The sequence below is a fragment of the Marinicella sediminis genome, from assembly GCF_002000055.1.
Taxonomy (GTDB): Bacteria; Pseudomonadota; Gammaproteobacteria; order Xanthomonadales; family Marinicellaceae; genus Marinicella; species Marinicella sediminis.
Genome location: NZ_MVBD01000007.1, coordinates 173,014 through 230,684, shown reverse-complemented (window position 1 = coordinate 230,684; position 57,671 = coordinate 173,014). Strand labels below are relative to the sequence as shown.

At 48.8% G+C, this 57,671-nt stretch carries 43 protein-coding genes (2 of these 43 only partly in view); 17 read left to right on the top strand and 26 right to left on the bottom strand.

Features of this window, described 5'->3' with window-relative positions:
* Window positions 1-3,937, bottom strand: the 5' portion of a protein-coding gene (locus tag B0475_RS11540; RefSeq protein WP_077412009.1) for a glycosyltransferase. It extends 446 nt beyond the left edge of the window; 3,937 of the gene's 4,383 nt are visible here — the first part of the coding sequence; its start codon is at window positions 3,935-3,937; its stop codon lies beyond the left edge, outside the window.
* Between the two features lie 233 nt (window positions 3,938-4,170).
* Window positions 4,171-4,923: a hypothetical protein gene (locus B0475_RS11535; protein ID WP_077412008.1), complete on the bottom strand. Its 753-nt coding sequence runs from the start codon at window positions 4,921-4,923 to the stop codon at window positions 4,171-4,173.
* A gap of 106 nt (window positions 4,924-5,029) precedes the next feature.
* Here B0475_RS11535 and B0475_RS11530 point away from each other — a divergent pair, with 106 nt between their 5' ends.
* From B0475_RS11530 to B0475_RS11460, 15 genes are all read left to right on the top strand, one after another.
* Entirely contained in the window at window positions 5,030-7,084 is a 2,055-nt protein-coding gene (locus tag B0475_RS11530; RefSeq protein WP_077412007.1) for a transglycosylase domain-containing protein, read from the top strand.
* A 45-nt stretch (window positions 7,085-7,129) separates the two neighbouring features.
* The gene (locus tag B0475_RS11525; protein WP_077412006.1) at window positions 7,130-7,618 is read left to right on the top strand and encodes a tetratricopeptide repeat protein; all 489 of its coding nucleotides are present in this window, start codon (window positions 7,130-7,132) and stop codon (window positions 7,616-7,618) included.
* Window positions 7,619-7,621: 3 nt separating this feature from the next.
* Window positions 7,622-9,547: an ATP-dependent DNA helicase gene (locus B0475_RS11520; protein ID WP_077412005.1), complete on the top strand. Its 1,926-nt coding sequence runs from the start codon at window positions 7,622-7,624 to the stop codon at window positions 9,545-9,547.
* 116 nt (window positions 9,548-9,663) lie between these two features.
* On the top strand, window positions 9,664-11,784 hold the full coding sequence (locus B0475_RS11515) for an FG-GAP repeat domain-containing protein (RefSeq protein ID WP_077412004.1): 2,121 nt from the start codon (window positions 9,664-9,666) through the stop codon (window positions 11,782-11,784).
* A gap of 70 nt (window positions 11,785-11,854) precedes the next feature.
* A complete protein-coding gene (locus tag B0475_RS11510) occupies window positions 11,855-12,658 on the top strand; it encodes a hypothetical protein (RefSeq protein ID WP_077412003.1) in 804 nt (267 codons plus the stop codon).
* Between the two features lie 57 nt (window positions 12,659-12,715).
* Window positions 12,716-14,176 (top strand): MBOAT family O-acyltransferase, encoded by a 1,461-nt coding sequence (locus tag B0475_RS11505; RefSeq protein WP_077412002.1) that lies wholly within the window; start codon window positions 12,716-12,718, stop codon window positions 14,174-14,176.
* Window positions 14,142-15,083 carry a hypothetical protein gene (locus tag B0475_RS11500; RefSeq protein ID WP_077412001.1) on the top strand — a complete coding sequence of 314 codons (942 nt, stop codon included), beginning with the start codon at window positions 14,142-14,144 and terminating at the stop codon, window positions 15,081-15,083. The genes B0475_RS11505 and B0475_RS11500 overlap by 35 nt, the downstream gene beginning before the upstream one ends.
* A gap of 22 nt (window positions 15,084-15,105) precedes the next feature.
* Window positions 15,106-16,581, top strand: a complete 1,476-nt coding sequence (locus B0475_RS11495) for an MBOAT family O-acyltransferase (protein ID WP_077412000.1) — start codon at window positions 15,106-15,108, stop codon at window positions 16,579-16,581.
* Window positions 16,547-17,467: a hypothetical protein gene (locus B0475_RS11490; protein WP_157892886.1), complete on the top strand. Its 921-nt coding sequence runs from the start codon at window positions 16,547-16,549 to the stop codon at window positions 17,465-17,467. The genes B0475_RS11495 and B0475_RS11490 overlap by 35 nt, the downstream gene beginning before the upstream one ends.
* Window positions 17,464-19,326: an acyltransferase family protein gene (locus tag B0475_RS11485; protein WP_077411998.1), complete on the top strand. Its 1,863-nt coding sequence runs from the start codon at window positions 17,464-17,466 to the stop codon at window positions 19,324-19,326. The genes B0475_RS11490 and B0475_RS11485 overlap by 4 nt, the downstream gene beginning before the upstream one ends.
* Entirely contained in the window at window positions 19,323-20,411 is a 1,089-nt protein-coding gene (locus tag B0475_RS11480) for a class I SAM-dependent methyltransferase (RefSeq protein ID WP_077411997.1), read from the top strand. The genes B0475_RS11485 and B0475_RS11480 overlap by 4 nt, the downstream gene beginning before the upstream one ends.
* The gene (locus tag B0475_RS11475; protein ID WP_077411996.1) at window positions 20,404-21,225 is read left to right on the top strand and encodes a sulfotransferase; all 822 of its coding nucleotides are present in this window, start codon (window positions 20,404-20,406) and stop codon (window positions 21,223-21,225) included. Before B0475_RS11480 ends, B0475_RS11475 begins: the two co-directional genes overlap by 8 nt.
* A 33-nt stretch (window positions 21,226-21,258) precedes the next feature.
* On the top strand, window positions 21,259-21,672 hold the full coding sequence (locus tag B0475_RS11470) for a sugar 3,4-ketoisomerase (RefSeq protein WP_077411995.1): 414 nt from the start codon (window positions 21,259-21,261) through the stop codon (window positions 21,670-21,672).
* On the top strand, window positions 21,669-22,766 hold the full coding sequence (locus B0475_RS11465) for a DegT/DnrJ/EryC1/StrS family aminotransferase (RefSeq protein WP_077411994.1): 1,098 nt from the start codon (window positions 21,669-21,671) through the stop codon (window positions 22,764-22,766). The genes B0475_RS11470 and B0475_RS11465 overlap by 4 nt, the downstream gene beginning before the upstream one ends.
* A complete protein-coding gene (locus B0475_RS11460) occupies window positions 22,763-23,686 on the top strand; it encodes a hypothetical protein (RefSeq protein WP_077411993.1) in 924 nt (307 codons plus the stop codon). The genes B0475_RS11465 and B0475_RS11460 overlap by 4 nt, the downstream gene beginning before the upstream one ends.
* A gap of 57 nt (window positions 23,687-23,743) precedes the next feature.
* Here B0475_RS11460 and B0475_RS11455 read toward each other — a convergent pair whose 3' ends face one another.
* Window positions 23,744-25,279, bottom strand: coding sequence for a tail fiber domain-containing protein (locus B0475_RS11455; protein WP_077411992.1), 1,536 nt, complete (start codon window positions 25,277-25,279; stop codon window positions 23,744-23,746).
* 299 nt (window positions 25,280-25,578) lie between these two features.
* Between B0475_RS11455 and polA the strand changes: the two genes are divergently transcribed.
* Entirely contained in the window at window positions 25,579-28,248 is a 2,670-nt protein-coding gene (polA, locus tag B0475_RS11450) for a DNA polymerase I (protein ID WP_077411991.1), read from the top strand.
* Window positions 28,249-28,723: 475 nt separating this feature from the next.
* Here the strand turns inward: polA and B0475_RS11445 are convergent, their stop codons facing one another.
* From B0475_RS11445 to B0475_RS11395, 11 genes are all read right to left on the bottom strand, one after another.
* The gene (locus tag B0475_RS11445; protein ID WP_077411990.1) at window positions 28,724-29,536 is read right to left on the bottom strand and encodes a sulfite exporter TauE/SafE family protein; all 813 of its coding nucleotides are present in this window, start codon (window positions 29,534-29,536) and stop codon (window positions 28,724-28,726) included.
* Window positions 29,537-29,542: 6 nt separating this feature from the next.
* On the bottom strand, window positions 29,543-31,018 hold the full coding sequence (locus B0475_RS11440) for a helicase HerA-like domain-containing protein (protein ID WP_077411989.1): 1,476 nt from the start codon (window positions 31,016-31,018) through the stop codon (window positions 29,543-29,545).
* On the bottom strand, window positions 31,015-32,388 hold the full coding sequence (locus B0475_RS11435; RefSeq protein ID WP_077411988.1) for a leucyl aminopeptidase family protein: 1,374 nt from the start codon (window positions 32,386-32,388) through the stop codon (window positions 31,015-31,017). The genes B0475_RS11440 and B0475_RS11435 overlap by 4 nt, the downstream gene beginning before the upstream one ends.
* An 80-nt stretch (window positions 32,389-32,468) precedes the next feature.
* Complete coding sequence (locus B0475_RS11430) at window positions 32,469-32,936, bottom strand: GNAT family N-acetyltransferase (RefSeq protein ID WP_077411987.1); 468 nt, start codon at window positions 32,934-32,936, stop codon at window positions 32,469-32,471.
* Window positions 32,933-35,515 (bottom strand): beta propeller repeat protein, encoded by a 2,583-nt coding sequence (locus B0475_RS11425; protein ID WP_077411986.1) that lies wholly within the window; start codon window positions 35,513-35,515, stop codon window positions 32,933-32,935. Before B0475_RS11425 ends, B0475_RS11430 begins: the two co-directional genes overlap by 4 nt.
* The gene (waaA, locus tag B0475_RS11420) at window positions 35,512-36,846 is read right to left on the bottom strand and encodes a lipid IV(A) 3-deoxy-D-manno-octulosonic acid transferase (protein WP_077411985.1); all 1,335 of its coding nucleotides are present in this window, start codon (window positions 36,844-36,846) and stop codon (window positions 35,512-35,514) included. Before waaA ends, B0475_RS11425 begins: the two co-directional genes overlap by 4 nt.
* The gene (locus B0475_RS11415) at window positions 36,843-37,400 is read right to left on the bottom strand and encodes an L-threonylcarbamoyladenylate synthase (protein WP_077411984.1); all 558 of its coding nucleotides are present in this window, start codon (window positions 37,398-37,400) and stop codon (window positions 36,843-36,845) included. Before B0475_RS11415 ends, waaA begins: the two co-directional genes overlap by 4 nt.
* 3 nt (window positions 37,401-37,403) lie before the next feature.
* Entirely contained in the window at window positions 37,404-39,851 is a 2,448-nt protein-coding gene (locus B0475_RS11410) for a DNA topoisomerase I (RefSeq protein WP_077411983.1), read from the bottom strand.
* A 3-nt stretch (window positions 39,852-39,854) separates the two neighbouring features.
* On the bottom strand, window positions 39,855-40,331 hold the full coding sequence (locus tag B0475_RS11405; RefSeq protein WP_077411982.1) for a DUF494 domain-containing protein: 477 nt from the start codon (window positions 40,329-40,331) through the stop codon (window positions 39,855-39,857).
* Window positions 40,328-41,458: a DNA-processing protein DprA gene (gene dprA, locus B0475_RS11400; protein WP_077411981.1), complete on the bottom strand. Its 1,131-nt coding sequence runs from the start codon at window positions 41,456-41,458 to the stop codon at window positions 40,328-40,330. Before dprA ends, B0475_RS11405 begins: the two co-directional genes overlap by 4 nt.
* A gap of 19 nt (window positions 41,459-41,477) precedes the next feature.
* Window positions 41,478-42,689, bottom strand: coding sequence for a LysM peptidoglycan-binding domain-containing protein (locus B0475_RS11395; RefSeq protein WP_077411980.1), 1,212 nt, complete (start codon window positions 42,687-42,689; stop codon window positions 41,478-41,480).
* Between the two features lie 268 nt (window positions 42,690-42,957).
* Between B0475_RS11395 and def the strand changes: the two genes are divergently transcribed.
* On the top strand, window positions 42,958-43,452 hold the full coding sequence (gene def, locus B0475_RS11390) for a peptide deformylase (RefSeq protein ID WP_077412037.1): 495 nt from the start codon (window positions 42,958-42,960) through the stop codon (window positions 43,450-43,452).
* Between the two features lie 73 nt (window positions 43,453-43,525).
* On the opposite strand, the gene B0475_RS11385 is transcribed toward def, so the two are convergent.
* The 12 genes from B0475_RS11385 to B0475_RS11325 form a co-directional block, all read right to left on the bottom strand.
* Complete coding sequence (locus B0475_RS11385; protein ID WP_077412036.1) at window positions 43,526-44,803, bottom strand: adenylosuccinate synthase; 1,278 nt, start codon at window positions 44,801-44,803, stop codon at window positions 43,526-43,528.
* A 149-nt stretch (window positions 44,804-44,952) separates the two neighbouring features.
* A complete protein-coding gene (gene hflC / locus B0475_RS11380) occupies window positions 44,953-45,822 on the bottom strand; it encodes a protease modulator HflC (RefSeq protein WP_077411979.1) in 870 nt (289 codons plus the stop codon).
* 2 nt (window positions 45,823-45,824) lie between these two features.
* Window positions 45,825-46,985 (bottom strand): FtsH protease activity modulator HflK, encoded by a 1,161-nt coding sequence (gene hflK, locus B0475_RS11375; protein ID WP_077411978.1) that lies wholly within the window; start codon window positions 46,983-46,985, stop codon window positions 45,825-45,827.
* Window positions 46,986-47,002: 17 nt separating this feature from the next.
* Window positions 47,003-48,343, bottom strand: a complete 1,341-nt coding sequence (gene hflX, locus B0475_RS11370; RefSeq protein ID WP_077411977.1) for a ribosome rescue GTPase HflX — start codon at window positions 48,341-48,343, stop codon at window positions 47,003-47,005.
* Window positions 48,344-48,601: 258 nt separating this feature from the next.
* On the bottom strand, window positions 48,602-48,841 hold the full coding sequence (gene hfq / locus B0475_RS11360) for an RNA chaperone Hfq (protein ID WP_077411975.1): 240 nt from the start codon (window positions 48,839-48,841) through the stop codon (window positions 48,602-48,604).
* A 90-nt stretch (window positions 48,842-48,931) separates the two neighbouring features.
* Complete coding sequence (locus tag B0475_RS11355; RefSeq protein ID WP_077411974.1) at window positions 48,932-49,729, bottom strand: glycerophosphodiester phosphodiesterase family protein; 798 nt, start codon at window positions 49,727-49,729, stop codon at window positions 48,932-48,934.
* A gap of 26 nt (window positions 49,730-49,755) precedes the next feature.
* The gene (locus tag B0475_RS11350) at window positions 49,756-50,442 is read right to left on the bottom strand and encodes a DUF4956 domain-containing protein (RefSeq protein ID WP_077411973.1); all 687 of its coding nucleotides are present in this window, start codon (window positions 50,440-50,442) and stop codon (window positions 49,756-49,758) included.
* Between the two features lie 11 nt (window positions 50,443-50,453).
* Complete coding sequence (locus B0475_RS11345; RefSeq protein ID WP_077411972.1) at window positions 50,454-51,194, bottom strand: polyphosphate polymerase domain-containing protein; 741 nt, start codon at window positions 51,192-51,194, stop codon at window positions 50,454-50,456.
* Entirely contained in the window at window positions 51,181-53,898 is a 2,718-nt protein-coding gene (locus B0475_RS11340; RefSeq protein ID WP_077411971.1) for a CotH kinase family protein, read from the bottom strand. Before B0475_RS11340 ends, B0475_RS11345 begins: the two co-directional genes overlap by 14 nt.
* Window positions 53,888-55,210 carry a hypothetical protein gene (locus tag B0475_RS11335; RefSeq protein ID WP_077411970.1) on the bottom strand — a complete coding sequence of 441 codons (1,323 nt, stop codon included), beginning with the start codon at window positions 55,208-55,210 and terminating at the stop codon, window positions 53,888-53,890. The genes B0475_RS11340 and B0475_RS11335 overlap by 11 nt, the downstream gene beginning before the upstream one ends.
* An 84-nt stretch (window positions 55,211-55,294) precedes the next feature.
* Window positions 55,295-56,926 (bottom strand): hypothetical protein, encoded by a 1,632-nt coding sequence (locus tag B0475_RS11330; RefSeq protein WP_077411969.1) that lies wholly within the window; start codon window positions 56,924-56,926, stop codon window positions 55,295-55,297.
* Between the two features lie 2 nt (window positions 56,927-56,928).
* Window positions 56,929-57,671, bottom strand: partial view of a glycosyltransferase family 2 protein gene (locus B0475_RS11325; protein ID WP_077411968.1) — the 3' portion only. 187 nt of this gene lie beyond the right edge of the window; only the last 743 of its 930 coding nucleotides appear in the window; the start codon falls outside the window, past its right edge — the gene reads right to left on this strand; its stop codon occupies window positions 56,929-56,931.

Genomic DNA, 57,671 nt, shown 5'->3' with positions numbered 1-57,671 from the left:
GCAGTATGTCATCAGCAAACCATAAAATGCCGTCGACATTGGGGGTGTGTTGATAGCCTCCGATGAAGAGGATGTCGCGCCGTTCACTGAAGCCATAGCGAGAACCATATACCTCGTGAATGTTGGAAATCACCTCTACCTGTAATTCCGGCACTTCTTCAGCGAGTACCTGTTGCTCATAAGGGCTGACCACCAGGGTGGTGTCACAACCCCGGGCAACGCCCAATTCCTGCTGTTTGGTTTTTCTGGCAGCCTTAATCAGGCTTTCGTCTTCAGCCACTTCAGCCATGCGCAATTCCCTCAGGTAATGCAGATCAACGGTATCAAACCACAACCTGGCAGAGGGACAATAAGACCGGATCGAAGCCATCAAAGGGGCGGCTACATAGTATCGGCTGAGCACCACAACCTGAAAGTACTGGCCTTTGTCTTTCAGGTATTCCATCGGTGTGCTGTATTGAGGCGCGTAAATACACTCAACCCCCAGGGCCTGTAAATCACGGGTGTATTGAGCAAAGTGAGCCATGTTTTCCGGGATAAAGCTTACCTGGTAACCCAACTCTGTAAGGATTTGCATCAAGTTATACATCCGCAGTGAACCCGAGTCCTGATCCGGTGTTGGGGTGCAGGCATCAAAGATCAACACCCTGGGTGGCTGATTCTGAAACCGACAGATTTCAATGTCTGTACCGGGCTGAGGTTGTTGTTGCAGTTCTGCCTGCCATTTATCAAGGAATTTTTGTTGATTGATCACCTGGTATTTTTTGGTACCTGAAGTCAGGTCAGTACCGGAAGAAATACCTTCAAAATGGATCACCTGGCTCAATGGCTGGTAATACACTTTCAGACCGGCTTTCCTGACTGCAAAGGCCAGGTCGGTATCTTCATAGTAGGCTGGTTTGTAGCGTCGGTCAAACTGGCCAAGTTGATTGAAGAGTGCGCGTTTGATGAGGATGCTGGCACCGCTGCAATACGTCACTTCCCTGAGGTGTTGGTAGGCGGGCAGATCTGGTTTATCAAGCCGGCCATAGTTCCAGCCTGAGGCATCAGCAAATACGATGCCCCCGGCCTCCTGCAAACGACCATCAGGATAAATCAACTGGGAGCCGACCAGGCCCGCATCAGGAAACTGGCTGAACGTGTTTACCAGGGTATCCAGCCAGCCAGGGCGAACTTCCGTGTCGTTGTTCAAAAACAGCACATATTCACCTTTGGCCAGACTGGCCCCGGTGTTGCACGATTCAATGAAACCACCATTTTGAGCCTGGGTATGAGCGGTGATGCCGCTGATTTGCTGCAGATTGATCGCGGTGTCATCGGTCGAACAGTCGTCAATCACAATCACTTCAAAAGCTGTGCTGTCAGGCAGCACCGCTAAAGATTGAAGGCAATGATGGGTATGCTGATAATGGTTGTAGACCGGTATGATGACACTCACCAGCGGCGCATCCGAAGTGTTCAGTGACAGCGGGCCAAAGGTTTCGCTGATCGGCCCGGCCGGTTTGACAGAATCTGGTGGTGGTTGTTTTTTGAGCTTGTTGACGGCCAACTGAGTGGTTTGCTTCAGGCCCCTGGTTTTCAGGCTGTTGTTGACCCTTTTGGGCAGTCCGGTCAATTGTCTGAAGCGAAAAGCGAGGGCGTTTTTGCGGTGTCTTAAAAACCGCACAATCACCCGAATTGGCCTGGTGATGCGCCAGGATGAGCTTTGAACGATGGCATTGTACTGCTGATTCAGTTCGTCCAGCTTGCGGCTTAATTCATTGTGTTGCTGCTGTTGCTGTTGCAGCGATTCGTGCAGGTTTTCCAGTTGCTCCTGTAATTGCAGGTTGTTTGATTGCTGCGCTTCAAGTTGTAGTCTGGTTTGGTTCTGTTGTTCAATGCTGTCGTGCAATTGCTGTTCCTTTTGGCGGTAATCCTGTTGTTGTTTGACGATGGTTTGATGGAGCTTTTTCTGTTCTTTGCGCTCCAGCTCAATGTTCAGCTCCAGGTGTTCAACCTGTTCGCTTTGTTGTTGGGCCCAGGCAGTGCGGTCTTCCAGTTCAGATTGCAGTTCATCAATTCGGGCTTTCAGCCTGAGTCGATGAGACTGGTTCGCCATCACCTGATCGGCCAGCCGGTCATTGATCAACAAGCCACTGTTTGGAGTTGCTGAGGCAGTCAGTGACATTTCATCAAACAGTTTTTCATACGCTGCTGCCATGTCTGGCAATGAATGATGAACCGCTGATCTGGCACCACTGGCAAGTTGTTCAAGCCGGTTGTGATCTTTCCTGAGTTCTTCAATCTGCGACTTGATTACAGCCACCTGTGGCTTCACCAACAGGCCATTCTTTCCGGGTTCGATGCGGTTTTTCAAAGCGCCAACGGCAGTAGCCAGAATTGGCAAACCCAACATCAGCAATTCAGACAAGGTGTAGCTGAACGTTTCCGCAGTTTCAGCCGGGATCAGGGCCAGCTGAGGTGACAGCCCGGAGACTTGCTGGACCAGCTCATCGGTCTGGTAGTCCTTGATGACGTGAACTTGCTCATAACAATCAAAGGCAGCCCCTTCACGACCACTGCCCAACAGGATGAATTCAATATCGGTATCCGCATTCAACTGTTGGATCAGCGGGTGCAACAAGTCAGTGCCTTTGGAACGGCTCAGGCGACCCAGAACAAGGATTCTGAATGGTGTTGATTCAGCTTGGTAGTTGATCGGTTTTAACAAGTCTGCACCATGAGGAATGACTTGCGCGTGACGCATGCTGTTTGGATGGTTCAGCCGACTCGTGTGGTCAATCACCGAATGATCAGGAGCCACCACCTTTATGTTCGGTTGATCCAACAGCTGTTCATGTGCTGCCTGCCAATGTTGCCATTGTTCACGGCTGATGGATCCGAAAGGTTCATCTACCGTGTCTTGTAACGCCTGCTCAATGGCTGCCTCATCCAGTTCTCTATCCAGGCGGGCATTGAGGCTGGGCCACTGTGGAAAGTAATCATGCAGCACCCGCATGGTCGGCAATCCGGTGTTCAAACAGTCCATGGCATGCCCGATCATGGTTGATACCACCATTGCCTTGATGTCGTAATTGTGCTGGATGGTTTTTAGCATTTGTTGGTATTCAGGATGGTGAACACAGGTGGCATCGATGGGTTGGCTGAAATGAAATTCCTGGATCACGTCCTGAGTACCGGCCCAGCAAAGAGTGAACTTCTCGCCATGTTGCTGACGGTAAAATTCGCCATGACTGACCAATACATAATGATTGAGTTGGGGTAGTTGTCTGATGAAGCTTTTCAGCCAGTGATGCACTCCGCCACCCCAATCCATGACCACATGAAGCACACTGGGCTGCTTGTTCAGACCTGGATAACTCAGTGTTTGACCGGATGACTGTTGGCTTTGTAAATACCATTGCAGTGTAGCCAGAGGATGTGCGGGGAGTGGATTCTGGTCGCCTGTATCAGGAGCGGCAGCACCGCTGAGGGCTGACTCACCCATTGGCTCAATGAACAGGTTGCTGGCCACATACACCTGTTCAGGCGATTGCAAATGACTTTTATTTCTGACGGCAAAGGCATGAGGGTTGTAATGGTCGCTGAGGAAAGCGCCGCTTCCTTGTCTGAGAAAAACCACATGATCCAATTCAGTGGTGCTGCCCTGAAAAGAGGTGTCACAATTCAAAGGTGACAACTGGTATACCCCGGTTGTCAGGCAACTGGACCAACAGGCTTCAGGGTGATTATGCAGCGGTTGCAACAATCGTTGTAACCAGTAGGCAGGCAAATCAGCAGCGGCATTGATGACCACAATGATTGATTCACCACTGACGTGTTGTCGGATGAGATCAAACAACACGTCATCACAAACCGGGTGATCGGTGTGCCAGCAGTCTTTGGCAGACACCGATTCGGGACTGTTGTAGTAAACCAGATGAGCATTTTCAATCATCCGCGCATTCTACCAAAAGAAGCAAGGTCTGGGGACTTCAAAAGGAATGATCTTGGGGCTTTGCGGGAATTGTGCTGTGTGCCGGCCAGTATTTCCTTCATCCCTGTGGTTCTCAACCGGGTCATGATCTGACTGTGTTTTTGTTATTTCGTACCAGACCTGAGTAGCCAAAAAAACCTGAGTGCGCATGGTACGGTACGTGTCTGCACTCAGGTGATCAACTTGGTGAGGGGTCAGAACATCTGTTCAGGCAGGGATTCTTTCTTATAGCCTTCAGGTACCTTGAATGTACTGGCCGGCAGCTGTTCATTACTGACATCTGAGAGGTAGGCTTTCTCGCCATCCATTTCATAGAAAACCGGCACAACCTGGCCGATGGAATCAAAATTCATGCTTTGGTCCTGACCAAACTGAGCGGCCAGTTTTTCAGCCGTTTGCATGAATTGATTGATGGCCGCGTATTCACTGCTGCTGATTCCCAGCTCATCATAATCAATCACACAAAAAGCAGCATCTTTGGCGCCTTTGACTTGTTTGATCACCACATCGCAGTTGTATCCATTGTGGCTGTCTGTGGCTCCGCTTTTCACATACTCAGGTGCCGGTACTTGCTTGGGCATTTGTTTCTGGACCATTTGTTTCATCATGCCGCGCATTTGTTCCCGCTGAGAAGCTGGCAGCTGAGCCAATTGTTCTTCGAGCATTTTGTCGATCATTTTGGACACATCCCCAAGGGCTTCCAGTTCTTTCTTACCAAACACCATGTAGGATTGTTGGCCATGGTTAATGATGGTGAAGGAGGTGTTTCGGGCATCGAACAGAACAGCGGTATCTGTTTCTGACTGATGTGTCATTTTGACCAGTCCGTCGGTCAGAAACATTTGTGAATTGCCAGCGCCACTCTGGCTGTTGTAAGTCAGGGTGGTATCCGCTGTGGCCATTCCGGTACCCAGGCAGGCTGTGATCCAAAGGTATTTTATGTGCATGGTTGATCCTCTTCTCAATTGATTTCAAAGTGCTCATTGTACTCACTGATATTTAATCTCGTGTTAATATGAGCCCACTTTTTTTGTGAACTGTGTCGGTTTTTAATTGGCTAAAAAACGCCCTCAACCCAATCGCCTGAAACACTGGCTGCGCCGTCTGCTGTGGTTTATCCCCGGACTGTTGCTGGGTTTGTGTGTGCCCTGGTATCTGTACATTGATCATGTTACTGAATCCATGCTGGATGAACAATGGGACATTCCGTCGGTGATTTATGCCAGGCCTCTGGAGCTCTACCTGGAAAAAAGGCTCACCACCAGCGCCTTACAGTATGAGCTTGATCTGTTGGGTTACCAGGCGGTTTCCGGGACCCCCAAACCCGGGCAATATCAGCGATACAAGGATCAGTTTGATATTTACAGCAAAGGCTTTCAGTTTGCCGATGGTGCCACCCATTCCAGGCGTGTCAAAGTCACCATTGATCGGGGCCGCATCAGTTACCTTTCACCTGAGATTTACCGCCTTGAACCGAAGGTCATAGGTCAGTTTTTTTCCAGTGGACTGGAAAGCCGGCAGCCCGTTGCCATCACCAGCATACCGGATTCAATGGTTCAAGGACTACAGGCAGTTGAGGACCGTCAATTCAAACACCACCACGGGGTATCCTGGGTGGGTATTCTGCGGGCCGCCATTAAAAACCTGATGGCTGGCAGGGTGGTGCAGGGCGGCAGCACGTTGACCCAGCAACTGGTGAAAAACAAACTGGCGTACCATGACAACAACCTGTTCAGAAAACTGCATGAAGCGCTGGCCGCCACCCTGGTAGAGCACAAGTTAAGCAAACAAGACATATTACAGCTTTACTTCAACGAAATTTATTGGGGTCAGGACGGTCCTGTGGCCATTCATGGGGTGGTGGAAGCGGCGCAGTACTATTTCGCCAAACCGGTGGAACGTCTGTCAATCGCTGAACAGGCTTTGCTGGTGGGAATCATCAAGGGTCCATCCTGGTACAACCCATATAAGCAACCTCAGCGTGCCACAGAGCGCCGCAATCTGGTACTCAAAATCTGGTATGACACGGGCATCATTAGCCAGTCATTATGGCAATCAGCCAACAGGCAACCCCTTGGGGTTTCTCAACACCGGCGGCTGAAAACCGATTATGAGGACTACATAGATGTGGTCAAAAGGCAGCTTCGCAGCCAGTTCAGTCGTGCCGACCTCAGTCAGAAAGGCTTGAAAATATTTACTTTCCTGGACCCTTATGTGCAATTCAGAACCAACCAGACCGCCAGGCAAACCAGCCAGTGGTTGTCTGAAGACGTGGAAAGTGCCATCATTGTTTCAGGTGCGCAGAATGCTCAACTCATGGCAGTATCAGGTTCCAAAAACACCCGCTCTCATTATAACCGGGCCTTGTTGGCCAAGCGGCAGATTGGATCATTGATTAAACCACTGGTATACCTGGCAGCTCTGGAGCTGTTGCCGGACTTCGATCTGGAGGCGCCGTTGTCTGACACTCCGATCAGGATGACCACTGATGATGGCACGGTTTGGCAACCAAAAAACTGGGATCAGCAAAGCCTCGGTGAAATCAGTGCCAGACAGGCTCTGGTGCAATCCCGAAATCAGGCCACGGTTCACCTGGCTCAGCGCATCGGTCTGACCCCATTTATTCGCTTTCTTTCCAAATTGGGTTTAACCATCAAGCGCAGCAATCATTACTCCCTGTTCCTGGGTGCCACAGAACTGACTCCATTTGAAGTGCACCACCTGTTCGGTGTGTTCGCCTCGCGAGGTGTCAATGCCCAGGTATTGGCGGTTAATTATGTGACTGGCAGTGATGGACGGGTGCTCAGTGAAAGCCGCATCAAACAGAACGTCATTGCCGATCGGCAAAACATTGATGTCATCAATCAGGCCTTGCATGAAACCACCACCAGCGGTACGGCCAGAAAATTGACACAACAATTCCGCATTCCTGGTATTTTATTTGGTAAAACCGGAACCACCAATGCCGGCCGTGACAGCTGGTTTGCCGGGTTTGATCAGCACCTGCAGGCCACGGTTTGGGTGGGTCGGGATGACAATGGAGCCACCCGCTACACAGGCAGCAGCGGAGCACTGATTTTATGGGCTCATTTATTCCTTAATTTATGATCTGACCCTTGTGGGTACAGGTGAATACCGATATCATGAGCGGCTATGAAAACGACCCTCTTCAAAATACCTGTATTGATCCTGTTGGCCATGTCACTGACCCATTGTAGCTTGCGTCGGGTAGATGTTGATGATGAAGTCCGTCAACCAGCAGAACAGTCTGAGTCGGTGATACAAATTGCACCCATGGCACCAGAAGCGGTGCAGATTTTAGTCAGTCAGGCCGATGAGCACTTAAAGGAGGGGATGCATAACCAGGCCCTGATGACTTTGAAAAGGGCTTTGGACATCAGTCCACAATCAGCACTGGTGCAACAGCACATGGCAGAGGTTTATTTGTCCGATGGTCAGTATCAGTTGGCTTTTGACTGGTCATCGATGGTGGTGAATCAGGGGCCTGCTTTTGGTCCTTTGTGTGAACGTTCAAGACGCACCCTCGCATTGGCGGCTGAAATGCTGGCAGATGTAGAAACCCAGTCCCGTGCCCTGGAGTCCGTTGCAGGTTGCAGTCAAAAACAAGCACCCAGATTCTGAACCATGAATGTAATCGACGTTCTGGGAGACGATGGCCTGCTGGCACAAAACATCAGCGGCTTTGTACCTCGTGAGCAACAGATCATCATGGCAGAAAAAATTGTTGAGGTGATTGATCAGCAGGATGTGCTGATTGCTGAAGCTGGTACCGGAACCGGAAAAACCTTTGCCTACTTGGTGCCGGCCCTGATTTCCGGTAAAAAAGTGATTGTCTCTACAGGCACCAAAACCCTGCAGGATCAATTGTTTACCAAAGACATACCCCGGCTGTTGACAGCCATGTCGCTGAAGATCAAAGCCCGTTTACTGAAGGGCCGTAATAACTACCTGTGTCTGCACCGCTACCACAAGGCGGCGTTGATGCCGATCAGTCGGTTTCCGGAAAACAAAGCGTTGTTTAAGCACCTCCGGCAGTGGATTTATGACACCTCATTGGGTGAAGTGTCTGAGTTCGTAGATCAGGTTGAAAACCGCTTGTTGCTGGCCAACCTGACCTCAACCCCGGAAAACTGCCTGGGTTCAGAGTGTGATCACTATCAGGACTGTTTTGTTTACAAAGCGCGGCGCAAAGCGCTGGATGCTGATTTGCTGGTGATCAATCATCACCTGCTGTTTGCTGACATGGCCATCAAACAGGGTGGTTTTGGCGAATTGCTACCCAATGCGGACCTGATCGTGCTGGATGAGTCTCATCAGGTGCCGGAGATAGCCGGCCGTTTTTTCACCCATCTGTTCAGCTCCAGACAATGCAAAGAGCTGCTCAATGATTTGTTGACCGAAGCCGGTGAGGTGGATGCGGCATTTGCGGCCATCAGTGAACCACATGAGCATTTCAAACGCGCTTTGCGTGATGCCTTGCTGGTCATGAGTCAGATGCCTGAACGGGAGAGTACCCGGCGCTTGTTTCAAACCCCTGTCGTGATTGAGGCTTTCGATTTGTTGATGCACCAAGCCAACACTTTACTCAGTGCGCTTGAACCTCTGGTGGTGCAATCCACCGGGTTGCAAAATGGTTATGTCAGACTGGCTGCCATGATTGACTTGCTGGAGGACATGCGTCAACAGAGTGATCCTGCTTACGTCTATTGGTTTGAAGCCCGCGAAAAATACTTCGCTTTGCACAAATCACCACTGGATGTCGCTGATCCGCTGTCCGAATTCAGGGCCACCATGGATGCGGCCTGGGTGTTAACCTCAGCCACCCTGGCAGTGGATCAATCCTTTGCTCATTTTCAGTCCCAGACCGGGTTTGAGCCGGCTCAGACCCTGTTGCTGGACAGTCCTTTTGATTACCAGTCTCAGGCGCTGATGTTGTTGCCCAAAAACCTCCCTGAGCCCAATGATTTCCACTTCAATCAGCGCATGTTTGAATACCTGCAGCCTTTGATTGAGCAGGCCACCGGTGGGGTCTTTATGTTGTTCACTTCTCACCGCTCGCTCCAGATGGCTGCCAGTCATTTTCGTCAGGTCAGTGACAGGCCGTTATTTGTGCAGGGTCAGGCAGACCGCAATCAGATGCTGGAAGACTTCAGGGCCGCGGGTAATGGCTTGTTACTGGGGGCCGCCAGTTTCTGGGAAGGGGTTGATGTTTCTGGCACCAGCCTGAGCTGTGTGATCATTGATAAACTGCCTTTTGCCCATCCGGGAGAGCCGGTCCTGAAAGCCCGGATTGAACACATCAATAAGCATGGTGGTAAAGCATTCTATGATTTACAAATACCGAAAGCCATCATCAGCCTGAAGCAGGGGGCCGGCAGATTAATCCGCGGCGTTGATGACCGTGGGGTGTTGGTGATTTGTGATCGTCGCATCATCAGCAAGTCATACGGCAACCGTTTTTTAAATTCTTTACCGGATATGCCAGTGACCCATGAACTGGATTCAGCCATTCGTTTCATGACCCAGTCCACTGCCTCCAATGGTCATTGATGTTGGTATCAGCCAGTTTGCATTGACAGCTTGTGACCCATTTTCAAACACCACAAGACCATAACCCCAGACATCGTTTAACATCACCATGACATGTGCTGTGTCATAATGTGGCGATGAAAAAATTGCTTTATTGGGGTTGCATGTTGTTGTTTGCCGAGCCTGTACTGAGCATTCAGTATCAGCGTTCAGGCCATGATGTGCTGACTTATGTTCACGGCCCTTCACAACTTGGTATCGTCGATACCAGACCCATTGATATCGATCAGGATGGTGACATGGATCTGGTTTCCTTGTCATTTGAAGATGGCAGCCTGAGGGGCTATCTGAATGATGGACAGATGAATTTCAGCCAATTGATGATCAGTGAAGACACGCCGGGAGCACTGCGTTTTTCAGCATACCATGATCAAGGGTGGCACTTCATCATACCATCGGTCCAGACCGACCAGATTCACTTGATTGAACCGTTTGACGACGGCTACCGGAAAACCTTAGTTACTGACCAGGTGTTTTTGCCGATTGATGCTCAGGCTCATGATTTTGACGGTGATGGTGATTTTGAGGTAATGAGTTTGTCATTTCAAAATGACGCGGTTTATCTGAGCCAGAAAGACCAGGCCGGCAGCCAGTATCAGACCCGGCAAATTGTCAACAACATCAGTCAGCCGAGGATGCTGCTGGTTGCGGATTTTAATCAGGATGAGTTGCCGGATGTGCTGGTATCAGCTTCAGGTACCAATGACGTGTGGTTGCTGGAGAACCAGGGTGCATTGAACTTTCAAGCTGTCCCCATAGACCAACACTTCCCCGGTGCCAATGAACTGGCTTTGTGTGACATCAATCAGGATGAAAAACAAGATTTCGTGGTCTACACCTCGGCCAATGAACAGCTGCTGGGAATGGTCAACCTGGGAGGTGGCCAGTTTCAGAAGATTGAAATCGGATCATTAATTGCGGTCAATGGCATACACTGTGCCAATATCAATGATGATCCGGCTGAAGAAGTGCTGATCACTGTGGGTGGACTTGGTCAAGTGATTTCCTATGAGCCCATATCCAACGCCCAGTCGACGTTGCATGCCAATCTAAGGGATGGTTATGTGAGTGTCCATGTGGCAGCACTCAGTGAATCAGCTGAACCCTGGATCATTACCCAATCTTTTTTCAGTCAACGGGTGCTGTTGTATGACCCCGGCCAATTGAACCAAGAGGTGGTGGTCTGGGAAGATTATCCAGAGGGAGCCAATGCAGTTGTGAACGGGGATCTTAACAAGGATGGGGCCATAGACTCGGTGGCTGCCAGTTTCAGGAGCCATCAGGTGATTGTCTATGATGGGCTTGATCATGCCAAACATTACATAGACACCAATGCCAGGGGCGCTGCGAAGGTGTTACTGGCTGACCTGAATGATGACCGGTTACCGGATGTGGTTGCGGCAGCCACCAATGACAACAGTATTTACTGGTACCAGAATCACGGTGAGTTTCAATTCACCAGGCACCTGATAGATGATCAGCTGACCGCTGTGAATGACATCGCCCTGGCTGACCTCAACCAGGATGGACAAATCGATGTCGTGGCCATTTCCAGTGCCACCAATGAGGTGTATTGGTATGAACAAGCCGCTGATCACTTTATCAGACACCTGGTCTCTGATCAGACAGATGCACCGGTGGCTGTGGCAGCCAGCGATTTTACCGGAGATCAGCTGCCTGATCTGCTGGTGTTGAACTTTTTCACTGGCAGGGTGGATGTTTTTGAAAACAACGGGTCAGGTTCATTCAGTCGGTTCATTGTTGCCGAAAATCTTGCGCGGCCTTATGACATTGAGGTGGCAGAACTGGCAGGACTCCAGCAGAAGGGGGTGTTTATTTCTGAATCAGGCGGCAATTCTGTCTATCAGGGGGTGCTCACAGCCGGTGGACTTGTGTTGACGGAAATCATCAGTACGGTGACCAGACCCAGGGCATTGTCATATGATTCAGTGGCTGATGTATTGCGGGTAGGTGCTCCATTTGTTGATCTGCTCTACCAAATCAACGACCCATTTAGAATGCCTTCTCTGGATCCAGATGAATTAAGTGTCCTGGGGATCAGTGATGTATCAGTTTTCAACACAGCAGTGAACGGAACCAACCGGCAAAGCGTTTCAGTCATCACCGCGTTTGATGAAAATGCAGTGATCAAAATAAGGCACAACGATGTGGTTTTCTACAACGGCGCAGAAAAATAAAAAAAATGTGACCGATAATAAAAAGAACTTCGTTATAATAGATACCATCACGATTTATTTAGAGGATATTATGAAAAAAACCATATTAAAAGCAGGCGTTGTGGCCGCTTCTTTGCTGTTCAGTGTGAGCAGTTTTGCTGGCGGAACCTGTGACCTGACCAACATTGCGGCTTGGTCTGCTAACCAAAACCCAGCCAATCTGTTGTCAGTATCTGATCAGGCTGCTCATGACAACACATCTTGTGGTTTGCAACTGGAAGTTGCTGAGCAACAAGGCGGCGCTGCACGTCACTGGGTACAGGACGACAGCCCAAATGGCGAACTTCGCTACCGTGTTTCTTTCTGCTTCAACCCCAACAACATTGAACTGCCTTCAACCGGTCCGGAAAGACGTTTGAAGGTACACATTGCATCTTGTGGATCACCTGCTGGCCCAAACAGCTGCTTTGGTTTTGATAACCTGATGTTGAAATTTGACAACACCAATGCAAATGCGGCCACTCCAGATTACCGAATCATTGGTTATGTGCGTGACAACAACATAGCAGGTGCTGCCAAGCGTAACGTTTTTAACTTCCCGGTTCCTGACGCACCATTCAGACTGGAATATGATTTGTTGTTTGGCGCCAATGACACAGGTCACCTGAAAATGTGGATTGATGCTGAAAATGAAACAGATCCTCGTATACTTGAGTTGACTGGTCTGGACCTTGATCCAGCGATCTTCAAAGGCATCTTCCTGACCCGTATCGGTCAAATGGGTGTTCATGAAAGTATTGCAGCTGGTCAGGAATACTACTTTGATGAGTTTGAATCAAGAAGACAAACCTTCATCGGTGGTGGAGCATGTCCGCACACTCCTCCAGCTCCCTGATTCAATTAACATCAATTGATCAACTAAAACCTGCCTTGTAAAAGGCAGGTTTTTTTTATGCTTTTTAATTCGTTATTGTTTCTGCTGGTGTTTCTGCCAGGCTGCCTGCTGTTGTTTTGGTCGTTGAACCGATACTCACCGGGTCTGGCTGCTGTTGCCCTGATTTTGTGTTCATTGTTTTTTTATGGGTGGTGGAAATGGAGCTATTTGTATCTGTTGCTGATTTCAATGATGTTCAATTACTTCATTGGGATCAGGTTACAGAAAAATAAATCAATGGGCTGGTTGGCAACAGGTGTGGTTGCCAATTTGGCTGTATTGATTTATTTCAAATACACCAACCTGATCCTTGAAACCCTGGCTGGTTTAGGCTGGCATGAGTCAGCCACCATGAACATTGTGCTGCCACTGGCCATTTCATTTTTTACTTTTCAGCAAATTGCCTATTTGGTTGACAGCCATCAGGGTAAAGTCAAAGATCAGTCTCTGGCATCATATGCCTTGTTTGTGACTTTTTTTCCGCAACTGATTTCGGGGCCGATCGTACATCACTCAGAAATGATGCCACAATTTCATCAGGCACGAACTTTCCAGCACAAGTTGATGGCAGCAGGCATGACTTTTTTTATCATCGGGCTGTTTAAAAAAGTGGGTGTGGCCGATGAATTGGCCTGGTATGTGAAACAGGTGTTCGAGCAGGAAAACTTGTTGCAGTCTTCCAATGCCCGCGAGGTCTGGATGGCCTCTGTGGCATATACTTTTCAGATTTATTTTGATTTTTCCGGATACTCAGATATGGCCATAGGATTGGGCTTGATGTTTGGTGTATTCTTGCCCATTAATTTTAATTCTCCCCTTAAGTCGACCAGTATCATCATGTTTTGGCGGACCTGGCACATGACGTTGTCCAGGTTCCTCAAAGACTACTTATATATTCCGCTTGGAGGAAACCGCAAAGGTTATTTCTGGCAAATGGTGTTTCTGATGGTGACCATGTTGTTGGGCGGGTTGTGGCATGGTGCGGCTTATACTTTTCTGCTTTGGGGGGGTATGCACGGTGTTTTTCTGATCATCAATCATGTGTTCCGAAAGTGGTTGCCGGGCAGGTCAGTGAACGCCCGTTTTTCACAATCTGTATGGCATGCAAGCTCCTGGTTGATGACTTTTTTGGCTGTGGTACTGGCTTTTGTGGTTTTCAGGGTGAACGATCTGCACTTACTCGGTGACATCATGTCGTTGATGTTTTTTATTGAGCCGGGTGTTGAGTCAGGTACTGGTGTGTTTGCTACCACACAAGTGGTTTTCTTATTGGGTTGGTTGTTATCGCTCGTGGTGGTGGTGACTGCTTTGCCCAATACCCAACAAATCATGGGGTATGATGTAGAGAACAAGGTTCTCACCCAAGCCCTCTGGAAGCCCAATGGTTTATGGGTGTTTGTCATATTTTTGTTGTCGGCAATTTCATTTTTTAAAATCATGACCAATGGATACACAGAATTCATCTACCGGTTCTTTTAAACGTTACTGGCGGCTACTGGTGATGTTGCTCTTGCTGTTGTTAATCACGGCAGAATTGTTTGTGCGACTGATTGTGGTGAAACTGCCAAGGTCGACACCGGCATTGATTAACCGGGTTTACCAGGCCACCGGTGATCAGGTGGTGGCTGGAGATTCACAAATGTATCGGGCATTTCTTGAACAGCAGGATTTCGTGAATCTGGCCCGACGGGGTAATCCCATACCTGCGGTAAAACTGACTCTGGAGAAATATTTCAGCAATAAAATACCATCCAGGGTTGTTTTACAGGCTTCGCCACAATTGTTCAGCAAACCTCAGTTGGAGCGGAACACCCAGCGTTACGATGCGTATTTCAATCTGAATATGGCCTTTTACAAACCATACCTGTTTGAAAAAGGCATCACCGAATTCATCAACGAAATAAAATCAGTCAGTCAGGCTTATCAGTTGCTGATGCAATCTCAGCCGCCTGAATTTGAGGCCAGCAGTCAGGCATGGTTGGCAATGACTGACCAACAACGCAGCAACAGGGTCCGGGCCAGGGTTGAGCATCACATGCCACAATGGCAGGACAACAGAACGGCAGACTATCAACGGATATACCGGGAGCTGATCAGCGGGCTCTTGTCAAAACAAGCCAGTGTGTGCCTGGTCAGGCCGCCGGTCAACGCAGAATATCTGGCAGTCACCGCTCAAAGTGAGGCGTATTTGCAAGCAGAATTATTTTTCCTGGAACTGGCCAGAGACTATAATGTCCGCTACGTAGACTTTCAGGAATTACCGATTGACTTCGAGGAATCAGCATTCATCAATCAGGACCACATCACTCCGGCAGCCAGTAAAACGTTTTCTGCATTGGTTTTCAGCCGTTGTTTTGACCCACACAGCAGTTCAGGCAACCGCTGACCACCTCAGGAGCATGTAAGCCGTGTTGTTCAATTCACTTGAATACCTGTTGATTTTTTTGCCACTGATGACACTGGTCTATGCCCTGTTCATCAGAATGGGCCACAAGGTGGCTGGCATCTATTGGCTGATTGCCGGATCTTTCCTGTTCTACACCTGGTGGAAAGTCGAATATTTGTTGCTGTTGCTGGGATCAATCTGCTTCAATTACCTCGCTGGCCAGGTGATCATGAAACAGCGTTGGTATGCCCGTTGGGTGATGATTTTAGGTATTGTTGTTAACCTGGTCATCCTGGGTTACTACAAGTACAGTCAGTTTTTCCTTGGCATTTTTGGCTTGGAAGGATTGCTTGAACAAGTGATTTTGCCATTGGCCATTTCATTTTTTACCTTCCAGCAAATTGCCTATCTGGTCGATGCCAAACAAGGCAAAATAGAAGACAATACCTTCCGAAGCTATGTCTTATTCGTGGCTTTCTTTCCACAATTGATCTCAGGACCCATTGTGCACCACAAAGACGTGATGTCGCAGTTTTCCAGTCGTCATGAAATCAAACTGACCCACAAGATCATTGCGGCCGGGATCACCATCATCATCATTGGCCTGTTTAAAAAAGTGGTACTGGCAGATGGACTGGCCCCCCACGCCAATTGGGTGTTCGAACTCAGCCATCAGGGGCAGGCGCTTTCAGCCTGGCTTGCCTGGAGTGGTTCACTGGCATACACATTACAGATTTACTTTGATTTTTCAGGGTATTCGGACATTGCCATTGGCAGTGCCTTGCTGTTTGGTATACAGTTACCAATCAACTTCAATTCGCCGTATAAGTCGCGCAGCATCATTGCTTTCTGGCGTCGTTGGCACATCACCTTATCGGCATTTTTAAGGGACTATTTATACATCCAAATGGGTGGAAACCGCAAAGGCGTGGTGAACCGATACGTATTTTTGATGATCACCATGTTGTTGGGTGGTATGTGGCATGGAGCCGGTTGGATTTACATCATTTGGGGCGGTTTGCATGGCCTTGCTCTGGTGGTCAATCATTTATACAGACAACAAATGTCGCCTGGATTTGCCCGCGTGGCAGCGGATTCGAAAATGTACGATCTGGGCAGCTGGATAATGACCTTTCTGTTTGTCAACCTCACCTTCATTGTCTTTAAGTCTGAATCAGTGGGAAGCATCCTTACCTTGGCCAGCAGCTTGTTAAACTTCGGTATGGATTTGCCGGGCAACATCCTTGAGCAGGCGGTATTTGTCATTCCGGGACCTGGTTGGCTGACATTGTTGCTGGTGTTGTTATTGTGTGTGGTGGTCAAAACATTTCCCAATACGCAGGAGGTCATGGACTATCAGCAAAATCACAACTACGCCAGTACATCGAGCTGGAACCCTGGTATTTGGTTTACCGCAATCATCACCTTGATGGTATTTATTTCGTTATTTAAAATCATTGGCAATGGCTACTCAGAATTTATCTACCGGTTTTTCTAAACGGCACCTGTATATGGTGTTGTTGATGGTGCTGACCTTTCTGGTTACCACGGAGTGGTTTCTGCGGTCTTACATTGTGACCATTCCCAAATCGGTTCCTCAAAGGATCCACATGGTTTACAGTTCGGACAGCCCTGATGTGGCTGTAGGTGATTCACACATTTACCGTTCTTTCATTGACCAGGATCTGTACTTGAATCTTGGCCGGGGTGGTTCAACCATCCCGGTGATTGATTTATTCATCAGAAATTATTTCAAATACCGCATGCCTGGCAAGGTAATCGTTGAAGCATCACCGCAATTCATCAGTGAAATCCACCTGCAATGGCATGACAAAAATCACCATCAGTTTTTCAACATCAATCATTGGTTGATTCCAAAGTTATACGTCTTTGAAAAAGGCATTGCTCAGGAAATCATCAGATTGGCTGACCCTGAACATGCCACAGATGTGATTTTTCGCAGGTGGCCGGATGAAATGAAGAAAAGCAGATACTGGTCGACCACAATTGATCCGCAGGAACGCCTGGATAAAACCCGTTCAAGGGTGGATTTCCAGCAACCGTTATACGGTTCACCGGCGGCTGAAAATTACTTCAGAATTTATCAGGAGATGCTGGAATTTTTGCAGGCAAAAGGGGCCCGTATATGTGTGCTCAGAACCCCGGTGGATCCGAACTATTTAGCCATGATAGCCAGCCGTGATCCCTATCAGAAAACCATCTCCCGATTCAAGGACATCGCTAAATCATTGGGCCTCAAATATGTTGATTTCAGGGAATTGGACATGTCTTTTGAGTTTGCGGCCTTCATAAACCAGGATCATTTGATGCCTGATCAAAGCCGTCAATTTGTTGAATTGGCAGATCAGGCTTGCTATCAATGACCGCCGTGCAGAAGACGTTCAGAAAGGACATCCAGGGTCTGCGGGCATTGGCCGTGCTGGCTGTGATTCTGGACCACCTGGAGGTGCCTTTCAGCAATGGTGGCTTCATTGGTGTGGATGTGTTTTTTACCTTGTCAGGATTTTTAATCACCCGGCTGATTGTTGAACGCCTGCAGGGGGATGGGTTTAAGCTCTTTGGTTTTTATAAAAACCGTTTTTGGCGCTTGTTTCCGGCATTGCTGGTTACCCTGGCGGTGACTTTGCTGGTAGCTGTTCTGTTATTCCCTGCCGTGCTGATTTCAGACACAGCAGAGGCCTCGCTGGCGGCCTTGTTTTCGGTTTCAAACCTGTATTTTTTTACCGAAGCCGGTTATTGGGACTACACCGCTAAATACAAGCCGCTGTTGCACACCTGGTCTTTGGGTGTCGAAGAACAGTTTTATGTGCTGTATCCGGCGATGCTGATTTGGGCACACCTCAGAAAATGGAACCTGCGGTTAATCCTGTTGGCAATGGCGGTCCTCAGCCTGTTGCTGTCAGTGGTGGTGACCGCCAGCAACCCTGATGCTGGTTTTTATCTGTTGCCATTCAGGGTCTTTGAGTTTTGCCTGGGCGGACTGGTCTGTTTATGGCCACAACAGCGGTTATCCGAAAGGCTTTCAGCCCTGATCGGCGTGTTGGCTTTGGCCGTGTTGGTGGCTTGTGTGTATGCATTCGAATTCATTGAACGGTTTCCATCATGGTGGCCCCTGATTCCTTGTTTGGCCTGTGCGGTCTTGTTGTTAATCAGACCGGTGGGCTTCAACCGCATCATTCTTGAACATCCGGTGATGGTCGCCATCGGCAATTTTTCTTATTCCTGGTATCTGGTTCATTGGCCGGTGGTGGTGTTTTACCTGTTTGTCTTACCGCATAAGCCTGAAGGCGTTGATCAGGTCATCATGTTTTCAGGCTCGTTGCTATTGGCTGTTCTGCTCCACCGTTTTGTCGAACAACCCTTCAGGTACCACCGACGAAACAGTTGGTTGTTGTGGTTTTTTGTGCTGCTGTTGATTTGGCTTTGCTTTTGGCTGATCAGTCGGGATGGGCAGCTGAAAAGCACCGTATTACCGGTCAGTGAAGTCACTTCGTTGTCAGACAAAGCAGTTAATCTGCAGCGTTACCAACTGTGGTTTTCACAATGTGATACCCACAGCAGGGGAATCAGCGAGCAGTGTCTTGAACCCCATAAAATCAGTCAAAACGTTTTGATTGTGGGAGACTCGTTTGGCATAGATGGGTTCAACATCATGTCAGCCTGGCAACCCGACAATCACTACATATTGATGAGTGAGAAAGGCTGTCCGCCGATCATCAACACCTCGCAGGTGCTGAACAAATCGTGTGATGCGGTATTTGACAGGCTGCTACATTACTTGACTGACAACCCAGGTGTTGATGAAGTCGTGTACAGCATCAGGATTGATTTTGCCCGGTTACCCGCATTGCGGAAAAGTATACAAACTCTGATTCAACACCCTGTGCGGGTCACTGTGCTGGGCGTGGGTCCGCAATACCAGGAACAGGCCCGTATTTTAGCGCATGGTGCAACCGATTTCGCGGAAGCAAGTAAACGGGTCAATCAACACCAGCAAAACAGGTTGTACGTTCTCAATGAACAAGCCAAAGAGCAAGTTGAGCAGGCCGGAGCGCGATACATTGATAAGCTCAGTTATTTCTGTCCTCAGCAGCAATGCCGGGTTTTTACTGAAGATCAGAAAGAAATGGTCACCTATGACCGAAATCATTTATCATTGGGGGCCAGTATGGATTATGCAAAATACCTGGTACAATTTGATTCGCCAAGAGAAGTTCAATGAACAACCCAACCCTGACCGAACAACTGCACCAGTGTGTTCAATTAATACAGACCAAAAACATCAACGATCGCACCTTGTCAGAAATGCAATCGGTGATGGCGCAACTGCAGCACAATGATCGTTTCATGCTGGCATACCTGGGTGACACCCTAAAAGCCATGATCAACAGTCTGAAAAACAACCAACGGGTCAGATTGAAAAAGCTGGCTACGGTGTTGTTGGCAAGACTGAGTGCTTTTGATCACTGGTGCCAGGAAGGCAATGAAACCATTGGTTTGATCAACAGTGGGCAAATCAACCCCTGCTCGATCAAACCATTTGTCAGGTTTGATCAGGCGGCTTACGACCAATACTACCAAGAACAAAACAAAAGCCTGTCTGCAGAACTGAAAACCAAACAATTCAAGGATCATTCGAACCAGGATTTTGTGCCCATTGAGCTGACCAAAAACATCAACCACGTGTTTCGCAAAACCTATGCGGTGAACATCATCGAAACATTGATCGGGATATTCAGACAATTGGGTGTCAATGAGGGCCGGTGGCTTGATGTGGGCTGTGGTGTGGGTTACATAACCAATGCGGTTAACCCTTATCTGTATGGCACGGATCAATGGCAAATCAAGGGCTGTGACCTGCAGCCGAGCAGGGTGGCATACGCCAGCAAAAATGCGTCTGCTGGCAAACAATACAGTTGTGAAGACGCTTTCAGTCTGATTGCCAGACTGGCTGAGGAAGGCAAAAAAACCAACGTGGTATCGATGTTTGAGTTTTGTGAACACTTTTCAGATCCGGCAAAGCTCATTCGCCAGACCTGTGAATTGCCGGTGGATGTGGTGGTGCTTGGTACACCTCTGGAACAAAAAGTGAATTACCCGATGAACAAAGAACCTGATCCCGTACATTTATGGGGCTTTGCCAGAGGGGCCATGGAGGCCATCATCGAAACCACCCCAATGGATGTCTTGTTGGTCACAGAGACCAGACTGGGAGGCGTTGGCCCTGGGCTAGACTGGCTGACTGTGGTGGCTGTTTCTAAACCGATGTCAGGCAGGATTCAACAAGAGTACAGTGGTCATGGCTGACCGGCAAACCACCCTGGTCACCGGCGTCCCACGCAGTGGCAGTACCTTGTTGATCAAAACCATTGCCGAAAACAGTGTTGACACACTGGTGCTGGATGAGCCAGGTTGGTTAAAAAAAATCAGACAAACCAGTGAGCCTCATGCCACGGCAGATGCCTTGAATGATCACCTGGCCGTGCTGAGAAACCAAGTCAGCAGACAAAAACCGATCGAATTGACTTATGGTCTGGATGGACAAGAAATCGCTGACAACCACTTCAAACGCACCGCTGAGGGAATCCAAAGAACCAAAACAGCGGAGCTGATCACACCAGAGCCTCACTGGAGTGAAATACACTGGTTCATCAAATCCAATATTTATTTCACGGCGGTGTTGGATCAGCTGCTTGAATCTGGTTATTTTCAGATCATTGCAACAGTCAGGAATCCGGTCGCTGTGCTCAAATCGTGGAGGTCACTGGATGTCTCGGTCAGCAAAGGCCGTTCTTTGATGGCTGAGAAATTTGATCCACAACTGGCGCATCTTGGTGGCGTCAGTGACCGTTTACATCGACAGGTCTTGTTGTTGGACTGGATGTATAAAAAATACCTCAACAAGTCAGGTGTTGACGTGGTTAAATATGAATCATTCGTTGAACAACCCAATATACTGAACAGCATGATTGAAGGTTGTCACATTCCAGCAGAATTGAAATTCAGCTCACAAAACAACAGTGATCATTACGATCATTCTGAAACCGAAGCGATCATCGGCTGTTTAGAAAAGTATGGGCAGTATTACAAATATTTTTACCCGGAACCGGCGGTTATATGAAACGGCGGCCCACAGCTCCGGTGAGAGACACATATGTTGATTGACAAATGCAAGATCATTGATTTGCCAGTGGTGAACAATCCCAAAGGTAATTTAACTTTTATCGAGGGCTCCAGGCATGTCCCGTTTGACATTGAACGGGTCTATTACTTGTATGATGTGCCAGGTGGCGCGGAACGGGGTGGACATGCTCACAAAGGCCTTCATCAGCTCATCATTGCCCTCTCAGGTAGTTTTGACATCAAAATAGACGATGGCCACAGCAGCAAAGTGATTCACATGAACAGGTCTTATTATGGCTTGTATTTATGTCCCATGATCTGGCGTGAAATCAGTAATTTTTCTTCAGGATCTGTGTTGATGGTATTGGCGTCAAATAAGTATGATCCAGATGACTATTACCATGATTATGATGAATTTGTGGACATTGTTAATCAGCGGCAATGACTGTTCGGTTTTTTAATTTTGCGGCAGAAAGCCAGGATTACATGGCAGCGGTGCGGCAAGCCATTGATGACACCATTTCATCAGGCCAATTTATACTGGGACCAAAACTGCAGGCATTTGAAACGGCATTTGCTGAATACATCGGGGTCAATCACTGTCTTGGTGTGAGTAACGGTCTGGATGCCATTCGGTTGATTTTAAAAGCCCTGCAAATCGATGAGCATGCTGAAGTCATTGTGCCGGCACACACCTTCATTGCGTCATGGTTACCGGTGAGCGATTTGGGCGCGAAAATCATACCTGTGGAACCGGACGATCAGGATTACAACATCAACCCGGCAGCGCTTGAACAGGCCATCACTGAACGCACAAAAGCAATTATGGTGGTTCATTTGTACGGTGCTCCGGCCAACATGTCAGCCATCAGGGCCGTGGCTGATCGACACCAGCTGCCGGTCATTGAAGATGCCGCTCAGGCTCAGGGTGCAAAATGTGAAGGCGCAATGGCCGGATCCATGGGGCTGGCAGGGGCTTTTAGTTTTTATCCAACCAAAAACCTGGGTGCCCTCGGAGATGCCGGTGCCATCACCACCAATGATCAGGCCTTGTATTCCAGGCTGCTGAAGCTGCGTAATTATGGTTCAGTGGTAAAATATCAGCATGACATGCCGGGACTCAACTGCAGGCTTGATGAGATACAGGCTGCAGTGTTGTTGGAAAAGCTGACATACCTTGAATCGAAAAACCAACAAAGAAATCAGATCGCCGGCCAATTCCTGCAAAACATCAAAAACCCCTTGCTTCGCTTACCTCAACAGGTATCAGGTCATGTCTGGCATCAGTTTGTGGTGCGGGTAACAGACCGTCAGGCCTTCATGAATCACCTGCAAAACCAAGGTGTGGAAAGCATGATTCATTACCCGGTTCCACCTCACTTATCCGGTGCATACCAGAAAGAATACGGGGACAGTCATCTGCCATTGACTGAACAGATCTGTCAGCAAGTGGTCAGCCTGCCTATTTATCCTGGGTTGTCTGAACAGGAAATCCAGCAAGTCATTGCGGCTTGTAACAGTTTTCAAGAACCATTGTGATTATTGTATATATTGTTGAAAAGGGCCTGTTGGAACAACAGGCAGTGTTACTGCAGAAATCAATCAACCGATTTCACCGCTCTGCAAGTGATGTCACCGCTGTGGCGTGTTGTGTCAGGGAAGCATATCAACCGTCAGTAAGCACCATCAAAAGCATTGAAAACCTGGGTGGCAAGTATGTGTATCAAAACCTGAACACCCGTCACGACTATTTTCCATTGTGTAACGGCATCTATGCCGCCAGTGAAATCGAAACACAGACTTCTGAAGACATCTTGTTGGTGGATACAGACACCGTGTTTGTTAACCCGCTCGATGCCCGTTGGCTGCATAAGTACCCGGTGGTTGTCAGGCCGGTAGACAACAAGGGGATTGGTTCTGCTGGTGATGAAGATCCGGCAGATGGATATTGGCAACAAAGTTTTGGCTTGTTTGGTTTGCCGGCGCCTGTAGCAAATATGACCACCACCGTTGATCAACAGCTGATCAGGCCGTATTACAACTCAGGTTTTGTGTTCGCCCGGCATGAACTCGGATTCTTTACACAATGGAAAAAAACGTTTGAACGACTGATGGACAGTGAGGTCAGAACTGATTCGGGCTCTTCCCGGCATCAGGTCAATTACGGTTTCAATGAGCAAATGTCAATTTCTATTGTGCTGCAGCAACTCAAAACGGAACCGTTGATTCCCCCGATCACGATTAACTACCCACTGCCATTCAGGCCGAGGTTTAAAAAGCAAGGAGCAAGTGATCCGGCGGCCAGTGACCTGATACATGTACATTATCACCGTTGGTTTCAGCACCCTGATTTCATCGGACATGTGTTTGATCAGGAGGAACAGAAATTGCCTTCCATCAGCTGGCTGGCCTCAGAACTGCCTTTTTATCCGACGATCAGCGGACCACAAAAGTGTTAAAAAAAGCACGACCAGAATGTTCTGATCGTGCTTTATCGGTGCAATGAGCCGTGGTCCTTATTTTTTCAATATGGCTTTTTCCAAAGCTTCAAGGCGGGTCTTCAACAGTTCATTTTCAGTCGCCAGATCGTTGATTTTGGACTCTTTGTCAGCCAGCTTATCAGCCAGGGCTTTGATGGAAGCCAGCGCGACACCAGTGGTGTCCAGGGTGGCTATTTTATCTTCGCGACTTCCCAATCCAAATAGTTTATAAAAATCCTGGGCCATGGGGCCAAGGTGTTTGACATTGTCTTCATCAAACTTGTAATTCCAAACAGAGATGGGTAAATCCATCACTTTTTGCAGCACTTCAGCGGTGTTCACCTGTGCGATGTTTTCCTTTGAATTAACATCAGAGTTTTGTGACAGTGTGCCGAGAATGGTCAGGTTGCCGGTGCTTTCCAGATCAAAAATCCGCGCAGCAGGATCACCGATCTCAAATTCTCCTGTATCAAAAAACTCAAAACGACCGGTCAAAGAACCGGTTTTACCATACTGCAGACTGGCTCCCTTGTTGGCAATTTTCCAGGATTCACCCGTGGTGCTGTCTTCCAGCTTCAGGGTGATGTTGGAACTGGCACTCACATGAAGGGCATGACTTGGTGAAGGCGTACCAAAACCGATGCGGCCATCGGTGTTGATGTATACGGAGTTGGAAGGTGCTGAAGGTCTGATTCTGAATGGGAGATTACTGCCATTGGTGGCATCCCGTATGAAGAAGTTGGTCTCATTACCAGCCACATCCCAGGTTTGTGGTGTCCAGCCGCTTGAGCCGTTCTGTTCCAATCGCATCGTTGGTGAGTCGCCATCAACGATGTGCATCTCCACCGTAGGCGTGCTGGTGCCTACACCAATCCGGCCTCCGTCATCCACATACAATGCATTGCTTCTGGCATTGGCTTCAATGGTAAATGGTACCCGGCTGCCATCAATGTCTGTGATGGAAAATTTATTGGCGCCGCCATTGGATGAGTCATTGACCGTAATTTCCCAGTCTCTGGATGGGAAGCTGGCAGAATTACTGGTATCGAAAAACCGGATTCTGAGGTTGTTTTCTTTCAGCCTGAGGGTATCAAAACCAAATGACTCGCCGTTGACGCAATCAAGACCAACACATATTGAACCGTCGACAATCAGGTCATCAGCGATCACCTGATCACGGGTGTTTTGCTCATCGAGATCAACGATGGTACTGCCGTTGACTACGGTGAAGGTTCCCGAAATGCTGTCGCCAGCTGCCTGGGCTGAATTGGCCTGGTCCCGGCTTTTGTTGAGTTTCTGAGTCAATGGTGATAACTCATATTTGTAAATGCCATCAGCAAATTGAGACAAAGCAAAGTCAGCAGCCTCAAAAGTGATGGATTCTGTTGGCGCCAGATAAACAGTTTTGAGCGTACCTTCGGGTAACCTGAGGCGTAACTCATAGCCACCCTGGCTGTCCAGCCCATTGATTTCAAGTTGATTGTTGTATAACAAGGCCTCGGTGTCTGCCTGGGCCATTCCACTCAGTCCCATGGCCACGGCCAATGTCAAAGATTTAATGTTGAATTTCATATGATTTCCCCTGTGATTTGATGAATACTACACATTTGAAATACTAACTGAACACCTCCCTTTTGTCATTCAAAATATCATAATTCGCACAACTAAGGGTCTGATTTTAAGACCTGATTCACAGATTGGAATTTCAGTTGATGGCAAGAGGGCCCTGATTATCTCTCAGGGGCATCGGGTCCACTTGACCTGCTGTTCGGGTTTTAGGTGTTGAGGGCTCATCAGTTGACACCGAACAACACATGATTTTCGCCGGCATTCGGTCTACAATAGTTGCTCCATTCAGTAAATCAAAAAACATGAACAAAACCCTGTACCTGGTCGACGGATCCTCTTATTTGTTTCGCGCATTTTTTTCACCCGGACTCAATAGATTAACCAGTCAGGATGGCCACCCTACCGGCGTGATGTATGGGGTGACCAACATGCTCAAGAGGATGTTGGATGAATATGATCCGGAGTACATGGTGGTGGTGTTTGATGCCAAAGGGAAAACATTCCGGCATGATATGTACGCTGAATATAAAGCCAACCGGCCGCCCATGCCTGATGATTTACGGATGCAGCTGCAACCGACCAAGGACCTGATCAAGGCCATGGGTATCCCAATGCTGGAAATTCCGCATGTCGAAGCCGATGATGTGATTGGCACCCTGGTTAAAAAAGCCGAGAGTCTGGGAATAGAAACGCTGGTTTCCACCAGTGACAAAGACCTGGCCCAATTGGTCTCAGACCATGTGACACTGGTTAATACCATGTCTGACGTGGTGTTGGATGTGGCCGGGGTCAAGGAAAAGTTTGGGGTCGAACCCGAACAAATCATTGACTATCTGGCATTGATTGGGGATTCTTCAGACAACATTCCTGGCGTCAATAAAGTTGGTCCTAAAACCGCAGTCAAATGGTTGCACGAATATGGCACAGTGGACAACATCATTGCCCATGCCGAAGAATTCAAAGGCAAAGTGGGTGAGTATTTACGAGAGGGTATTGAGCAACTGAAGCTTTCCCGGGAACTGGTGGTGATTAAAAAGGACTGCGATGTTGACTATCAACCAGGAGATTTTGCCCTGCAGGAAAAAGACATCGGGCGCCTCAATGACATCGGTCAGCAATATGACATGAAAAGATTTGCTGAATTAAAAGCCGAAGATGTCAAACAGCAAGTTTCTGAACCCAGGATCGAATACACCTGTATTCAGGACATGGAAACCCTTGAGCAATGGCTCTCAGCGATCAAACATGCCGGTTTGGTGGCATTTGATCTGGAGACCGACTCGTTGAATCCGATTGGTGCCCGATTGGTTGGCATGTCTTTCAGCCATTCCGCCGGAGCAGCCGCTTATGTCCCTTTGGCTCATGAAACCGAAGAGCCACAGCTGCCACTGGATGATGTATTACAGGCTGTGATACCGGTGATGCAGAGCGTCGATGTGGTGGGGCAGCATTTCAAATACGACCTGAACGTTCTGTCAGGGTATGGCCAGCAAATCACATCACAAAAATTCGATACCATGCTGGAATCCTATGTTCTGAATGCCGCTGCTTCGCGACATGATATGGATTCATTGGCTGCATTGTACCTCGATAAAAAGACCACCAAGTATGAAGACATTTGTGGCAAAGGTGCCAAACAAATACCTTTTGCACAGGTGTCACTGGCTGATGCCACACATTACGCTGCAGAGGATGCTGACATCACCCTGCAGTTGCATCACGAATTGTGGTCCCGGTTATCAACAGCAGAACAAAAAAAGGTTTTCACCGACCTGGAAATGCCATTGGTACAGGTGTTGGCGGGTATGGAGCAAACGGGTGTGCTGCTCGACAGTGAAGAGCTGGCGAGACAAAGTGAACAGCTGGCAATTCGCATGGCAGACCTTGAAGAGCAGGCTCACGAGCTGGCCGGTAAGTCTTTCAATCTTGGTTCGCCGAAACAATTGCAAACCATTTTGTTTGAGGAGCAGGGCTTGCCGGTATTGAAAAAAACCGCCACCGGTCAGGCCTCAACTTCCGAAGATGTGTTGCAGGACTTATCCGGTGAATATGAGTTGCCGGCAGTGATTCTTGAGTACCGCTCATTGAGTAAGCTGAAAAGCACTTATACCGATAAATTGCCTCTGGAAGTGAATGCAAAGACCGGCCGTGTTCACACCTCCTATCATCAGGCGGTGGCCATCACTGGTCGTTTGTCATCGGCGAACCCCAATTTACAAAACATCCCCATCAGGACCAAAGAAGGTCGCCAGGTCCGCAAAGCTTTTGTAGCACCTGAGGGCTGGGTTTTGATGGCGGCAGATTATTCCCAGATTGAACTGCGCATCATGGCTCATTTGTCTGGTGACGAGAACCTGTTAGCTGCATTCAACAATGATGTAGATGTACACAGTCAGACTGCCTCCCAGGTGTTTGAGACTCCGCTGGAAGAGGTCAGTTCAGAACAGCGGCGGGCAGCCAAAGCGATTAATTTTGGCCTGATGTATGGCATGAGTGCTTTTGGTTTAAGTAAACAATTGCACATCAGCCGCAAAGAGGCCTCAAAGTACATGAAACAGTATTTTGCTCAATATCCCAAGGTGGCTGGATTCATCGAGTCAGTGAAGCAACAGGCTGCAGAACAGGGTTATCTGGATACGTTGTTTGGGCGACGCCTGTTTTTCCCTGAAATCAATAACCGCAATGCAAGGGTGCGTTCCGGTGCAGAACGAGCGGCCATTAATGCGCCGATGCAAGGTTCTGCGGCTGACATCATCAAACAAGCCATGCTGGCAGTGCACGAGCAGATTGCCGGAGCTGATGACATACGCATGATCATGCAGGTACATGATGAGTTGGTTTTTGAAGTGCGCCGTGAGCAGGCTGCAGACTGGTCAGAAAAGATCAAATCACTGATGGAACAGGTGGTTCAACTCGATGTGCCTTTGGTGGTTGATTATGGTGTGGGAGACAATTGGGATGAGGCCCATTGAACAGCCATGCTCATGGTTCAGGATGCCAGGTTGGCTGGTGGGATCAGCGCTGTGGTCATCGCCTTCAGTCAGTGGGCTGACAGCAGCGCAGATCACCGCATCAGGTAACCTGCCAGGTAAGACTTAATACATAAGCAAAAGTTAATGAAACGCCGTTGACAGCATTCTTTTATACACAGCCCTTCACAGCCATGTCACAAAACAAGACTTTAGCTACTTTCACTTTACTTTCACATGCAATAAATCACGTAAGTGATTGATAAATAAGTGTATTCGCAGAGTGGTTAAAGATTAACCAATGTGACTCTGTTGTCCTGCCTCTGCGCTTGAGGCCTGCTTAAATCAAAGTTATGAACAAAGTTATCCACAGAATGTGTGGATAACTCCCGGGGTGACTGGGTGCATGGTGTGAGCTGGTTCACAAAACAGCTGAGGACTGCGTTGGTGGTACAGCCAGCCTGCCAATTGTTCGTGGTTAATTAAACGCGCGGTACATGTTCCAGGCCAGAAAAATCAGCATCAGGGCAAATATTTTTTTCAGCCAATTGACGGGTAATTGATGGGTCAGTCTGGCACCCATACGGGTGGTCAGCAGACTGCCTGCCGTGAGGGCCAGTGTGGCTGGCCAATAAACATACCCCAACACATGATCCGGTTGACTGCCCGGGTATTCGGTATTCATATTCTGCCAGGAAAAAACCAGTGTTGAGGTCAATGCAATGGGTAAGCCAAGAGCGGCCGCAGTGCCAATAGCGCGTTGTATTCTGATGCCATACCAGGTCAGATAAGGAACAGTCAATGAACCGCCACCAATGGCCATCATGGCGGAAAGGCCGCCGATGAAGGTGCCGGCTACAATGCCATTGACACCTGGGATGGTGCGGGATTCCTGCAGCTTTTCCTGACGTTGATCAAACAACATCCGTAATGCAATCAGCAGCATCAGCAAGAAAAAGATCAGTGCCACCTGCTGTGCTTTGATGTGCAATACCCCGAAGGTGGCCAATAAACTGCCAGCCATCACGGCAGGTGTCATCAGACGCACCACTGGCCACAGAATGGCCTGATGTTGATGATGAGAATGGGTACTGAGCAGGGCATTGAAAATAATACAGGACATCGAAGTGGCCAATGCCATGTGGGCGGCCACCAGCGGATCCACTTGTTGCCAGAGAAAGAAAGCGCTGAGGGCAGGGACTAACAAGGCACCACCACCGATGCCAAATAAGCCGGCCAAAAAGCCGGCCACCATGCCCAACAGGATCAGCAGCAGCCAGGCACTGAGCATCTGGATTCAGCGCCTGCGGCCAAACACTGATTTCCAAATGGCGTTGACCGCTTTGGTGGTGAGCCGGCGCTGGATGGATTTGCCCAGTTTGGTCATGAATGAATCAGCCGGTCGGCCTGGTTTTCTTCGGTATCGGCCATTGGCTTGTTCTTCCGCATCCAATTTGGCTTGTTCTTTGGCTTTTTGTTCGGCCAGCTCAATTTTACGTTTGTTCAGCTTTTCATGAGCAGATTCCCGATCCAGGTCCTCATCGTACTTTCCACCAACTGGTGAACGCTGCATAACCAATGATCGCTCCTGGTCTGTGGCAGGTCCCATACGGCACCGTGGTGGTGCAATTTTGACCCGGTCTACCACTGAAGGTGCACCTTTTTCTTCAAGTGTAGACACCAGGGCCTCACCGACGCCCAGTTCAGTGATCACATCAGCTGTATTGAAATTGGGGTTGGCTCGGAATGAATCAGCCACTGCACGGATGACTTTTTTGTCTTTGGGGGTATAGGCCCGCAAAGCGTGTTGGATTTTATTGCCGAGCTGGCCCAGCACATCTTCCGGTATATCTCCTGGAGACTGCGTGCAAAAATAGACCCCAACACCCTTTGACCGGATCAGTCTGGCCACCTGTTCAATGCGCCTGAGGACCTCTTTAGGTGCATCTTCAAAGATGAGGTGTGCTTCATCAAAAAACAGGATCAGTTTGGGTAATGGTTGATCGCCGACTTCTGGCAGGGTTTCAAATAATTCAGTCATCAGCCACAGCAGAAAAGCCGCATATAACTGTGGTTTCATCATCAGTTCACGTGATTCCATGATGCTGATGATACCCTGGCCAGTCATGGTCTGGCGCATCAGGTCAGTCAAAGCCAACGCCGGTTCACCGAATAACTCGTCAGCACTCTGCGATTCCAAGTTAAGCAAGCGGCGCTGAATGGCGCCAATTGACGCGTTGGTAATGCGGCCGTACTGAGCAGAAATTTCTTGGTAATGTTCACCCATGAACTGCAGCAAAGATTTCAGGTCCTTGAGATCAAGCAAGGCCATGTTATTTTGTTCCGCGTATTTAAATGCCACGGCAATCACACCTTCCTGAACATCAGACAATTCCAGAAGGCGGCTTAAGTACATTGGACCAATTTCCTGAATGGTGGTACGCACCGGGTGGCCGTGTTGTTTGAAGATGTCCCAGAAAATGGTGGGTGAGCCTTCATACCGGTAGTTCTGAATATTCAGTTCTTTGGCCCGGTTATCAAGGAATTCTTTTTGTTTGCCCGCCTGTGAGAGACCGGATACATCACCTTTGATGTCGGTGATAAAAACCGGTACGCCCAGTTCGGCAAAATTTTCGGCCAGCACTTGCAAAGTAACGGTTTTGCCGGTGCCGGTGGCGCCAGTGATCAGTCCATGACGGTTGGCAAAATGCCCCAGAATAACAGCAGGATGTTCACCCTGGCCAAAGTGCAGATGTTGGGTCGTGGTTTTCATTGCTTGTAAGTCTCTTTTAACCAGTGGAAGATGGCTTTCATTCCAAGTGATTCGCCACCTTCGGTGCCACCGGTGCGGTCACCAAAATTCCAGCCATAGGTATCTACATGGACCCAGGCTATCTCAGGGTCAACAAAATGTTCCAGAAACAAGGCCGCCAGAATACAACCTGCCTGGGGCAGGTTGGAAGAGTTGGTCAGATCAGCAATGGTTGACTTGATGTGTTTTTGGTAGCTTTGCTGTAAGGGCAGTGGCCAGGTGTCATCATGGGTCAGTTGACCACTGTCAAAAATGGCATCGGCGATGTCTTTACGGTTGCTGAAATAAGGGGTTACCGTGGGTCCCATGGCCACCCTGGCAGCACCGGTGAGGGTGGCAAAATCGATGATCAGATCTGGTTTGGATTCACTGGCATATGTCAGTGCGTCAGCCAGGATTACCCGTCCTTCGGCGTCGGTGTGTCCGATTTCAATGGTCTTGCCTGAGCGGGTTTGTGCCACATCCCCCTGGCGAAATGCATTGCCTGCAACCGCATTCTCAACAGCGGGAATCAAAACCTGTAAGCACACCGGTAACTGATGGTCTATGATCAGCTGGGCTAAACCCAGCACGTGTGCACCACCACCCATGTCTTTTTTCATCCAGCGCATAAACTGAGCCGCTTTCATGTTGTTTCCGCCAGTGTCAAAACACACGCCCTTGCCAACCAGGGATACTTTGGGGTGGCTGTCATTCCCCCAGTTTAACTCAATCAACCGGGGGGCTTTGTGACTGGCCCGCCCAACAATATGAACTGATGGGAAATTTTCAGTGAGTAAGGCATCGCCAACGATTTCGGTGAATGTTGCATGGTTGACTTCAGCAAAATGTTCAGCAAAGGCCGACAGCTCGGTTGGACCCATGTCATCGGCCGGGGTATTGATCAGGTCGCGGACCAGTTTGGTGGCTTTGACCAAAGCGATTTCAGTGCGGTATTCATGATGATCTTTGACTACCAGGGTCGGATGAGGCTTGTTTTTCAGGTAACGATCAAAGACATAATTCCCATAACCCCAGGCCAGGATCACGTGGGCAGTGATTTCTGCTGTTTCGCAGGCGATGTGATAATGCGTTTCCGGCCAACCCTTGAAAGCGTGACAGATGTCGTAAGGATTGAGTTCGTCAGTGACCAGCAAAAAAACTTTGGCCAGGCTGCCGTCGGCTTTGTAATCAAATAAAGATTGACCGGCTTTGGCGCCGAATTTTTGTTGTTTTGCCACCGCCTGCAGATACGTGCTTTGTGCAGCCATCCAGGTGTCAATAGTGCCCTTTGTGATGGGTATGATGGGCGTGGTTTGTTCATTGTAAGCAGTGGATATATATGGAATCATTGGTTAACCGTTCAGACATTTAAAAATAATTATACCCAAGGGGGGGGGGAATATCGAGACCGTTGTCAATTGTTAACGGTTTACTCAGCAGGTTGATTTTTTTGATGAATCATTTTTTGATGAGGGATCATGTCTTCCAGGTAATAGTCACCGGTGTTGACAAACCCCAATGCCTGATAAAAGCGAGTCAGGTAGGTTTGGGCTGAGATCAGTACCGGGACATGGGGCCACAGTTGATCGCAGTGTGCCAGGGCGGTTTGCATCAATTGCCGCCCAAGCTGTTGTTGTCGTTTTGACGGGTCCACCACAACCCGGCCGATGCTGCAATGTGAACCACCTTCAGAACCCGGCGGTAACAAGCGGGCATAACCGGTGAGGTGCTGCTGGTCATCGGTGCAGAATAAATGTTCAGCCAGTTGATCCAGTCCATCCATATCCTGGTAAGCACAGTTTTGTTCCACCACGAACACAGCACTGCGCAAGCGCAGCAGTTGATACACTTCATCCGTGGTTAAGGCCTGCCAGCTTTTACGGATGAATTCGGTCATGGAGCAACCGGTTGGAATCCATCATAAAAGATCAGATCTGTAAACTCCAATGGTAGCGGCCAGACATAGGCGCCCCTGGAACGGGTGAATACCGCCAGGGTGGTTGCACCCCGGTCTATGGTCATATCCCAGATCATCACCGATGGCAGTCCTTCGGTGAATCGAAACCAACTGGGTGAAGCGGAGCCAATGTCCAGTGTGTAGTACAGGCCCCAGTCGGTACCGGCGAAGACCATTTGTGGCAGGTTGGGGTTAACCATCACGCTGTCCACCGGGATGTTCGGCAAGTTGCCGGATTTGTCGAGCCAGGTAAAATTGCTGCAATCACTGTCACAGGTTACCTGGAAAAGGTGTCCTGGAGTCAACGGCGTATTCTGATTAAAACCACCCACAGCCGCATAACCAATGGTGGCCGTCTGACCGTCGGTGACAACATCAAGAATAGGGCGGTTGGGTAACACGCTGTTACCACCAGTCACATCCACCCAGGTGGCTGAGTTAGCAACCCCCTGACCCATACCGAAGCCATAATAAACGTTGCCGTCATTGGTGCCCACAATGGCCACGCTGCCGTCGCTGATGCCATAGTGCATTTGGTTAATGATGGAGCGACCGTCCAGTACGCCCTTGGTCAGGTCCGGACTGTTGACATACCAACTGCCATTGGTCAGGCCACCATTGTTGGTTTCCCAGATCCGGTATGTGCCAGCCATCAGCTGGTCACATGAATTCACCCCGCAATCGTGTTTGTTCAAATGAAACGGAAAGATGAACGGCAGCGGGTTATCACCTGACCAGGGACTGACGAAGTTGCCGTAATTACCCAGTGGCCCATTGGTGCTGATGCGCATATTGCCAAATTGAGATTCGACATAAACCCGTTGTCCATTGATCGGTTCGATGGTCGCATAAATGCCGTCACCCCCATTCACCTGAGTCCAGGGTTTGGCACCAAAGCTTTCGCTGCTCAGGTCCCAGGTGGCCACAGATGAACCATTGTCCTGAGCGCCACCAACGGCGACCCGGTTGGTGCTGTTGACGAAGTCAGCACTGATGTCACCGGAATAGAATTCGATGGTGTTGATGGTGTTGTTCAGTTGACTGTAAACGATGTTTCTGGGGTTGGATGCGCCGGCATTGGCGGTGTAATAAATACCACCATCGTTCCCCACCAGCAGACGATTCGGATCGTTGTTAACATAAGCCCTGGCATGGTGGTCTACATGTACATAGTCTCCCGAATTGGGGCCGCCGGCATAGCCACAGGTGCTGTTGGTAAATGTATCACCACCGTTGCTGGACCTGAACAAGTCAACCGCAGACAGGAATAACTCATCGGGATTGACTGGTGAAACACTCATCCCCATGTCGTACCAGGCCTGGCTGCCACTGTCATCACAGCCAATGAAATCATTGGTGGTGGCCACCTGGGTCCAGTTGATGCCCCCATCGGTGGTTTTCCAGACGCCTTGAACTGCGCGGGTTGTGATGTTGGCCACCTGGGCGTACAGCACGTCATTGTCAGATGGTGCCATGGCCAGATCGATGCGTCCCAGTGAGTTGTTGGGGAAAGGTACGCCTTCGCCGGTACCGGCAGGCCAACCGTTGGTTGCTGTTGACACCAGGTTCCAGGCAGGGCAACCGGCCTGTGGAAAACTGGTTCGGTAGATACCATTGGCGCCGTTCTGATCAAGATCGGGTTGGACTGTTGTGTTGTGACCCCGGGTGCCGATGGCCACGAAAATTTCACCACTGGCCGTTACTTCCATGCCGGTGGTATCCTGTCGCTGACTGGTGTGAGGATTGGTCAGGCAAGGGCCGGTCCAGTCCGCTCCGTCATTGTATGAAAAATACAAACCTGTCTTGGTGCCTACCACTATGCGGTCAGCATCCTGGGGATGCGTTCTGACCCGGCCGATGGCCTGATACTGGGGAAATTCTCCGGCTGGTTGATTGCGGTATGGGTCAAACTCTGCTTCGCCCAAAACTTCCCAACTGGCACCAGCATCTTTGGAGCGCAATAAGCCGGCGCTGCCAAAGGAGTATGATCCATAGCGCAGGTCTCCCGTACCGGCATAGATGGTGTCGGGGTTCAGCGGGTCTATGTGTAAGTCGCCAATCGCTGAACCATTGACTGATGAGACATCACTCACCACTTGCCAGGTGGTTTGGTCATCACAGCAGTCGGTGGTTTTCCATACCCCACCGCCATCTACCCCGGCATAGGCCACTGAAGCGTCTGAGGGATGAGTGACAATCACATTGACCCGTCCTGAATATGCGGTGCCGGCTGGATTACCCAGAGGCTCAGGCCCCATTGCCACAAAGCCATCGGGATCCAGGCCATTGAAGTTTCTGGCGCTGCTGGATACAGGCGGTGCCAGTGCGGGTTGTTGCAGGTGTTCCTGTTTGCCATCGGTTAACCATTGTTGTTTGAACTGTCCGGTTGGGTAACTGTATCGAACCGCCCAGTAATCACCCCTGACGGGTTTTTGGTGATCAGGCATGAGCGTGGATTGATCAGTCGGTGAGCAGGCGGCCAACAGGGTGACCAGAATCATTAAAATGGATTTTTTCATGGCGATATCTTTGGGAAGTGTTTGTTGGTAATGTGTTCATTCAATGGCTTTTGGTCAATCGCTGACTCGATGAGATTCATGGTCAGATTAACCGCACCGCGGTTTTTTTCAACCAATACTTTGGCCGCTTTACCCATGGCCAGTCTGGCTGCTTCGTCTTCAATGAGGTATTCCATGCTGCGAATGATGTCATTGGCATCATAGACAGTTTGTGATCCTCCGCAGTCATTAAGTAATTGGGTGATTTCAGTGAAGTTGTGGGTGTTGGGACCCACCAGTACAGGAAGGGAAAACACCGCAGCTTCCAATACATTATGGCCGCCAATGTTGGCAATCGATCCACCCACAAAGGCGATGTCAGAGGAGGCGTAAAATTCCAGCATTTCACCCATGGTATCCACCACAAACACATCGCCGTCGATGTCACACAAGCCAATTTCACTGCGCAATTGGGTATTGAACCCTTTGTTGCGGCAGGCTTGGGTGGTGCTTTGGAATCGTTCCGGATGACGGGGGACAATGACCAGCATCAGCTTGGGGTGTCTTTGTTTGAGCACCGCATAGGCATCAAGTACTTCAATTTCATCATCCTGATGGGTGCTTGCCGCAATCCAGACCAGACGACTGTTTTGATAGTGTTCACGGATTTCCTCACCTTTGCGAATGATGTGGTCTTCAATGATGATGTCAAATTTCAGGCTGCCCACGACGAATATTTTTTCCGGGTAACAACCCAGCTGAATCATTCTTTTGGCATCGGTGACAGTTTGTGCAGCGACATAAGCCGTGTCGTTGAATGCCTTGGCCGCCAATGATTCAACCCAGCGGTAGCCTTTCATTGAAACTTCGGAAAGGCGCGCATTGGCCACCACAATGGGAATGTTTTTTTTCTTACAGAAGCGAAACAGATTGGGCCAGATTTCGGTTTCCATGATCACCGCTAGACGCGGTTTGGTTTTACGCAAAAATCGTTTCACGGCGCCAGGTAAGTCATATGGCAAATAAACGTGAAAAACCTGATCTCCAAAAATTTGTTGTACCCGGTCTGAACCCGTCGGGGTGATGGTGGTTAATACGAAGGAATGGTCCTGGTATTTTTCCATCAGCGCCTTGATCAGTGGAATGGCGGCATTGACTTCACCCACAGAAACGGCATGGACCCAAATGGTGTGGTCATTGAACTGTGGGGCTTTGAACCAGCCAAAGCGTTCATGCCAGCGCTGCAAATAGGCTTTGGTTTTGATACCCCGGGTTGCCAATCTGATTAACACCAAAGGGGTCAGCAAAGTGGTGACCAGAGAATAAAAGCGGGATCTGAGTTCTAGTTTCATCGGAAGCTGCTGCCATCACTGGCCATTCTGATTGGTGAAGGGGTGTCAAGTCCACCCAAAGGTTGGTCCAGATAATAAGCCACCTGATCTCCCCAGATGCGGATCATTTCCTGACAATTAGCCGGCGTCATTTGTCCAGAAATATTGGCGCTGGTTGAAACCAGTGGCGCATTCAGTTGATCACACAGTTGTTTAACTGTCGGATGTGCCGATACTCGCACGGCCAGGGTTTCATGATCACCAGAAATCCAGTCAGGTACTGCGTCTGATTTTGGGAACACCCAGGTATGATGTCCCGGCCAGGTTTTCAGGGCCCTGGCCAAATGGGTGCGTCTGGCTGGCCTGATCAGAGGCATGATTTGCTGGATGTGAGATGCGACCAGAATCAATCCTTTGCTGACCGGGCGTTGCTTGAGTTTTAATAAGTGCTGTACAGCCTGTTCGTTGCGGTGGTCACAGCCCAGCCCGAAAACCGCTTCAGTGGGGTAGACCAGCAGGCCACCCTGTTGGACCACTTTGACAGCTTGTTCAATGGATTGACCACGAGCAGTCATGGCTTATCCGGCAGAGGTTTTCTTTTTGGTTTTTTTGCTGACCTTCTTTTTGCTGGCCTTCTTCCTGGTGGTTTTCTTTTTACTGGTTTTTTTGGTCACTTTCTTTTTAGTGACTTTCTTTTTGCTGGTTTTTTTGGCTACTTTCTTTTTAGCGGTTTTCTTTTTGCCGCGCCTTTTCTTGTCGGGAGCTTGCGCCAGGATTTCAATGCATTGTTCATGAGTGAGCGCTTTGGGATCCTGGTCTTTGGCAATTTTGCCATTTTTATTACCATCGGTGACATAAGGCCCCCAGCGACCATTCAGTACCTGAATACCGTCATCAAAGGTTTGAATGATGCGATTGGCATCAGCAATTTTCTTTTCCTGTATCAACACCAGGGCTTCTTCAAAAGTGATGCTGTATGGATCACCTTCCTTGATGCTGACAAACTTGTTTCCATACCTGACATAAGGGCCGAAACGGCCAATGTTGGCGCTGACTTTTTCGCCTTCTGAAGTTTCACCCAGGTCGCGTGGCAGGTCAAACAAAGCCATGGCTTCATCAAATGTAATGGTGTCCAGTTTTTGTCCTGGCAATAACCCTGCGAAACGGGGTTTTTCTTCATCTTCCCTTGAGCCAATCTGCACAAAAGTGCCGTATTTACCAATCCTCACAGTCACTGGTTTGCCGCTTTCAGGGTCGGTGCCAAGCTCCCGTTTGTCCTGAGCTTCATCACGGGATACGCTTTCTTCTTTTTCTTCCACCAGTTTGATGAATGGTTCCCAGAAATTCTTCATCAATGGGCGCCATTCTTTTTCACCCCGAGACACCGCATCCAGGGCATCTTCGAGCCGGGCGGTGAAGTCATAGTCGACATAATCGGTGAAGTGGGTTTCCAGGAAGCGGGCGACAACTTTTCCGACATCAGTCGGGATGAAGCGTTTTTTGTCCAGTTCCACATAATCCCGGTTCAGCAAAGTTGAAATGATGCTGGCATAGGTGGATGGTCTGCCGATGCCAAACTCTTCCAGGGCTTTGACCAGGGTAGCCTCTGAATAGCGAGGCGGTGGTTCAGTGAAATGTTGGGTGCCAAGAATTTCATTGACATCAACCACATCACCTTTTTTCAGGTTGGGCAGGTGCTTGTCACCTTTGTCCTGTTTGACGTCATCCATGCCTTCTTCATACACCGACAAGAAGCCTTTGATGAGAATGGTTGAACCATTGGCCCGCAGGTTATGGTCGTCACCAAAAGTGAAATCAGCGGACACGGTGCCAATGGTGGCATTGATCATTTGGCTGGCCACGGTGCGTTTCCAGATCAGGTCATACAAACGGTATTGATCGTTATTCAACGCTGATTTAATGGATTTTGGCCGCAGCTGTGCAGATACCGCACGGATGGCCTCATGCGCCTCCTGAGCATTCTTGGACTTGCTTTTATAGGTGTTGGGTTCTTTGGGCAGCAGTTCCTGGCCATATTTTTTCCCAATGACATCCCGAATGTCAGCGATGGCATCATTGGCCAGGTGCAATGAGTCGGTTCTCATGTAAGTAATCAGACCCTGGGTCTGGCCATTGACCTCCATGCCTTCATACAATTGCTGGGCAATTTGCATGGTTTTTCGCGCAGAGAAGCCCAGCTTTCTGGAGGCTTCCTGCTGCAGGGTTGAAGTGATGAAGGGAGCCGCTGGTTTGCGTTGACGCTTTTTCTGCGTCAGTTCAGTCAATGTCAGTTGTTTGCCGGCCTGGCTGCGCAATTGTTCGAGCGCCTGGTCAGCCAGTTGTTGGTTATTGATGTCAAACTTTTTCAGTTTCTTACCCTGATAAATGTTCAGGGAAGACTCAAATGGTTCTTGGCCTAATTGCAATTTACCGTGTATGGTCCAGTATTCCTCTTTGATGAAAGCATTGATTTCATCTTCCCGCTGCACAATCAGTCGCAGGGCTGGTGATTGAACACGTCCGGCTGAGAGTCCACGGCGGACTTTCTTCCACAATAAGGGCGATAAATTAAAACCCACCAGGTAATCCAGGGCCCGCCTGGCTTGCTGGGCATCGACCAATTCATGGGAAATCTCGCGGGGATTGGCAACGGCTTCCTGGATCGCTGATTTGGTGATTTCAGAAAACACCACCCTTTTGATGTCCTTGCCTTTCAGCAGATTGCGGTCTTTGAGAATTTCTACCACGTGCCAGGAAATGGCTTCTCCTTCACGGTCCAAATCCGTTGCCAGATATATGGTGTTGGCTTTTTTGGCTTCTCTGACGATGGCATCGATGTGTTTTTTGTTTTTTTCCACATCAACGTATTTGAGTTCAAAATCATTTTCCGGAATAACGGCGCCGGTCTTGGCCAGCAAATCACGAACGTGACCGTAGGAGGCGAGGACTTTATGTCCCTTACCCAGGTATTTTTCAATGGTTTTTGCTTTTGCGGGTGATTCTACAATCAGTAAGTTTTCAGCCATGTGCTAGTGTTCATGATCGACCGGTGGATCAAACATCAAACTCTCCATAGAAGCAAAGGCTTGTTCCTCATCCGGTTGTGAAAATAAAATGATTAAAGCCAGCCATTGTAAATCATCGACGTCGATGTTGTCAGCATTTAGATTCAGCAAACCATTGAGCAACAGCTCACGGGTGGTTGGAGAAAGGATTTCGGATGACTCCAGGTAACAAATAAAATCGATACCCTCCCGATCCAGCATAGCCATTTCCGCAGGTGCATACACACGAATGGCATCGGCTGATTGGTTGATGGTGTGTTGGTCCGGTTGATTGATGCTCAGTAACCAGTTAAAAGCAGAATCAATGGTGGTTTTTTCAAAGCCAGCCTGCTCCAGGCCAAGGTAGATGTGGTTTTTGGTGTATTGTTCATGGAGGTTGGTTTGTTCTGATAAATAGTTTTCAAACAGATAAACCAGGACGTCAATGATGTTTTCATTCATGTTCTTTGATAAGTGGCACCAGGAAGTTTTTCGATCAGTCCGGATAACTCCATGATCAGTAAATCCGAAGCAATCACCGCACTACTTAACTCAGTATGTTTCACAATATCATCAAAAGACACCGGATGATAGTCTATTTGCTGAAAAATCAGCTGCTGAGTATCAGACAGCTCCATATGAGGTTCAGGTGCTGGCTTTTCAATGCTTTGCTGGTCAATTTCTTTCAAGTGATTGCTGAGCTGGTCGCTGAGCATGTGGATGTGAGGCTGCAGTTCTTCGAGTATATCCTGTGCCGATTCAACCAGACTGGCCCCCTGCCGGATCAGTTGGTGACAGCCTCTGGCCATTGGGTTGTGGATGCTGCCTGGTATCGCCATGACCGGTCGATTGCATTCCATGGATAATCTGGCAGTGATGGCTGTACCACTTTTTCTGGCGGCTTCTACCACCAGAGTACCCAGTGATAATCCGGCAATGATGCGGTTTCGGCGGGGGAAATTCCCGGCATGCGGCGGCATGTTGAAAGGCAATTCGGAAACGACCGCTCCCTGTTGGATGATGGTTTTGGCCAACGACTGATTTCCTTTCGGGTAGATGGTGTTGATCCCGGTGCCCATCACAGCGATTGTCAAACCACCTGAATCCAGTGCTCCCTGATGCGCAGCGGCATCGATACCGGCGGCCAGACCACTGGTGATGACCAAACCCTTGCGACTCAGTTCAGCACTGAAAGCCTTGGCGTTGTTCAAGCCAGAGCGGGTGGCATTGCGGCTGCCAACCACCGCCAGTTGAGGCAACAGAAGGCTGTTGAGGTCGCCTTTTACAAACAGCACCATTGGCGGGTCAGCGATTAATCTGAGCTGAGGTGGATACAACGGATCATGCCAGGTGAGTAAGTGGTTGCTGGGTTTTTGCAGCCAGTCCAACTCTTGCTTAATCTGGTCGTTGGTGGCTTGTCTGAGGTTATGTGCGGCTGCTGTCGGGATGTTCAGTTGTTCAGGAAAACGTTGTTCCTGAAAAACTTCATTGATGTCTGAGTAATGATCAAGCAGGGCCCGGGTCCTGACCGGACCGAGCCCCGGGGTGTTCAGTAAGTGCAACCATTGGGCTGCGGTCGATTCATCCATGAATCATGCCATCCATCAATCAGGGCAAGCGCACATGATCAAACATTTTGACGGGTCGGTTACCAGCAGTAATGATGGCGTAACTGATGTAATCAAAGGTTTTAAAAACCATGATGTGTCCAGAGTATTCCATCGGTAAAGTCACATGTGCTTTAGAGGGTTTGAACAGCGTTTTCAGATCATTTTTGGGGTGCATGACCTCATCACGAATGACTTTTTCCGGGCTGTACACTGCAAATACATCACCCACATCTACACCATTTTCTGCGCCTTTACTGATCGCTACAATTTGTCTGCGACCACTGCCAAACAGGGCATTGTTCAGGGCTACAATGCGGATGTTGTCATCTTCAAGGGTACCAGCCCTGGGTAGAAAATAAGGGTCAAAATTGAAATCATCCAATGGCAGAATAAGGTCGCCTTGCTTGACTTCTGTGTTGACATCCACAATTTTCAGGGTGGTTACATCACTGTCCGGATTAACCCGCAGTACTTCAGCAACACCTGTGTCCGCCACTTCATAGCCCAGAATTCTGACGTTTTCCCAGTAGGTCCGGTCAATGTATTTTTTCCAGAATCGACTCATCACTGCATCGGTGGTGTGTGGTGATGATTTTTTCCAGGCCACAGATTCAATTTCATGAGTTTTTGAGGTCTCCCATGGATAATCGGTGGGCACTTCACGGTAGACTACGGTCGGTCTGACAATGGCCAGGCGATCACCCTGTCTGTGGTTTTTCAGACCCCTGACGTAAATGTTGTGTCCGGTCACAGCAACAGACCGATCTTCTTCACTGGTAATCACATAAGGAGCCAGGTCAATGTCTGCCTGGCTGAGGATGCGTAGTTTTCTCAGGAAAGGCTCAATGTCTGACAGCGGAATGGTTTCAATGGCCTGGTTGTGGTCAATGGGCCGGACCGACGGACTGAGTTTGACAGTTGGATGACTGCGATTCACGGTGATGGCCGGTTTTCCGTCAATGTAAACCAGGTTCAGTTGATCGCCAGGATAAATCAAATGAGGGTTTTCAATTTGCGGGTTGGCGTGCCAGATTTCCGGCCACAACCACGGAGACTGTAAAAACACCGCTGAAATATCCCACAAGGTGTCGCCTTTTTGCACAACATAGGTGTCCGGGTGAGCGGGATTCAGTTCAACATCCTGAGCAAAGACAGTCGTTATGAATCCAAACAATAACGCTGGTATTAAATGTTGTTTTTTAAACATCATCGGCAAACTCTTGATTTTCCTAAAACTTTAGTTTATCTATTTTAAAGTTAAAATTAAACAAAAATGTGAATCAAACTGCAAAATGGACGAAAAAATGAAACAATTGACGTCAGGAATTAACGGAAAAGGGAGATATTTCAACTGAAAAACACAAAAACCACCTATCTCAGGGGGCTGTTGTTGATATATTTACTTGATTTTATTTTCAATTCACCCGCAAAACTATAAGATGTCAGCCTTTGGAAATGATGAAGATCCGCAACAACAGATGAGTACCCTAGAAATCCTGACTTTACCGGACCCCAGACTGAAAAAAGTAGCAGCAGAAGTAACGGTGTTTGATGACGCTTTGTCTCAACTGTCCAGTGATATGCTGGAGACCATGTACGCGGCTCCAGGGATCGGACTGGCCGCTACACAGGTTGACCGGCACATTCGTTTGGTGGTGATTGATGTTTCTGAGGACAACACCGAACCTCTGGTGATGGTTAATCCAGTGATCACTGAAAAGGATGGTATGCAAACCCATGAAGAAGGGTGTCTATCGGTGCCAGGCATCTATGCCAAAGTGAAACGGGCCGACCAGATCAAGGTTCGTTACCAGGACCTCAATGGCACATCCCAGGAGCTCAGTGCAGAAGGATTGTTGGCAGTGTGTATTCAGCATGAGCTGGACCACCTGAAAGGCATTGTGTTCCTGGACCATTTGTCGGTTTTAAAGCGCAAACTGGCCATGAAAAAACTGGAAAAAATCAAAGTGTGAACGCGACGTTTAAATCCCTTTGACATAAAAAAAGCCCGTAACGGGCTTTTTTTAATGGCAAGTTCCGGTGGAATTAAGCCATGGGATTTTCCAGCAGAATGTTCTCATTGCGATCCGGCCCGGTCGAAATGATGTGTACCGGAGCTCCGGTGAACGCTTCAATGAAACTGATGAATGCTTTGGCCTCTGCAGGTAAGTCCGCGACATCAGTCATGCCTTTTGTGGATCTTTGCCAGCCGGCAAAAGTTTGATAAACCGGAGTTACATTTTCCCAATCCTGTGCAGAACCGGGGAAAGAAGCATCGCCATAGCTGGTACACATTTTGATGTTTTCAAACGTGTCGAGCACATCAAGTTTGGTGACGCACAAGCCGGTCACGCCATTGACCTGTACAGCCCGCTTGAGGGCTACCAGATCCAACCAGCCACAGCGTCTGGGCCGACCGGTGGTGGCACCAAATTCAACCCCCCTTTTGGCCAGTTCTGCACCGTCTTCATCAAATAACTCGGTGGGAAAAGGTCCGCCACCCACGCGAGTGGTATAGGCTTTGGTGATGCCCAACACATAATCAATCTGTGTGGCGCCCAGACCAGAGCCGGTGGATGCGCTGCCAGAGGTGGTGTTCGAAGAGGTGACAAACGGGTAGGTTCCATGATCAATGTCTAACAGCGAGCCCTGCGCACCTTCCATCAGGAGTTTTTCGTTGTTATCCAGGTGCTGATGCAACTGGCCGGTGACATCGACACACATTTGGCGAATAAAATCTGCCTGTTCAAGGGCTGAGGCATAAACCTCATCAAAAGCCAGCGGTTCTGACTGGTGAAAATGTTCAATCACAAAGTTGTGATATTCCAGCACGGTTTTCAGCTTGTCTTTCAGTAATCCGGCGTCCAGCAGGTCGCCAATTCTGATGCCGCGGCGGGCCACCTTATCTTCATAGGCCGGGCCAATGCCGCGGCCGGTTGTGCCAATTGCCTGTTTGCCCTTTTTCAGTTCGCGCAACTGATCAAGTTTTATGTGGTAAGGCATGATGACCGGTGCAGACTTGGAAATAAACAGTCGTGACTGTACGTCCACTCCTGATGCTTCCAGTCCTTTGATTTCTTTGATCAGAGCCGTCGGTTCGATGACCACTCCGTTGCCGATGTAGCATTTCACCCCGTCACGCAGTATGCCTGAAGGGATCAAATGCAATACGGTTTTTTGATCATTGATGATGAGGGTGTGACCGGCGTTGTGTCCGCCCTGATAGCGGACCACTGCATCGGCACCTTCGGTGAGTAAATCGACAATTTTGCCTTTGCCTTCATCACCCCATTGGGTGCCCAAAACGACAACAGATTTTTTCATGACTGATTGTATGTAAAAGTGATGGCAGCCGGCACAACCTTGCCGACACCAGAAAACGCCCATGAAATCATTCATGCACGACATTTGCACTGTGGCTAACCGATGCGGATCATAATTTGAAGACCCGCTCAGGTCAACCGTTGTGTGTGTTATTCGATCTTTTGGTTTTTGAAATACCGGAAAAACTCAGAATCCGGGTCCAGCACCAATACATTTCCGGAGTCGGATTTGAAACTGTTCTTGTAGGCTTCTAAACTTCTGACAAAAGCATAAAATTCTGGATTTTTGTTGTGACTTTCGGCAAAAATTTTGGTCGCATCAGCATCCCCTTCACCTCGAATGATGGCTGCCTGTTTGTCGGCATCTGCCAGCATGATGCGGATTCTTTTATCCGTGTTGGCGCGAATGTTGATTGATTCTTTGCGACCGGTTGAACGGTGTTCAGCGGCTTCGACCAGGCGTTCAGAGCGCATTCGGTTATACACAGATTCGTTGACTGATTGGTCGAGGTTGATCTGTTTGATCCGCACATCAACAATGTCAATGCCATATTGCTCAGAGCGGGATTTGGTTTGTGACCGGAGTGATTCCATCAACTCAATCCGTTGTGATGAGATTGCCTGATCCAGGGTGCGTACCGAAAACTCTTCCTGCAGGGCATTCTTAACCACGCCAGTGAGGTTGGCATTGGCCACAGCGATCAGACCACTGTTGGCAGTGAAGAAGGTTTTGACGTCCATGATGCGCCACTTGACGTAGTAATCTACCATCAAGTATTCGTTGTCGGTGTTGAACACCCGTTCTGGTGCGTTGTCCAGGGTTTGAATCCGTTTGTCAAACTTGACGATGTTGTTTACGATCGGGGTTTTGAAATGCAAACCGGGTTCATAGCCGGCCTGTACAACTTCACCAAAACGCAGTTTTACAGCTGTTTGTTTCTCATCGATGGTGAACAGAAAAAGGCTGGCAATCAAGGCAAGCACCAGCAATCCAATAAACAAAGTTGCAAATTTATTCATGATTATCTCCCCCTCCCACGTCTGGTGGTTCTGGATGATGAGGATTCATTGTTATTCGAGGGCATGCGGTCCGGGGTGACCACAGTGGTACCCAGGTCAATGGTCGATGGCTGGTTATTGCGGGGTTGATTCTTCATCAACTGATCCAAAGGCAGGTACATCATGCTGTTGTTACCGGCTTCCTGGTCCATCACCACTTTCGAGGTATCCCCCATCACGGACTCCATGGTCTCCAAAAATAACCGCTGTCTGGTCACTTCAGGAGCCAGCTCATACTGTGTTCTTAACAGATCGAAGCGGTTGGCTTTACCTCTTGCTTCGGCAATGATCGATTCTTTGTAAGCTTCGGCTTCCTGTACAATCTTCAGTACTTTACCTTCGGCTTCTGGAATGCGTCCGTTGGCATACTCGTTGGCCTGATTGATAAAGGTTTTTTGATCCTCTCTGGCCTTGACCACATCATCAAAAGCTTCTTTGACATTGATCGGCGGATGCACTTCGGTGATGTTCACTTGAGTTAATTGAATGCCGGTTTTGTAATCGTTAAGCATGGACTGGATTTCTTCTCTGGCCTGCTGATTCACCGCTGTCCGGTTTTCATTGATGATGAAATCCAGGGTTCGGGTACCAGCTATCTGTCGCATCACTGACTCAGCCACTTGTCGAACGGTGTTTTGTGGACTGGCCACACTGAACAGATAATCCATCACCCTTTCTTTGTCAATGCGGTATTGGATGGAGTAGTCTATTTCAATCAGATTCTTATCCTCCGTCAACATTTGCCCACTGTTGTCTTCCTGACGTATGGACTCCACATTGACGCGGTAGACTTCTGCAAATGGTTTGGGAAGAGTGAATCTCAAGCCCGGCTCCATGGTGTGTGAATATTTACCAAATACCAGCACCACGCCCCGTTCAGCTTCTTCGACCTGATAAGTCGCACTGTAGACACCAAAGCCAAGTAAGCCGATCAACAGTATCAGGATGGGAGCCTGATTCCCGGATCCACCGCCTGATTTGTTGCCCATGCCCAACGCACTTTTTATGGACTTAAAAAAATCACTCAGAATCTGTTCAAACTCAGGAGGTTTCTGACCACCTGGTCGGTTGTTGTTGGGCCCTTTGCCGCCCGAATTTTGATTGCCAGGTTCATTCCAGGGCATACTTCACTCCAGCTGGTTTACCAGTCTTTTGGGTTTTCATCTACGGCGACATCATGTTCTTTCAGAAGCTGCTGAACAAACCGTGCTTCAGGCTGCTGGCTTTTGGCCAGCTGACGCCACTTTTCTATGGGTAATTCTACCTCAATCTGCCACTGACCATTGTCATCCATCTGTTCTTCTCTGATGGCTTCAAGTTGATAAAACTGTGCTCGCAAGCGAGCCTCCGACATTGGCAAATTGAATTTGAGTGTTAGATGGGTACGATGCAGCCTTTCTTCAATGGCTTTTATCAATAAATCGATGCCGATGTTCTGATGTGCTGAAATCCAGACTTTATCGGCATGATCAGCATCACCTGGTCGCCACTCTGGCGGATGACCGGATTGATCAATCTTGTTATACACTTCTATGGTCGGTACATCTTCAATTTGTAGTTCCCTGAAGACTTTATTCACTTCATTGATGTGGTCGCGTCTTTCCGGGTTGCTGTCGTCGATGACGTGTAATAACAGATCGGCATCCAATGCTTCCTGCAGGGTGGCCCGAAATGCGGCAACCAACTCATGAGGTAAATCACGAACAAAGCCAACCGTGTCACTGATCACCGCACTGCTGCCTGGGATGGCAGTGAATTGTCGTACGGTGGGATCCAGGGTGGCGAACAGTTGGTCTTCCGCATAGACATCTGCATTGGTGAGCAGATTAAACAGCGTGGATTTTCCGGCGTTGGTGTAACCCACCAGTGCCAGCATCCGGGTCCCTGATTTTTTCCTTTGTTTACGCCCTTGTTCACGCTGTCGCATGACTTTATCGAGTTTGGCCTTCAGTGACTTGACCCGGGCGTTTAGCAGCCGGCGGTCGGTTTCCAGCTGTGTTTCACCAGGTCCACGCATGCCAATTCCGCCTTTTTGACGTTCCAGGTGGGTCCAGCCCCTGACCAAACGGGTGGACATGTGTTTAAGTTGAGCCAGTTCAACCTGTAATTGACCTTCATAAGACCTTGCCCGTTGAGCAAAGATATCCAAAATCAGTGTACGCCGGTCCAGCACCCGTGCTTTGACCAGGGCTTCCAGATTACGTTCTTGAATGGGGCTCAGTGCGGCGTCTACGACCACCACGTCGGCCTCATGGGTTTTCACCGCCAACTTGATTTCTTCGGCTTTACCGCTACCCACATAGTATTTTGAGTCAATGGTTTGACGTGTGCTGATAATGACGTCCAGGATATCGGCACCTGCAGTGGTAACCAATTCTTTGAATTCTGCGATGCGATCCGGCTGTTCTCCTCGCAGATCTCGCTCCATTGGCGTGGGGCACAGGATAACGGCACGGTCGCCTCTTTCGGAACGGTCAAACATTTGGTGTTGCTCCCATGCCTTCTTTTGCCCATTGGGTAAAAGAAAGCTGCGCTCGCAAACTTTGATGAGGTCTGCTCTGGTTCATGTTATGCGTCACCCATTGTCGATGGGTCGGTTGCTCATGGTGGTCATTGTTGTCTGTACTCTGAATTGCCGGCTGGGTTACTGTTTGGGGTTTGAATTTTGGTGCTGACATCAATAAAAAAGCAGCTTCTGAAACAGAAACTGCTTGATGATCAGCCTGGACTGAATCAGGGTTCAGTCGTCACCTTCCTGCTGGATTTTATATGTGCTGACGTTTTTGGCCGGCACAATGGTCGAAATGGCATGTTTGTATACCAACTGGTTGGTGGTGTTGTTCAATACAATCACAAATTGGTCAAAGGACTCAACGGTGCCTTGCAATTTGATGCCATTCATCAAAAAAACAGAAACCGGAATTCGTTCTTTTCTGAGTGCATTGAGAAATGGGTCTTGTAAAGTTTGTGATTTAGACATTTTGGTTACCTTACTCTTTATTATTATTTACAGTATTCTAGCACAAGGCCGGGATCATAATAAATGGCTATCTGTCGGTGCTTTGTGAAATTACTGGTAGACCAGTTCTCCCTGCTTTTCGTATATAAAGTCAGTGTAAATACCATTCACCCCTTTTTGTTGCAGCGAACGCAACTGCTCGATGTCATTGATGGTCTGTACATAAACAAAAACCCGGTGGTCATTGGCGGTCTGTAGCAAGGCATCAAAATCCTTCTGCACCGTTTTCATGGCCAGAGCAAACAATTCAGCTTCCTTGATAAAAGTTTTGATCTCCACCGTAGGTATGCGGATTTTATACAATGAATATACCACCCGATCATATCCCAAGGCCCTGACCTCCGGGTATTCACGTGGGTGAAATACCTGGGCGATGAACTGTTGACTGATCTCTGGATGATGGGTTTTGATGTGATGCAGGCCGGCTACATTGCGGTCCTTGATGTCAGCCAACACATGGGCGTCAGGATGGGATTTTAACCAGTTTACTAAATCGGCCAATGTCATGGGTGTGTGATCGTTAAGCATTGGCATGTTCACAAAAGCCTGTGAGTCAGGCGGTTGCTCACTGTGGTTATTGAACAACCGCTTATAGGATTTTTTCCAGTCATGGATCAATACCAGCTGGTCATCCGCTGTCCAGCTGAAGTCCAGTTCAAAATAGCGATGCCCTAACTGATAATTCAGGTTGATGGTTTCCAGTGAATTCATGTATGTTTCACGTTCAATTCCACCACCGGCATGGGCAATCAATTCGGGTTGACCCTGGTATCCATTGCGCAGCACAAACAAGGCCACAGCCATGGCCATAATCAATGTGCTGAACAATATCCGGTATTGACTGAACATGAGTCTGATGGTCTGACCTATGCCGGTCAGTAATTCACATCATTCTTGGCGCTCACCAGCACCACTTCACTGATGCCGTCCATTTGTGAAATCTGATTGATGAAATCATTCACATCCACTTCTTCCCTGAGTGACAGGTCATAAGTCAGATGCAAGCGGTCACCATCTCCGGATGGCTCCATGTGTAACAAGGCATTGGTTTCTGATTGTTTGTTGATGTAATTGACGTACTGCTCATCGTTATCAGATGATTTGGCATAGAAAAAACGCAGGATGAAATCACTCGATCGCTGTAAACCAAAATTGAATTTAAACAACACCCAGGCAATGGTGCTCAGGAACACTGTGGCATACAGGGCAATGAAGTAATTGGCGGTACCGGCAGCCATGCCAACGGCCAGTGCCATGAACACATATGCGGTGTCTTTGGTATCCTTGACCACGGTTCTGAAGCGGATGATGCTCAACGCACCGACCAGTGCAAATGCCCGGGTCAGGGAGTTGCCGATTACCATCATCACAAAACCTATGATGATGGTCAGAAAAATCAGGGTCAGCACAAATGACTGTGAGTAAGATAAGCCCTGATGGGTTTTTTTGTAAGTGAAGGCAATCACCAGTGAAAGCACAAATGCCACAAAACTGTTGAGCATCACCTCAATGATGGAGCTGTTAAAGCCGGTGCCGAATGCTTCTAATATTTGATTTTCCATTTTTGATCCTGTTAATCTTCTAAGTCTTCAATTAATTGGGTGCTTTCCATTCCTGTGCAATACTTGGAAATTGACAGTCGTTTCAGCTGATATTTTATCATGATGCGGTGAAACCAGGGCGGCACGTGTTTACGGAACTTGACTTCCATGATGGTGAAACCATCGATCAGTTTTCGCCTTTTAACCGCGGTATCAGGAAACAATCGTGTGGTTTCAGTGCCATACAATTCACCATCAAAGGTGATGCGGAATTCATAATCAAATTTACTTTGATAAGCCCTTCTTTGGTAATCAATGAGCATCACCGGTTTGATTTGCTTGCGGAATTGATCATAGATGAATTGTTCATAAACCGGGTTGTTGTCTTTGTTGGCAATCTGTTCGGTCAGGGCAAACACGTCATCTTTAGAACCCGCATCATGATTGATCACGGTGCGGTGTTTATAGACGAAATTATTGTACCGGCCTTTTAATTCGAGCATGATCGGTACGTCAGACTGATACTGATCAGTGTAAGTCCGAATACGGAATTTTTGCCGGTGCATCAGGCCATCTGTTTTTTCGTAGTAGAAACTGTAATGCGGGTCGTCAAAATACAGGCTTCTGACCAGGTATTTGTGATCCGGACGGCCTACCACAAAAGGGTCGAGTTGCATGAAATGGTTCAGTTCATCTTCCACCTGGTCGCGCAGCTCGTCATTGAGGATGTACTTGAACTCATAGCGCAGAAAATGTTCTTTAATGGCGTCCATGAGTCTCCGGTTGGTTAAAGTCACTCAGGTAAGGTTGAAAAAACGGGTGGGTAAAGTCCACCGCTGGTGCATGCTGATCAGTGATCAGGATGCGTTGTTTTTGCTGGTCTTTCAGGTCGATGTTGGAGGGGTCATCTATCTGACACTGGTTCAGGGAGATGCTTGATTTTTTATCCACCGTGGCATTGGATTGGTTGGCTTCCAGTCGACATTGGTGCAGGTTGATCTGGCCACCCTGAGCATAGCGCCAGTTTTTATGATAAGCGTCAATGGCTTTGTTGTTGCCAATGAAATCGGTGTTAAAGATGTATGCCAATGACGTGTCCTTGCTTTGCATGCCGATTTCGCTGTCTTCTATGTGGTTGTCAAAAGCCAGCAATTGACTGCCTTCACCAATTGAAATGCCTTTATCCGCTGAGCGCAAAAAGCGGGTGTTGTGTACCACGGCCCGTGCCGTCATCAGGTCAATGGAGTCGTTGCCATTGTCGATGAATTCGCAATGACTGATGGTCAACTCAGAAATATCGGCATCCAGGGCATCGGCCAGCGATCTGACAAACACTGAATGACTGAAAGAAGCTTCGCTGTAAATCACATGAATCATGTCATCGGTGATTTTACTGTCATAAAAGCCGCAATGTTCAAAAGCGATGTCTCTGACATTGTGTATGGATAGCATGGCGGTGTATTCAAACAGGTCGCCTTTGGCACCACTGCCGCCAATGAATTCACAATGTGAAAAGCGGGAGCCGTTGGCACCTTCGTCTTTGATGGCCACAGCGCCCCAGGGTGATTTGGGATCAGCAGGTTGGAATGAAATGGGTTGTTCGGCCGTCCCGTGAGCTGTGATGTGCCCGAAAAACCGCAGATTGATCTGTGGACCGATCATGAACGTGGTGCCTGGGGCGATGACCACATCTTCATGAAAAGTCAGGTCACTGTTGACCTCAATGAGACCACTCAGGTGGGTGGTCGGAAGCACCGGTGCTGGCGGAATGATGTTTTGCAGCCCATCATCATACCCGGCCGGCCGGATGTCATTACGGGGCTCGGCTAAAACACGTTGTTCGCTGAGGTTGGCCAGTTCCAGGCTGATACCGGTTAATTGCTTGAGGTCAGCGCCTTCAATCAATACATCAATGGTGGTGATGACCGGTTCACTGTAAACCCCGGCATAGCCAGAACGGGTGCGGTTGTTGGCCAGCAGTTCAACTTCCAAAACCAATAGCTGGTCATTCCTTGATACCAGGTGACTGATGTCTTGTTGTTGCCATTGCTCGTTGTGTAGCCAGGCCAGTGAAACGGGCTCTGTCATTTCGGCAGCGGGCAGTTGCAATTGGATGGCTTTGATCATTTTGGCATCCGCAAATTGTATCCGCAGCCGGTCAGCTGCCAGAACCTGATAGGCAAAATGTGCAGGATCGACATCACCCAGGAAGTGGTCTTTGACCATATTCAGTCGTTCATCAACCAAATCTGTGAATAACTGTACCTGCTTTTTGGCCTCATCTTCGGTCCTTCTGAGGCCATCCAGTTCGTAGGCGAAGCCATTGTTTTCGATGATACCGACAGCCTGTTCAGCGGCGTTTTTCAGTGACTGATCAAAGAGTGGTCGATCGGACTGATAGAATTGTTTCAACACATGTGATTTGGCCCGCAGGTAATCGTAATTGCGGTTCAAAGAGGCCATGAGTTTAGAATTGGCAATGTTAAATTCCGGGATTCTGGCGGTGTAGTCCATCCAGCCCAGGGTGTCCCAGACAATCGGCTCTATGCGCTCATAGTAGCCATCATACAACAGCTTCCAGTTGTGTTTATTGTCATGGTGGTAGCTGGCCGTCAGGTCAATCAAAGCTCCTTTGGCAGCAAATTTGCGGAGGTCTATCAGGTCATGTCGATCCTGCTCAAGCTGTTGGATCATTACTTCCAACGGTCGCTTGCTGTCATCTGGGTAATGGTTGTTGCTGGAGGCTTTGTCCCAGATTGACGCATGGTTAAAAATGAATGGGTGAACCCCTTCATAATAGGCTGAGCCGATGTTGTCACCGACATAAACATCATTGGGCATGCGCCGGTTTTTTCGCAGAAAGCTTTCGCCAATTTGTTCGACCAGCAGCCTGGGTCCGGAGTAATTCCCGTTGATGCCCAGTTCCAGCAGTCGGGCCTCTGGTGCCAACAGTCCCAATTGGCGAGCCAGTTCGTAAGACATTTTGTTGGACAACATGTGGGCGTTTTTTGGCAAGATAAAATTGTATTTACGCATGCCGTTGACGATGTTCTTTTTACTGGCCTTGAATCGCCAGGATTTTTGTGGGAAAGACCAGTGGAAGTAGTGATCACCGCGGTAACGAGCGTCGCCTTTCAAGGCCTGGCCATCCATGATCAGCCAGGCATCACCCTGGTAACTCATACCGCTGGATGGCAGATTGCTGTTCAGTTGGCTGATGGCCTTGTCTTTGAGAATCAGTTCTGCGTCGTAACTCTGGCTGATTCCAAACAGTTTAAGGGTTTTGGTTGTCAGGTCCTGGTATTCAGCTTCAGCCAGGCGCTCCAGGCGCTGGCCTTTGGGCAGGGTGGTGGTGAATTCATCCATCAGGTGGTAGGCCTGATAGGTGTTGATGGCCCAGACGATGCCAAAAATATTGATTGGCAAAGTCACAATCAGACTCAATGTAATGATTTTTTTGATCGACTTAATCATCATTGTTTACCCCGACCAGAAAAGTCAGTGATTGACCTGCCACATCAGTAAAATGCAAACTTGGTTGATCATCAGTGATGACCCAGCCCTGACTGATTTGTTCCAGTCCCTGGTATGTGTGCGGGGGCACATTACCGCCTTGTCCGGACAGGGACAGTTCGGCGAAGTTCAACCCATTGATGGGTGGCAGAATGATGGTCAGTTGGTCTGTTTGTTGGGTCCACTGAGCAACATAACGACTGTTGCCGGCAGGCAGGAAACTCATTGTGCTAGCGGACTGCTCAGCTGACCAAAGTCCATTGGCGAACAACTCATCAATGGGGTTCAGTTGTTTGCGATCCAGGACGAGGTCAAACAACAATGTCAGGGGTTCACTGGTGCCTTTCAGCGCCGCAGGTAACAGCAATTCAACATAGGGGTCGGTGCCGGTGGTGACCCAATCACCAGCCAGTTGCTGCAAGTGATGACTGGCCTCAAAAGCCAGTTGATGGGTTTGACCGTTGAGCTTGGCGGCGAATTGTAACTCAACCAACCGGGAACCTGGATTCAGCAGGTCCAGGTCAAACCGCAACCGCCTCAGGTCATTGACCTGAATGGACACTTCAGCCCGGTAACGATCGCCGGTTTTTTGGTAATCACCTTGTTTGATCCGGATGATACGTTGCTGGCTGTATTTGGGTTGCTGCTGGTTGGCGTGATAAAACATGAAAGTCGGTTCCAGATAATCTTTGAGGTGTACCTGGAACTGTTGTGCCACCGATCGGGCCTGATCAAATTGATCGGCTTGGATTAACAGACGAACGTAAGCACTTTGGACCAGGGGGACATCAAAAAAGCGGCGGGCCAGTTCCTCCATTGCGGTCAATGCAGCCTGTTGATCAATCAGAAAGCGCACTTCAACCTGTTTGATTTGTGCAGGAATGTGGTAAGGCTGGGTGTTGGCAAAATGCTCAGCTGCTACCAGCGCCTCGGCTGTTTGGTTGTTTTTCAGGTGGTGTTCAATGATGAACAGGTGACTCTTTGCCAACTGGTCCTGGTGATGATTGAGGTTGGTGTTGTCCTTCAGTAACTCAAGAATCTCCTGATGCAGGCGCAATTGTTCGTTTTCATCAGTGGTTTTATCCAGGGCAATTTTTTTTCTCTGGGTTAAAACCACGAATTGGTTTTTGATTGATTTGTCATAATCTCGAACCTGATCTTTCATCTCAGGCCAGCTGACGGCGAGCCAGACGAAACACCCAGCCAGCAACAAACTCAGCAGCGCGCTGTAAAACAGGATTTTTTCAATCAGTTTCCGGGGTGTTTTCCAAATCATCGGCCTGGTTGTCTGCGTGGTTTCTGAAATCCGTGGATTTTAACTGATTTGTCACCACAATGTGTTAACCACTGGGTGAAATGATCAATCATCCAGTAACAGCTGGTTTAACTGCCGGTAAGCAGGCAGGTAGCGACCTGGTTCTCCATTGGTCTGGTATAAGCCCAGGTCCTGGGTAAAGCCGTGTATTGAAAACTCGTCCACCACCAGATCACTGTGGGCAATGAAACCCACTTGTACGGGGGTTGAGGATTTCAGTGGTGCAGCATCAACAGGGAAACAGTTCTCACCAGGCACGACCTTGGCCAGGTGAAGCGGTTGCTCGTTGATCAACAGTTCCAGTTGACCATGGGCATCGGCGACAAAACACCAGTCAACCGTCTCATAGGCGCTGATCAGCATAAAATGGTCGACCGGGATGAATGACTGGCTGATGGTGGATCCATTGGTCATGCTTAACTGCCGGTCAAACTCATCTCCCTGTAGTTCTGTCTGGCCACTGGTTTGCCAGCCGTTCAGGCCCATTTCGAAAGAGCCGTTATACAGTGCATTGTCATGATAATTACGGTACGCCCAAACCCCGGCTCCAGCGGTGTATTGCTTCAGCAGTGGCGCTGATGCCAACAGAAAATCATCAATTTCGTCAGGCAGAATGTTGGCATTGTTGGGAAAGTACGGGGTGTTGTCGGTGAAATTGAACTGTTCAATGACATGATTGGTGTTGTTCCCGTCAGCGGTGACATATTTCAGGAAGTACCTGAAGTTTTTCAGCGCTTGTTCAGCGGTTAACAATTCTCCCTGATTGGCAGCGCCCCAAAAGGGTGCCCAATAAGTACCTCGGTGATTGGATTCGTCCAAATAAAGCTCATGACCAACCCAAATGAACGATTCACCTTGTTTGACGGGGTCTTTATCCACCCTGATTTCCAGTGCAGCCTGTGGAAACACCTGTTGGGTATTGACCAGTATCTGATCCAGCTGCTGGTCGATGAATTCAATGTAAAACACATAAGACTCATCCTGAGTAGTGGGTATTGGAATGTCATGATGATTCAATTCGTTCACTCCCAGCAATACCCGCAAGACATTGCTGTCCTTGCTTTTCAGCCATTCGCCATAACCCATTTGTCTGGCATGTTGCAGCCGGTCATTCTCAGGCAGGTGGGGAAACACAAAATGTGGACACCAGAAATCCTCCCAGGAAATCAAAACACCGGCCAGATGGTCGGTGAAAGGAGCGGTGGCTGTTTTGACTTTATCCAGGTAATTCAGCCATTGTGCCCGGGTCTGATCTTTGGTGTAAATGCCCACACATTGCTGCATGCCGGTGATACCCGTATCGGGTGTGTAGTCATGTGGGAAACCGACCCGCAGGATGTACTGCATTTGTTGATCAGTGATGGCGGCAAGCAGCCACTCAAAGCGGTCGTAAAGTGTTTCCACCGAATCAGTGACCGGGTTTTGAAAATTGATTTCAAACCCCCGCCAGGGTACGGTCAGTACGATGGTGTTGAAACCATCGGCTTTGATTTGCTGCAACTCTGCTGCCACATCAGCCCGTTCAAAATCCTGCCAGAATGTTTTTGGCCAGGTGGATGAAAAGTAGTGGGCAGAGGTGATGAATGGCCCGCCCCGGTGGTCCTGCTCATTGGATTCTGGCGCGTCATTACAAGCGACCAACATCAGGGTCAATAAAATTAAGGTAGCAGTTTTCATGATTATTCTGGGGGTTGGTATTCATCGACCAGATACAACGGCCGGTTTTTGCTTTCGCTGAACATGCGGCCCAGGTACTCACCGATGATGCCCAGCGCCATCAGCTGGATGCCGCCGAGGAACAGCATGACCACCATCAAGGAGGGATAGCCTGGTACATCGGCGCCCATCATCAGGGTTTTGACAATGATTACCGCACCATAAATAAAGGCAAAGCAAGCCACTGTCATGCCGATCCAGGTAGCGAATCTCAGGGGCAAATAACTGAATGATGTGATGCCGTCCAGGGCAAACCGCCAGAGTTTCGGGTAGTTCCATTTGGTTTCACCCGCGGCCCGGGGCTCGCGCTCAAAATACAGTTGCTTTTGCTTGTATCCCACCCAGGCAAACAAACCTTTCATAAAGCGGTTGTTTTCGCGCAATTGATTGACTGCCTGATAAGCTTTGCGGGACATCAGCCGGTAATCTCCGGTGTCTTTGGGGATGTCGATCTGGCTCATCACATTGATGATGTTGTAAAACCAGTTGGCGGTGAGCTTTTTGGCCGCCGATTCTCCATGTCTGGCTTTGCGGGTGGCATAAACCACATCGTAACCACTGTGCCATTGGGCTATCATATCAGGAATCAATTCGGGTGGATCCTGCAGGTCCACATCTATCACCACCACGGCATCAGCAGAAGCGTGGTCCAGACCTGCTGTTACGGCATATTCCTTGCCAAAATTACGACTCAGTGACAGGTACC

Excerpts from the sequence above, each read along its gene's own strand:
- B0475_RS11535 (WP_077412008.1), bottom strand. The coding sequence starts at position 4,923 with ATGCACATAAAATACCTTTGGATCACAGCCTGCCTGGGTACCGGAATG.
- B0475_RS11485 (WP_077411998.1), top strand. The coding sequence starts at position 17,464 with ATGACCGCCGTGCAGAAGACGTTCAGAAAGGACATCCAGGGTCTGCGG.
- def (WP_077412037.1), top strand. The coding sequence starts at position 42,958 with ATGAGTACCCTAGAAATCCTGACTTTACCGGACCCCAGACTGAAAAAA.
- B0475_RS11470 (WP_077411995.1), top strand. The coding sequence starts at position 21,259 with ATGTTGATTGACAAATGCAAGATCATTGATTTGCCAGTGGTGAACAAT.
- B0475_RS11515 (WP_077412004.1), top strand. The coding sequence starts at position 9,664 with ATGAAAAAATTGCTTTATTGGGGTTGCATGTTGTTGTTTGCCGAGCCT.
- B0475_RS11395 (WP_077411980.1), bottom strand. The coding sequence starts at position 42,689 with ATGATGTTTAAAAAACAACATTTAATACCAGCGTTATTGTTTGGATTC.
- B0475_RS11480 (WP_077411997.1), top strand. The coding sequence starts at position 19,323 with ATGAACAACCCAACCCTGACCGAACAACTGCACCAGTGTGTTCAATTA.
- polA (WP_077411991.1), top strand. The coding sequence starts at position 25,579 with ATGAACAAAACCCTGTACCTGGTCGACGGATCCTCTTATTTGTTTCGC.
- B0475_RS11465 (WP_077411994.1), top strand. The coding sequence starts at position 21,669 with ATGACTGTTCGGTTTTTTAATTTTGCGGCAGAAAGCCAGGATTACATG.
- hflX (WP_077411977.1), bottom strand. The coding sequence starts at position 48,343 with ATGTTTGACCGTTCCGAAAGAGGCGACCGTGCCGTTATCCTGTGCCCC.
- B0475_RS11355 (WP_077411974.1), bottom strand. The coding sequence starts at position 49,729 with ATGTTCAGTCAATACCGGATATTGTTCAGCACATTGATTATGGCCATG.
- B0475_RS11340 (WP_077411971.1), bottom strand. The coding sequence starts at position 53,898 with ATGATGATTAAGTCGATCAAAAAAATCATTACATTGAGTCTGATTGTG.
- hfq (WP_077411975.1), bottom strand. The coding sequence starts at position 48,841 with ATGTCTAAATCACAAACTTTACAAGACCCATTTCTCAATGCACTCAGA.
- B0475_RS11525 (WP_077412006.1), top strand. The coding sequence starts at position 7,130 with ATGAAAACGACCCTCTTCAAAATACCTGTATTGATCCTGTTGGCCATG.
- B0475_RS11330 (WP_077411969.1), bottom strand. The coding sequence starts at position 56,926 with ATGAAAACTGCTACCTTAATTTTATTGACCCTGATGTTGGTCGCTTGT.
- B0475_RS11435 (WP_077411988.1), bottom strand. The coding sequence starts at position 32,388 with ATGATTCCATATATATCCACTGCTTACAATGAACAAACCACGCCCATC.
- B0475_RS11510 (WP_077412003.1), top strand. The coding sequence starts at position 11,855 with ATGAAAAAAACCATATTAAAAGCAGGCGTTGTGGCCGCTTCTTTGCTG.
- B0475_RS11335 (WP_077411970.1), bottom strand. The coding sequence starts at position 55,210 with ATGATTTGGAAAACACCCCGGAAACTGATTGAAAAAATCCTGTTTTAC.
- hflC (WP_077411979.1), bottom strand. The coding sequence starts at position 45,822 with ATGAATAAATTTGCAACTTTGTTTATTGGATTGCTGGTGCTTGCCTTG.
- B0475_RS11345 (WP_077411972.1), bottom strand. The coding sequence starts at position 51,194 with ATGGACGCCATTAAAGAACATTTTCTGCGCTATGAGTTCAAGTACATC.
- waaA (WP_077411985.1), bottom strand. The coding sequence starts at position 36,846 with ATGAAACTAGAACTCAGATCCCGCTTTTATTCTCTGGTCACCACTTTG.
- B0475_RS11440 (WP_077411989.1), bottom strand. The coding sequence starts at position 31,018 with ATGAAAACCACGACCCAACATCTGCACTTTGGCCAGGGTGAACATCCT.
- B0475_RS11410 (WP_077411983.1), bottom strand. The coding sequence starts at position 39,851 with ATGGCTGAAAACTTACTGATTGTAGAATCACCCGCAAAAGCAAAAACC.
- dprA (WP_077411981.1), bottom strand. The coding sequence starts at position 41,458 with ATGGATGAATCGACCGCAGCCCAATGGTTGCACTTACTGAACACCCCG.
- B0475_RS11505 (WP_077412002.1), top strand. The coding sequence starts at position 12,716 with ATGCTTTTTAATTCGTTATTGTTTCTGCTGGTGTTTCTGCCAGGCTGC.
- hflK (WP_077411978.1), bottom strand. The coding sequence starts at position 46,985 with ATGCCCTGGAATGAACCTGGCAATCAAAATTCGGGCGGCAAAGGGCCC.
- B0475_RS11520 (WP_077412005.1), top strand. The coding sequence starts at position 7,622 with ATGAATGTAATCGACGTTCTGGGAGACGATGGCCTGCTGGCACAAAAC.
- B0475_RS11350 (WP_077411973.1), bottom strand. The coding sequence starts at position 50,442 with ATGGAAAATCAAATATTAGAAGCATTCGGCACCGGCTTTAACAGCTCC.
- B0475_RS11490 (WP_157892886.1), top strand. The coding sequence starts at position 16,547 with ATGGCTACTCAGAATTTATCTACCGGTTTTTCTAAACGGCACCTGTAT.
- B0475_RS11405 (WP_077411982.1), bottom strand. The coding sequence starts at position 40,331 with ATGAATGAAAACATCATTGACGTCCTGGTTTATCTGTTTGAAAACTAT.
- B0475_RS11430 (WP_077411987.1), bottom strand. The coding sequence starts at position 32,936 with ATGACCGAATTCATCCGTAAAAGCTGGCAGGCCTTAACCACGGATGAA.
- B0475_RS11455 (WP_077411992.1), bottom strand. The coding sequence starts at position 25,279 with ATGAAATTCAACATTAAATCTTTGACATTGGCCGTGGCCATGGGACTG.
- B0475_RS11500 (WP_077412001.1), top strand. The coding sequence starts at position 14,142 with ATGGATACACAGAATTCATCTACCGGTTCTTTTAAACGTTACTGGCGG.
- B0475_RS11415 (WP_077411984.1), bottom strand. The coding sequence starts at position 37,400 with ATGACTGCTCGTGGTCAATCCATTGAACAAGCTGTCAAAGTGGTCCAA.
- B0475_RS11385 (WP_077412036.1), bottom strand. The coding sequence starts at position 44,803 with ATGAAAAAATCTGTTGTCGTTTTGGGCACCCAATGGGGTGATGAAGGC.
- B0475_RS11475 (WP_077411996.1), top strand. The coding sequence starts at position 20,404 with ATGGCTGACCGGCAAACCACCCTGGTCACCGGCGTCCCACGCAGTGGC.
- B0475_RS11445 (WP_077411990.1), bottom strand. The coding sequence starts at position 29,536 with ATGCTCAGTGCCTGGCTGCTGCTGATCCTGTTGGGCATGGTGGCCGGC.
- B0475_RS11425 (WP_077411986.1), bottom strand. The coding sequence starts at position 35,515 with ATGAAAAAATCCATTTTAATGATTCTGGTCACCCTGTTGGCCGCCTGC.